Origin of the sequence: Arthrobacter sp. USHLN218 (assembly GCF_037144715.1) — a bacterium.
Classification (GTDB): domain Bacteria; phylum Actinomycetota; class Actinomycetes; order Actinomycetales; family Micrococcaceae; genus Crystallibacter.
In genome coordinates this window covers 223979-281390 of the sequence record NZ_JBBCYT010000005.1, presented here as the reverse complement: position 1 = coordinate 281390, position 57412 = coordinate 223979, and the positions used below count along the sequence as shown (strand labels likewise).

Here is a 57412-nt window from a genome sequence, read left to right as displayed (position 1 = left end):
CAGAGCGTGCTGCACTGCCCCTATTGCCACGGCTACGAGGTGCGCGGCCAACGCATCGGCGTGCTCGGGACCAGTCCCCACAACATCCACCAGGCCTTCCTCTTTCGCCAGCTCAGCGAGGACGTCACGCTCTTCCTGAACACGATGCCCGAGCCCGAGGACGCGGCGTGGGAGCAGCTGGCCGCGCTGGACATCAGCGTGGTGCGCGGGAAGGTGGAGCGGCTGCGCAGCGAAGACGACGCCCTGCGCGCGCTTGTCCTGGAAGACGGGAGCGAGTACCAGCTGGACGCCGTCGTCGTCGCGCCCTGCTTCGTGGCGCAGGCCGACCTGTACGAGCAGCTCGGCGGCACGCTGGCGGAAATGCCCCTGGGGAAGTTCATCGAGGCCGGCCCGATGGGCGAGACGAAGATCCCGGGCGTCTGGGCGGCCGGCAACGTCAGCAACCTCGGCTCCATGGTCGCCTCCGCGGCGGGGGCGGGCGTGCTGGCCGGCGCCGCCATCAACGCCGACCTTGTCAACGAGGACACCCGCGCCGCCGTCCGCGCCCGGGCCGGTGCCGCGGTCGGCACCGGCGCCGGCACCCAAGGCTGATCCGGCGCGCCCGGGCGCTCAGCTGTAGATCTGCGCGTACAGGTTCTCGATCTCCTCTGCCGTCGGGACCACGGGGTTGTTTCCCGGGGACCCGGAGGCGAGGGCCTGCTGCGCCATCAGCGGGGCCAGCTCCTGCCACCGGTCCTGCCCGATGCCCAGGCTTTGCGGGGTCGGGACGTCCAGGTCCTTGCAGAGCACGGTGAGCGCCTCGACCAGCCGGCCCGCGGCCAGGGCATCCGAGTCCGCCTCGCCGGCCACCCCGTAGGCCCGGGCGCATTCGGCGTACCGGGCTTCGGCGCCGCCGACCGAGAACGCGGTGACGGCGGGGAAGAGCATCGCGTTGGACAGCCCGTGGGCCAGGTGGAAGTGCGCGCCGATCGGGCGGCTCATGCCGTGCACCAGGGCCACGCTGGAATTGGAGAACGCGATGCCGGCCTGCGTGGCGGCGAACATCATCGCTTCCCGCGCATCCCGGTCCTCCCCGTTCGCGTACACCCGGCGGATATTGCGGCTGATCGTGCCGATCGCGGCCAGGGCCAGCCCATCGGAAAAACTGTTCGCCTTCCGGCTGACGTAGGCCTCGACGGCATGCGTCAGAGCGTCCACGCCGGTGTCGGCGGTCAGCCGCGGGGGCATGGAGACCGTCAGCTCGAAATCGACGATCGCCGCGGCCGGCAGGAAAGCCTGGCCCGTGCAGAGCATCTTCTCGTCGGAGGCGCTGTCGGTGATGATCGTGAACTGCGTTGCCTCCGAGCCGCTGCCGGCCGTGGTGGGAATGTTAATGACCGGCAGGGCGGGGCCGCGGTTGTCCATGGGAGCCTTGTAGTCGCGCATTTCCCCGCCCTGGACGGAGAGCAGCGCGAGGGCCTTGGCCGTATCCATGGGACTGCCGCCGCCGAGGCCGATCAGGCAATCGGCCCGGTGCGCCCGGACCTGCTCCACACCGGCAACCAGCGAATCAGTCGTGGGATCAGGGACCGTCCCGTCGAATAGCCCTGCGTCCAGGCCCGCGTTCCTGAGTCCGGCCAGCAGCCGTTCAGCGAGGCCAGTGCCGACGAGGAAGGAATCCGTGACCAGCAGAGGCCTGGCGGCGCCCAGTCCGGCCACAACCTCAGGCAGTTGATCGACGGCTCCTCCGCCCACGCGCAGATTGCGGGGCAGCGTTATGGATGTAACCACGCCGGGTGTCCTTTCAGTGCGGGAATTCAGTGCGGGATCGGGCTTGCACCCAGAGCCTACAAGTGATGCGGCTCACGAACATCCCCGGAGCCTGCACGGGACTGTCGAATGCGCGCACTGAAGCGGGAGCGTCACCGCCGCCGACCAGCAGCCGGACCATCCGGCGCCGGGCTTGTGACACGAAGCACAAAAGGCAGGCTAGAATGCTTCCACCCGTCGACGGCGCGGCCCGGCGGGATGATTGGGGTTTCAAGCAGGCATTCCAGGGAGGGAGTGTGCCGTGGCTCAAGCCAGCTCAGCGGGACCGGTATCCGGCGTTCCCGCGCTCGACCAACCAGTATCGTCCGCCGGCTGGCGGGATACGGTTGCCCGGTCGCTGCTGCATTTCGACTTCGATTTCGATGAGCCGAACTCCTTCACCGGAGCGGTGAGCAGCAGGCCGTTCGCGGACCTTGAGTTCATCACGATGGCATGCGGCCGGCACGCGGCCCACCGGGACGCTTCGATAATCAGCCAAAGCCATCGCCCGGAGTACCTGCTGACGCTTCAATTGTCCGGCGAGTTCCGCCTGACGCAGGATGACCGGACGGCCATCCTCAAGCCGGGCCAGTTCGCGTTCTACGATTCGACCCGGCCGGCGTCGGTGGCCAGCAGCGACGACTACCGGTCGCTCTGCCTGAAGTTTCCGAAAAGGCTGGTCGCCGCCTCGGGCGAGGGGCTGGATGAGCTCACCGCTACGCGCCTCGAAGCCGATGCGGGCCTGGCGCCGTCGGTATGGGCCCTGCTGAGCACACTGAGCGAGACGGTGGATTCGGTTTCCAACGCCAACCGCTATTCCACCGTCGCGGGGGTGATGAACCTCGTGGGCGCCATGCTGACCGGCCAGCCGGGGGCCGCCGCGGAAACGCCGCCGGCCGCGAGCCGCGAAAACCTCCTGCACCGCATCTACGGGTTCATGGACGAGCATCTGGGCGACCCGGATCTGGGCCCCCGGGAGGTGGCGGCCGCCCACTTCATCTCGGTGCGCTACCTGCACAGCCTGTTCCAGGACAGCGGGGCCAGCGTCGCCGCCTGGATCAGGGACCGGCGGGTCGAGCGGTGCCGGATCGACCTCGCTGACCCCGCGCTCCTCAACGTGCCCGCCGCCGCCATCGCCCAGCGCTGGGGGTTCAAGACAGCCTCGCATTTCGGCCAGATCTTCAAGGCGGCCACCGGGCTGACGCCGGCCGACTACCGGCACCGCGCGACCGCAGCAAACGGCTGATTCCGTCCCCTCTCCCGTCGGCGCCCGGCTAGCGGCTGCCTCCATTCGCCCTGCCGAGGACGCCCGGCCTTACAGTCTTGCGCCGCCCTTCCAAGCCTGCTTCCTTTCCCCTGATCGACCCATCGCCGGTGCCCGGCCAACGCTGCACGCATTCGACATTGCAGCTCACTCCCCCGTGATTCCAGTGGCGCCGATCACAACTACGGTGAGTGCCAAGCCCGTCGGCAAGACCCGGGTCCAGACCATGTCAAAGGAGACAACTATGGCTTACATCGAAGGCTCGCACCACGTGACGCTCTCCGTTGGGGGCGCGCAGGAGGACGTGGACTTCCACGTCAAGACGCTGGGCATGCGCTTCATCAAGCGCACCGTCCTCTTCGACGGCTCCAAGCCGATCTACCACCTGTACTACTCCAATGCCAACGGGGATCCCTCGTCGGTCGTCACCACCTTCCCGTGGGCCCAGGCCGGTCTGCGCGGCAAGCGCGGCACGAACCAGGCGCGCGAAGTCCTGCTCTCCGTGCCCGAAGGCTCGCTGGATTTCTGGCAGAAGCGGCTGACCGAGCACAGGGTCGAGGTCGAGAACATCGAGCGGTTCGACCAGCGGCGCCTGGCCTTCCGCCACCCCTCGGGCATCGAATACGTCTTTGTGCCCACCGTCGGCGACGAGCGCGAAGGCTTCTCCGGCAACGGCGTCCCGGCCGAGCACGCCATCCACGGCATCCACGGCGTCGGCATCCACGTCACCACCCCGGAGCGCATGGTCGACTTCGCCAATGACACCTTCTTCTCCCAGGGCAACCTCTCCGAGGACGGTGACCTCGCCCGGTTCCAGGTCGGCAACGCCAAGTACGGCAACCACGTCGAACTGACCGCGAACATCGGCGAGGACCAGGGCACCTGGCACTACGGCGCCGGTACCTACCACCACTTCGCCTGGAACCTGGACACGCTCAAGAACCAGGACGAGGTCAAGTTCGGGATCGAGGGCGCCGGCTACACCGACATCTCCGAGCTCAAGGACCGTAAGTACTTCAAATCCGTCTACGTCCGCACCCCGGGCGGCGCCCTCTTCGAACTGGCCGTCACCCACGAGGACGGCGGCTGGACCTGCGACGAGTCCCCGCAGGAACTGGGCAGCGCGTTCCAGCTGCCGGAGCAGTTCGAGCACCGCCGGGCGGAAATCTTCGAACAGCTCGAGCACATCGACGTCTAGGCCACCTTCGGACCAAGGAGAACATCATGACTGAACAGACCCTCGCCACGTCCCGTCTGCATGTCAGCGACGAGTTCGATGCCCTCATGAAGCGCCTCGACGCCATCACGCCGCTGCTGAAGGCAAACGCCGACGCGAACGAAGCCGGCGGCCGCCTCACCCCGGAGGTGGAAGCCGCGCTGAGGGAATCCGGTGCCTACAAGGTCGGCATCCCCCGCGGCCTGGGCGGCTACGAATTCTCGCCCCGGCAGGTCATCCAGGCCATCGAGAAGATTTCCTACGCCGATGCGTCCGCCGGCTGGGTCTTCATGGCCCTGCAGATGATCACTGGCACCACCGCCGCCTGGCTGCCCGAAGAAGCCACCGCCGAGCTGTTCCCCAACGGGGACGAGTACGCGCTCATCGCCGGCCAGGGCACGCGCCTGGGCAAGGCGGTAAAGGCCGACGGCGGCTACCGGCTTTCCGGGTCATGGTCCTTTGCCTCGGGCATGTACCAGGCCACGCACATCCACACCGCCGCCTTCTGCGAGGAGACCGGGCAGGCGCTCGTCTTCACGCTGCCCAAGGAGCAGGCGACCCTCATCGACAACTGGGACGTCATGGGCCTGAGGGCCACCGGCTCGATCGACTACGTGATCGAGGACCTATTCGTGCCGGAGAGCTACGTCTACGAGGTGTCCACCATGGATTCCCTGAACGGCGGGGCGATCTACCACCTGGGTCTGGCCAACATGTCCGGCATCTGCCACACCGGCTGGGCGCTCGGCGTCGCCCGCCGCGTGCTGGACGAAATGAAGGACCTCGCCCGCAAGAAGTCGGGTGCACCCGGCGCCACCGTGGACACCGACCAGTTCCACGCGGCCTTCGCGCAGGCCGAAGCCAAGCTCCGCTCGGCGCGGGCCCTGGTCATGGAAACCTGGGCGGACAACGAGGCGACCTTGGACAGGGGCGAGCTGCTCTCCACCGAGCAGGAAACCCTGACCCGGCTGACGCTGAACAACACCACCTGGTCCGCGCACGACGTCGTCATGACCGTGTACAAGTGGGCGGCCACCGCCGCGCTGCGTACGGGCGACCTGCAGCGCTTCTTCCGCGACATGCACGCCGGCACCCAGCACGTCACCTCCGGCCCGGTGGTCCTGCAGAACTGCGGCCGCCACCTGGCCGGGCTGGCGCCCAACGCCCAGTGGGTCTTCCTCGAGCTGAAGGACCAGTAGGCACTCCGCCGCGGCGTGCCGGCCGGCGCCTTCGGCCGGCACGCCTTCGACCATCTCCTCCGACCTCCAGGAGCTCCCCATGCCCAGCACTTCCACCCAGGCCGCGGACCGCCCGGCCGCGCACTTCGACCAGCTGCTCGCCGCGGATGACTTCAAGGCGGCCTTCCGCAACCACCCGGCCGGCGTCTCCATCGTGACCGCGGATCCCGGGGACGGCCCCGTCGGCCTCACCGCCACCTCGGTCTTCTCCGTCTCCGCCAATCCCCCGCTGCTCGTCTTCTCGCTCTCCGGGCACTCCTCCTCGGCGCCGGCCCTGAAGAGGGCGGAAACCGTCGTCGTGCACTTGCTGGGCGCGGACCAGCTGGAGCTGGCGAAGACGTTCTCCACCAGCGGGATCGACCGCTTCGCGGACGCCGGCAGCTGGACCCGGCTGGTCACCGGCGAGCCGGTCCTTCCCTCGGCGAACGCGTGGCTGCGCGGGAAGATCGTGAACCAGATGGAGGCCGGCGATTCGACCGTGGTCGCCGTCCAGGTCCTGCAGGCCAAGGTGCCCGACGACCAGGCCCGCGCCGCCGGGCAGTCGCGCCCGCTGGTCTACCACAACCGCACCTGGCACCACCTCGGCGACCATTCGGCCCTCTCATGACGCCCAACCCGCACCTCGAGCAGGATCCGGTGTTCCACGGCGCCGTGCTGGATCATGCCGGCCTCGCCGTCCTCGCGGTCCACGGCCGCGGCCAGTCCCCCGCCTTCATGCAGGACCTGGCGGACCGGATCGGACGGCCCGGCCTCGGCTACCTGATGCCTGCGGCGGCCGGCGGCACCTGGTATCCCGGCGGTTTCATGCAGCCGCTCGAAGACAACCAGCCGCACCTCGACAACGCGCTGGAAGCCATCGGTGCCCATCTCGGCCGGCTGCGTGCCCAGGGCTTCGGCCCGGAGCGGACAGTGCTGCTCGGCTTTTCGCAGGGCGCCTGCCTGCTCTCCGAGTACCTGCTGCGCCACCAGGACCGCTACGCCGCGGCCATCCTGCACACCGGCGGCTATCTCGGTCCGCAGGAACACGGCTGGCCGGAAGAGGGAGGGCTCGACGCCGTACCCGTCCTTTTGGCCTCCGCCGCCGAGGACGCCTGGGTGCCGCTGTCGCGGATCGAAGCCACCGCCGTCGCCCTCTCCAAGGCGGGCGCCGCCGTCGAACTCACCACCTATGACGACCCCGAACACCACATCAACGACGATGCCGTCATCCGCATGCGCCGCCTGCTGCGCGCGCTCACCACGAAGGAGTCCTGAATGACCACCGCACCCCACCTCACCGATACGCCTTTGGTCACCTCGCGCCGCGGACAGTTCTGGGTGCCCGGGGACAGAGTGACGACGCCGGGAGGCACCGTCCAGCGCGGGCCCATGTTCGTCACGTGGGAGGCACCCGAAACCATCACGCAGCCCTACCCGCTGGTGCTGGTGCACGGCGGCGGCGGCCAGGGCACGGACTGGACCGGGACGCCGGACGGACGGCCGGGCTGGGCGCAGCGGTTCGTCGAGGCAGGCTTCGCCGTCTACGTCGTGGACCGTCCCGCGCACGGCCGCTCGCCGTACCACCCGGACGTCGTCGGGCCGATGGGCGGCGCCTTCCCGTACGAGGCCGCCGGCGGGCTGTTCCTGCCCGAGGACGCGGCCGGCGCGCAGACCCAGTGGGGCTACGACCGGGAAGTCGGTTCCTGGCACCTGGACCAGCTGACGGCGTCCATGGGGCCGCTGCCGGCCGACCTCGCCGAATCGCAGGTGATGGATGCGGACCGCCTCGCCGCGCTGCTCGACTTCATCGGGCCGGCCGTGCTGGTCACGCATTCCGCCGGCGGTCCGGCCGGCTGGCTGGCGGCCGACGCCCGGCCGGACTTGGTCAAGGGTATCGCCGCGGTCGAGCCCGTCGGCCCGCCCTTCGCTGAGCTGCCAGGCATGGGCACGCTCTCGTGGGGGCTGACCTCCGCCCCGATCGGATACCGGCAGCAGTTCGCCACCGCCGAGGAAGCGCGGGCGGCGGATCCGGACGCCCTCGCCATTCCCGGCCTGGAGGGCAAGCCGGTGGCCGTCGTCGTGGGAAGCGCCTCGCCCTTCGCCGCCTTCGAACCGGGCGTCGTTTCCTTCCTGCAGGCCGCCGGGGCCGACGCCGAGCTGCTGCCTCTGAAGGAACACGGCATCGAGGGCAACGGCCATGGCCTGATCTTCGAATCCAACTCGGACGAGACGGTCATGCCGGTCATCGCGTGGATCGAGGCGCGCTGTCCGAAAGGGTGACGCACACCGGATGACTGGCCCGCCGCCGTCGTACCGGCCAGGCCGCGGCGTCATCAGGTGGCCGGCACGGCCGGCGGGAGGTGCCGCCCACATAGAATGAGCGGGTGACATTTACCCGGGGGACGGCATGAGTTCGCGGCTGCATAGCCTGGTCATCGAGACGCTGGGCCAGCGGATCGTCTCCGGAGAGCTCGCGCCCGGAGCCACCATGTTCTCGGAGCGGCTGGAAGAGGAGCTCGGTGTCTCGCGCTCGGTGGCCCGCGAGGCGGTGCGGGTGCTGCAGTCGCTGGGGCTGGTGGAGACGGTCAAGCGCGTGGGCATCCGCGTGCTGCCGCGGGAACGCTGGAACGTCTTCGACCCCTCGGTGATCCGCTGGCGGCTGGCCGACGCGGGCAAGGGCGCGCAGCTGCGGTCGCTGACCGAGCTGCGCGCCGCCGTCGAACCGGCCGCGGCGGAGCTGGCGGCGCAGCACTCCCCCGAGGACCTCGCGGCGGAACTGCTCGCGGTCGCCGCCAGGATGCGCAAGCTGGGCCGGGCCGGGGACCTGCAGGGCTTCCTGGAACTCGACATCCATTTCCATGCGCTGGTCCTCGCCGCCTCCGGCAACGAGATGTTCGCGCAGATGGAGTCGATGATCGCCGAGGTGCTGCGCGGCCGGACCGACTACGGCCTGATGCCCACCCACCCGCACGAGGAGGCGCTGCAGCTGCACGTCGACGTCGCCAACGCCATCCAGAGCGGGCAGCCCGAGGCGGCGCGCGAGGCGATGGACAAGATCATGCGGCGGACCGTGGCCGAGGTCGAGAGCGTGTGGCGGGACGAGCCTCGCGTCTTCAGCTGAAAACTGCACCCCACGTGCATCGAACCCTGCCGAGGGCGGTGCCTGCCGAAGGAGTTTGCGGCAGACTAATCGCGTGAGCGGAATCCCGTGGGTGCTGCACGTCGACCTCGACCAGTTCATCGCGGCCGTCGAGGTGCTCCGGCGGCCGGAACTCGCGGGCAAGCCGGTCATCGTCGGCGGCCGGGGCGATCCCACGGAACGGGCCGTGGTGTCGACCGCGTCCTACGAAGCCCGCGCGTTCGGCGTGGGCTCCGGAATGCCCCTGCGGATCGCGGCCCGCAAGGTGCCGGACGCGGTGATCCTGCCCGTCGACCACGAGGCCTACCTCGCGGCCTCCGAAACGGTGATGGCCACCCTGCGCGAGCAGCCCGGCGCCACCGTTCAGGTACTCGGCTGGGACGAGGCGTTCGTCGGGACCCAGACGGAGGACCCGGAGGCCTACGCCCGGCAGATACAGTCAGCCGTCCTGGAGCGGACGCGGCTGCATTGCAGCGTGGGCATCGGCGACACCCTGGTGCGGGCCAAGGTCGCCACCGGTTTCGGCAAGCCCGCCGGCGTCTTCCGCCTGACGTCCGCGAACTGGCTCGATGTCATGGGGGCCCGGCCCACCAAGGACCTGTGGGGCGTCGGAAGCAAGGTGTCGGGCCGGCTGGCCAAACTGGGCATCAACACCGTCGCCGAACTCGCCGCGGCCGACCCCCAGGACCTGGTCCCGGAGTTCGGCCCGAGGATGGGTCCCTGGTACGCGGAGCTCGGACGCGGAGACGGCGCCAGCGTCGTGGACGACACCCCCTGGGTGGCCCGCGGACACAGCCGGGAGACCACCTTCCAGCGCGACCTGACCGAGCCCGCCCAGGTGGAAGAGGCAGTGCGGGAGCTGACGGCCCATGTCCTCGAGCACGTAGTGGCCGAGGGCCGGCCCGTGGTCGGGCTGACCCTCAAGGTCCGCTACGCCCCGTTCTTCACCAAGACCCACGCGAAGAAGATCCCCGAGACCTTCGACCGGGACGAGATCCTCGCGCGGGCTCTGGGCCTGGCAACCGCCATCGAAGCCGGCCGCCCGATCCGGCTGCTGGGCCTGCGGGCCGAGATGGCCATGCCCGACGACGCCCGCAAGGGGCACACGCCGACGCGCGGCGGCTGGTGACGCCGCCGCGCCGGAGCATCCGCCCCGGTTACTCCGCGTCGCCGAAGCGCAGCAGCACCTTGCCGCTGCTGGCCGAGTCGCGCGCCATCCCGAAGGCCTCGAGGGCATCGTCGGCGTCGTACTCGTGCGTGATCACCGGATCCGCCTGCAGCGTGCCGTCGGCCAGCGCCGCGATCACGTCGTCGATCTCGTCATTGAACCGGAACGAGCCGACCAGCTCCAGCTCGCGGGTGATTGTCAGCGAGACCAGTGCGGGCTGTTCGCCGGAGGGCAGCAGGCCGACCATGACCACGCGGCCGCCGCGGGTCGCGCCGCGGACGGCCGAGGCCAGGCCGCGGTAATTGCCGGAGGACTCGAAGCAGACATCGGCGTCGACGGCGGCAATCGCCTCGGCGTCCGCGGCCTGCAGCGTGCGGGTGGCGCCGACCTCGCGGGCGATCTCCAGCGGCTTGTCGTGCATATCGACGGCGATGATCTCCGCGGCGCCACGCGTCCGCAGGACGGCGACGATAAGCGCGCCGATCGGCCCGGCGCCGATCACGAGGACCCGCTTCCCCGCAACGTCGCCGGCCCGCGAGACGGCATGCCAGGCGACGCTGGCCGGCTCCACCAGCGCCGCGCGGCGCAGCGGCAGCCCGGCCGGCAGTTCGCGCAGCATCCGCGCGGGCAGGTTGATGTAGCGGGCAAACGCGCCCTCGGTGTGCGGGAAGCGCGCGGCGCTGCCCAGGTAAGTGCAGCCCGGGGACAGGTTGGGCCGGTCCTCCGGGTAGCGCGCGCCGTCGCCCGCGCCCGGCGTCGCCGGATGGACGGCGACGGCGGTGCCCGCCTCGGGTCCGCTGCCGTCCGCGGCCGCGGCGGCAACCCGCCCGACGACCTCGTGGCCCAGCAGCATCGGCGCCTTGAGGATGGACTCCCCCGCGGCGCCGTGCTGCCAGTAGTGCAGGTCGGAGCCGCAGATCCCGCCGTAGACGATCTCGACGACGGCCTCGTCCGGCTTCGGTTCGGGCCGTTCGAAGGACTCGACGCGCAGGTCGCCCGCGCCGTGCGCGACGACGCCCAGGGCCTGGGTGGGAAGTTCGGTCATCTCGAGGGCTCCTTGTGGTTCTGCAGGTTCAGGCAAGCGGGTCGGACAAAACGGGCTCAGACAACGGTGGTCATGCCGCCGTCGATAAAGACGACCTGCCCGTTGACGAAGTTGGCGGCGTCCGAGGCCAGCCACAGGGCCGGGCCGATGATGTCCTCGACCGTGCCCCAGCGGTGCGCCGGCGTGCGGCCGAGGATCCAGTTGTTGAACGCCTCGTCGTCGACCAGGTTCTGCGTCATCTCGGTGTGGATGTAGCCCGGCGCGATCGCGTTGATCTGCAGGCCGGAGGCGGCCCATTCGGCCGTCATCGCCCGGGTCAGGTTGCGGATGCCGCCCTTGGACGCGGTGTACGGCGCGATGGTCGGCCGGGCCAGGTCCGTCTGCACCGAGGCGATGTTGATGATCTTGCCCTCGCCGCGCGGAATCATGTGCCGCGCGGCCTCGCGCCCGACCAGGAACGCGCTGGTCAGGTTGGTGCGCAGCACCCGCTCCCAGTCCGCCACGTCCAGGTCCAGCATCGGCACGCGGTGCTGGACACCCGCGTTGTTGACGAGGATCCGCAGCGGTCCGACTTCGCGCTCGACCCAGGCAACGCCGTCGGCCGTGGCCTCCGCATCGGTGACGTCGAAGCCCTTGGCGAAGATCCGCTCCTCGCCGAACTCCGCGGCCAGCTTCGCGCGTGCGCCCTCCAGCCGGACCGGGTCCAGCCCGTTGAGCACAACGGTGGCGCCCGCGGCGGCCAGGCCCCGGGCGATCGCGTTGCCGATTCCGCGGCTGGAGCCGGTCACCAGGGCGACGCGGCCGGAGATGTCGAACATGTTCACAGGCATGGTGGTTCCTTGCGGAGCGGGGACGACGGCGCCGTCCCCGCTCCCGGTGTTAGAGGTGCTCAAGGTGCTAGATGGATGTGGCGATCAGGAAGATGCCCAGCGCGATGACGAAGCCGACCACGGCGATGAGCGCCTGGCCCACGGTCCACGTCTTCAGCGTGGTCTTGGTGTCCATGCCGAAGAAGCGGCTGACCAGCCAGAAGCCGGAGTCGTTCACGTGGCCCGCGAACACCGAGCCGGCGGCCAGCGCCAGCACGATCGCGGCGATCTCCACCGGGTTGTAGCTGGGGTTGCCCGCCACCACCGGCTGGACCAGCGCGGCGGCCGTGGTGAGCGCAACGGTTGCGGAACCCTGGGCGACGCGGACGATCGCGGCGATCACGAAGCCCGCAATGATGACCGGCAGGCCGATGGCGTCCAGCGATTCGGCAAGGGCGTTGCCGATGCCGCTGGCGCGCAGCACGCCGCCGAACATGCCGCCGGCGCCGGTGATCAGGATGATCGAGCAGACCGGGCCGAGCGCGCTGTCCACCACGGTTTCGGTGAGGCTGTGCGGCTTGCCCTGGCGGTGGCCGAGCATCCACATCGCCATGAAGACGGTGATCAGCAGCGCCACCGGGGTCTCGCCGAGCGTGCGCAGGACCTGGACCCAGGTGTCGTCCAGCGAGACGGCGCCCGCGGTGGCCAGCATGTTCAGGCCGGTGTTCATGAAGATCAGCACCAGCGGCAGCAGCAGAAGGAAGACGATGGTGCCCAGCTTGGGCGAGGACTTGAACTCGGACTCGGCCGAGCCCTGCGGAGCGTCCAGGATGTCCGGCACGGCAATGTTGAACTTGCGGCCCAGGAACGTACCGAACAGGTAGCCGACGATGTACCAGGTCGGCAGCGCGACGATCAGGCCGAGGACCAGCACCAGTCCGACGTCGGCGCCGAGCAGACCGGTCGCGGCGACCGGGCCCGGGTGCGGCGGCACGAAGATGTGCATGACGGAGAACGCGGTCGCGGCCGGGAACGCGTAGAGCAGCAGCGAGCCGCCGAGCCGGCGGGCGACCGTGAAGATGATCGGCAGCATGACCACCAGGCCGGCGTCGAAGAAGATCGGGAAACCGAACAGCAGCGACGCCACGGACAGCGCCAGCGGCGCGCGCTTTTCGCCGAAGCGTCGGATCAGCGCGTTGGTCAGCACGTCGGCACCGCCGGAAACTTCCAGCATGCGCCCCAGCATGGCTCCGAGGCCCACGAGCAGCGCCACGCTGCCAAGGGTCGTGCCGAAGCCGAGCAGCAGCGTCGGCACGATGTCGGCGGCACCGATGCCTGTGGCGACGGCAGTCAGCAGGCTGACCAGGATCAGCGCGAGGAACGCGTGCACGCGGAAGCGGATAATCAGCACCAGCAGCGCCGCGATCGCCGCGGCGGCGATGCCCAGCAGGGCCGGCGTACTCAACGTCCAGTTGAGTTCGAGGTCGGTCATCTTTGTCCTATCAGGGGTGGGGGAACTGCCGGCGGCTTAGCGGCCGACGGCGAGCGCGTCGGCCACGGCCTCGGCGATGTCTTGGGGGGAAAGCGTGATGTCAAGGACGATGCCGGCCTCGTCGGCTTCTAGCGGCTCCAGAGTCTGGAACTGCGAGTCCAGCAGCGCCGGCGGCATGTACTCGTGGTTGCGCCCGGTGAGCCGGTCGGCGATCAGGTCCTGCTCACCGGCGAGGTGGACAAAGCGGACCGTCGGCGCGAAGGTGCGGATCAGGTCCCGGTAGCGCCGCTTCAGCGCGGAACAGGCGATCACCCGCGCCTCCCCGTGCTCGAGCCCCTCGGCCAGGCTGCGGCCGATGATGGCCAGCCACGGCTCGCGGTCCTCGTCGGTCAGCGGGTTCCCGGCGGCCATCTTCTGCTTGTTGGCCAGCGGGTGCAGGTCGTCGCCGTCGATGAAAGGCAGGCCCAGGTGTGCGCCGATGGCCCGGCCGGCCGTCGACTTCCCGGATCCTTGCACGCCCATAACGACAATCGGGGGCAGGTTCTGATCTGCCATGGGAAACTCCTCAGACGCATCTTCACATCTGATTTCGAGTGGCCTAGCCGACAATAAATCAGATTTATCTGGACTAAGATAGCACAGCAATAGTGGCGCTGCGCACAGGTAAAACAACGACGGCGGACGTCGCCAAGGCGCGCCGCACTCCCTCTCCTGCGTGGCGGCAACAGTCGAGCCTCTGCCACCTGCCTGCCACGCTACCGGCAGAAGCGGAAGCTGTGCGGGCCGGTGCCGGATCGGCCCTGCAGGACTACGCTTAAGACATCCCCGACCTGACGCCGCCCCTGGAGGCACCCATGCTCAGCATCGACGCCGTCGACATGGACATGCTGATTACGGCCATGGAAATCAGCGACACCTTCGAAGCCCAGTGGTGGCTCGATCCGAGTACCGGTCAGGTCGAAATGACCAGCGACGACGCCGGCAACTCCCTCCCCGGCTGGGACCTCGACGGCCACGGGGCCGTCCCTATCCCGCCCGACGACACCCAGCGCGGCTACCGCGACATGCGTGACTTCATCGCCACCCTCGACGACGAGCAGGTCCGCGCCGCCCTACTCCACGCCATCGAAGGGAAGCGGCCCTACCGCCGGTTTAAAGACGCCGTCTACCACTACCCCAAGGTCCGCGACGACTGGTACACCTTCCACCAGAAGCGCATGCGCAACCACGCCATCACCTGGCTCATCGCAGAACAACTCGTCGACCCCGCCGAAGCCCAGCAGGCCCTGGCCCAAGCCTGACCCTCCTGCCCAAACGATTGGCCCGAAAAGGCTCGTTTACAGCTCGATAGGGCGCCTAAAAGGGCCGTTTCAGGCCAACAAATTCCGAATCCTGCCGAACCCGCCGGCCCGGGCGCGTCCGCCGAGGTGGCCCCGGGCCTCAGCTCCGCCTGTTCAAACCCCGCCCGCCTGACACCCGCCTCCCCAGACCCCGGGCCTCAGCCCCGCCTGTTCGAACGATTGGCCTGAAATGACCTGGTTAGAACGCCTAAAAGGGTCGTTTCCGGCCAATCCTTTTCAGCCAGAGGCGCCCGCCCGGCTGGAACACGTCCAGGCCGGGCTGGAACTACAGCGGCGGGGCCATGTCCGCCCAGGGCTTGGTCTGCTCGACGGCGGCGCCGATGCGGAAGACGGTGTGGTCGTCGAAGGGGTGCCCGACGATCTGCACGCCGGTGGGGATGCCGACGTCGGCCAGGCCGCTGGGCACGGCGAGCACCGGGCATCGGTTGTTGATGTTGAAGGGCGCGGTCATGTGCGCCTCCCAGTAGTGCTCCAGCCTCACTCCCCCGACGTCGATCCCGTCCAGGTAGTCCTCGTCGGCCTTGAGCGCGGACACGGCGGAGGCCGGGCAGATGAGCGCGTCGAAGCCGGCCATGGCCTCGGCGAGCTGCGCCTGGATCCGGGCCTCGGCCGTCAGCCCCTCGAGCAGCGTATGCCGCGAGGCAGCGGCGCGGGCGTCGGCCATGAACCGGCGGGTGTAGGCGGCGAGCCGGTCCTCGCTGCCGGCGGTGGCGGCCTCCATCGCCGGGCCGAGGATGTGGCCGAAGTGCGTGAAGATGGTCTCGCTGATCCCGCGGCTTGTCCACGGCAGCTCGATCTCCTCGACGACGGCGCCGGCCGCCTCGAGCGCGGCGGCCACGGAACGCGTGTTGGCGTCGACGTCGGGCATCACCGGGTAGTCGCCCAGCCGGATGCACAGGGCGATGCGCATCCCCTCGACGCCGTCGTACTCCAGCGGCAGCGCCGCCGCCGGGCCGACCGACGTGTGGTCCAGCGCGTGCGGGCCGGCCATCACGTTGGCCAGCAGCGCCGTGTCCGCCACGGTCCGCGCCATCGGCCCGTCGCCGCGGTACCAGTCGGCGCTGAGCGGCGGCATCCCCGGGATCCGCCCGTACGGCGCCTTGTAGCCGACGTTTCCCGTGAACGACGCCGGAAGCCGGGTCGATCCCGCAATGTCCGAGGCGGTGGCCAGGGTAGTCATGCCGGCGGCGAGCGCGGCCCCGGCCCCGCCCGACGAGCCGCCGGGCGAATAGTCGGGATTCCACGGGTTCCGGGTGACGCCCCACATCGGGCTGTGCGTGACGGTCGCGCAGCTGAACTCGGGCGACGTGGTCCGCGCGTGAATGATTCCGCCGGCGGCCTGGATCCGCTCCACCACCGGGTGATCGACGGCGGCGACGTCGCCCGCGCAGGCCAGCAGCCCCTGGCTCAGCGAACGGCCCGCGATCGCGTGCTTCTCCTTCGTCGCGACCGGCAGCCCGAGCAACGGCGCCCCGTCGTCGTAATCCCCCGCCTGATAGCGCCGCTCGGCAGCACGGGCCGCGGCCATGGCCTCGTCCTGCAGCTGCTCCGTGAACGCGTTGACCGTCCCGTTGACCTCCGCCGCGCGGTCCGCCACGGCCTCCAGCAGCTCAACGGGCGACAGCTCGCGCGAGCGGAACAGCCGCAGCGCCTCGATCGCGGACAGGTAGTGCAGCTTCGTCACTTCGCCTCCTCTACCAGCGCCCCGAACACCAGCTCGCGTGCCACCGCGGTCAGCGCCTCCACGCCGGCCACCATGTCCTCGTCCGTGCTGAACTCCCGCTCGCAGTGGCTGACCCCGTCCACCGACGGAATGAACATCATCACCGACGGCACAATCCGGTTCATCGCCACCGAGTCGTGCCCGGCCATCGTCTGCATCCGCCGCACGCCCAGCCCCAGCTCGGCGGCGACCTTCTCGGTCAGCTCCACGCCGGACTCCGGGTAGTACTGGTTGGCGCGAATGTCGAAGTCCTTCACGTTGATCCGGATGTCGTGCTCCTCGGCCAGCGCGGCGATGTCGCGCAGCAGCGACTCCCGCGCGGCCTCCACAATCGACTGCAAGTTAGACCGTAAGTCCGCCACCAGGTGCACCCGCCGCGGCACCACGATCGGCGAGTTCGGCTCCAGCGTCAGCTGCCCCACCGAGGACACCAGCGCCTCCTCCTCGAAGTCGCCGGTCACGTCGTGCACCATCAGCACGATCTTCGACGCCGCCACCAGCGCATCGTGCCGGTCGGCCATCGCCGTCGCCCCCGTGTGGGACTGCTCGCCGAGGACCTCGATGTCCAGCTTCTGCGTGTACCAGCTCGATTCCACCGCACCGAGAGCCAGCCCCTCGCGCTCCAGGATGCGGCCCTGCTCGATGTGGATTTCCGCGTAGCTCACCGGCTCCGGCCCGGCGTCGGAGCCCAGGTACCCGATCCCCGCGAGCGCCTCCCGCACGGACACGCTCTGCAGGTCCCGCACCTCCAGCATCTTCTCCCGGTCCATGATCCCGGCGAACACCGAACTGCCCATGATGGAAGGCGCGAACCGCCCGCCCTCCTCGTTGAACCAGTTGACCACCGCCAGGTTGAACGGCGGCAGCTCCCCGCCGGCGCGCACCTGCTCCTCGATCCGCGCCGCCGCGTGCAGCCCGGCCAGCACGCCGTACGCCCCGTCGAACCGCCCGCCCAGCGGCTGGCTGTCCAGGTGCGAGCCGACCACCACGTATTTCGCGCCGGGCCGGAACTCGAGCAGCGCGAACATGTTGCCGATCGCGTCCACCCGGACCTCCCAGCCGCGCTCGTCGGCGAACCCGGCGAACCAGTCGCGGGTCCGGCGGTCCTCCTCGGTGGCCGCCTGCCGGTCCACGCCGTTGTTGGGCGTGGCGCCGATCGTGGCGACATGGTGGAAATCCTTCAGGAAGGCGTCAGCGGACATGGCGAAGTACTCCTGGTTCTCAGTATGGTGCGGGGCCTGCAGCAGCGGCCGGCGAAAGTAGCAAGAAAGGTAGAGGAGGGACGACGGCGGAAGGCGGGCTCCCGCCGTCGTCCTCCTCTAGCCCAAACGGCCGCGGGTCTCCGGCACCTTGGTCAGCGTCAGCAGCAGGAACACGACCACCGCCGCGCTGCAGAGCCAGTACGCCGGCGAGTAGGAGACGCCGGTGGCGTTGACCAGCGCCGTGCCGATGAACGGGGCGGTGCCGCCGAAGAGCGCGTAGCCCACGTTGTAGCTGACCGCGGCCGAGGTGAAGCGGGTCTTGGTGCTGAAGATCTCGACGAAGAAGGTGTAGCAGCCGCCGCCGTAGATGCAGAGCGGCACCACGAAGAGCAGCTGTCCCAGCATCGCCAGGCCCAGCGAGCCGCTGGTCACCAGCATGAAGCACGGGAACGCCAGCAGCGCGATCGCGGCCGAGCCGGCAATCAGCATCGGCTTGCGGCCCACCTTGTCGCCGATGATCCCGCCGATCGGCAGCAGCAGCGCGTAGGTCAGCATCGCCACCGCGTTGGCCAGCAGGGACGCCTCGCGGCTCAGGTTGCCCGTGGTCTGCACGTAGCCGACGAAGTAGCCGGTCAGGAAGTAGAAGCCCATCGCGGTCATGCCCATCACGAAGATGACCTGCAGCATCCGCACCTTGTTCTCGCGGAAGGCGTCGCGGATCGGGCTGTACTCCTTCTGGTCGGCCTTCGCCGCCACCTGCTTGAACGCCTCGGACTCCTCCGTCTTGGAGCGGATCCACACGCCGAACAGGGACAGCGGCAGCGCCAGCAGGAACGGAATCCGCCAGCCCCAGGCGAAGAACGCCTCGTCGGACATGCTCTGGCTGAGGATCAGGATCATCGCGCCCGCCACCACGGACGGCAGCGCGGTCGCGGCCAGCGTGATGTTGAGCCAGAAGCCGCGGCGGTGCACGGGAGCATGCTCGAACACGAAGGCCGGCGCGCCCACCGATTCGCCGCCGGCCGAGAAGCCCTGCAGCAGCCGGCACAGCACCAGCAGCGCCGGCGCCAGCGCACCGATCGCCGCGTACGGCGGCAGCAGGCCGATCGCCGCCGTCGCCCCGCCGATCGTCACCAGCGTGATGTAGAGGACCTTGCGCCGGCCGAGCTTGTCGCCCAGCTGCCCGAAGAACAGGCCGCCGATCGGCCGCGCGATGAACGCGACGCCGAACGTCGCGAACGTGGCCAACAGCCCGACCAGCGCATTCTCGCTCGGGAAGAACAGCTGCGAGAGCGTCACGGCGGAGAGGCCGTAGAGCGCGAAGTCGTAGAACTCGATGAACTGGCCAACGCTGCCGCCGGCGAGCACGCGCTTCTGCATGCCGGAGGTCTTGTTGGACTGTGCGAACGCCGTGGCGCTGGCGGCTCCGTGCCGCGTCTGGGTCTCGTTGGTCGTCATGACTGCCAACCTACGGAGGCGGAATTGCGGTTCAGTTGCCCGGCGTTACGACGGTGTAAAGCGTTCGGGCGGGAAAAGTTTCGGGCCGAACCCGGCTCAGCGGGTCCTCCGGAAATCGAACGGAAACATGGCAGGTTCTGTCGCAATGCAGTTCCTCCTGGTTGCGTTGGCCGAACCGCGGCTCCTCCCCCGCATCTTCAGGGGAACATCATCACCGCCGGCCCGGCCCTTCGGGAATGCACCCCAGTCTCTGTGACTGCGCTCACAGCTGTCCAATTGATAATTTCTGCGGTCGCCATCGATTCCTTCTATTCGAAGAACGACGGCGGCGTCCGACTTGGGCAGTCATCTCCCCTACCGGTCCGCGCCGTAGAGCTTCTTGCAGATTGCCTCGAAGGCCAGGGCCCGCCTGGTCGGCCGGAGCCCCGCGGGCCGGGCAATGACGACTTCGATCCCCGGCAGCTCGTCCACGAGCCGCAGCGGCACCACCTTTCCGCCCGAGTACGTCAGGTTGTGGTGCAGCCGCTGGTTCAGCACCGAGTAGCCGTGCCCGCGGGCCACGAAGGAACGCACGGTCTCATAACCCGTCACCCGGTGCCGGATATTCGGCGTGATGCCCGCGATCTGGAACAGCTGCAGGTAGTACTCCCGGGTGTGCGGCAGATCGAGCAGGATCATCGGCTCTTCCTGGAGGTCCCGCAGCGCCACTTCCCGGTCAGGGTTGGCAGCCAGCGGATGGCCCTCGTGCACCAGCACGTGCGGCGGCACCCGCTCCACCAGCTGGGTGCTCACCCCGTCCAGCAACCCCAGCGTGTACATCAACGACACTTCGCAGCGCCCCTCGAACAGCGACCGGCGCAGGAACTCCTGATCGCCCTCCAGGAAGGACACCCGCACATCCGGGTATTGCTGCTCGAACGCCTGCAGGATCACCGGCGCCCGGAACGGAGCCAGCGGCGCGAACAGCCCCACCGTCAGCTCACCCGTCAGGTTCTCCGACAAACCCCGTGCCGACTCGTACAGCGAATCCGCATGCTCCAGGAACGCCGGCAGCTCCTTCGCGAACTCCCGCCCTGCCGGACTCAGCTTCAACCCCCGCTGCGGCAACCGGATGAACAGCTGCACCTCCAGCTCCTGCTCCAGCTGCGAGATCGCATTCGACAGCGCCGACTGCGTAATCCGCAGCCGCTGCGCCGCCGCCGTCATGTTCTCCGTCTCCGCCACCACCGCGAAGTACCGCAGCTGGATCAGAGTAAAAGGCCTCGCCATGGGGCCATTCTGTCAAGCGAGGGACTCCTGCCGGAGCACTCGTTCTAGTGTCAGCCCCAATTGCAGCATTTAGCGGACAGCGGTGGAAGCAACCGAGTAGACGTCGGCAGGCATCGGGCGCTGAAGCTTCCAAGTGATCGAGATCGGTTTCTCGCCTGAATGCTGGACGTAATCGACTTGGCCCAGGCACGTGTATGCCATGGTCATGCCCGCGTCGTCGTTGGACCGCTCCCTGGTGAAGAGAACGATCTGGGTTCCGTGTCCTCGTCGATCAAGATAGCGTCGGCCCGTCGCACTGTTAGCCGAAGTGCTGTTTTGCGACTCCCAGTGGAACAGATCGTCGCTGAGGGCATAATCGCGGTACATGGTCGTCGCAGAATGCTTTGCCTCATCCTTGTGGAGCGTTATGAAGAATGCATCTGTCGCTGTCTCAGCGCTCCATGCGACACCCTCACGGTGCTTGGCATCCCGGCCTTCTATCTTGGCTATCCCCAGGGCGGCCAGGACTTCTTCACGCCGATACGTGGCGTGTGAGTAGAGGGGTACGTGTTGCAGACCCTGTCCCAGCCCTCGCGGCATGTGTCTTGCAGCCTTGACGCCGAGCTTCATGAGCTGACCAATTTCCGAGCATGCTTGTGGATAGCTGCGCAAGGCGCGGAAACCGTCGTCGTATTTTTCAAACCCGCCTTTATCCGGCCAGAGGGTGAAAAACAGCATTCTGGCGAGTACCTTTTCCCGATCACTAAGATCCTCGTACGACGGGCCGTAGGGGTCCGCGATAGCGGAGTAGACTTCGGCTCGCTCAGGATCGTCCACATGCAGGAGCGCGGTCATCTTCTTGAGGATGAGTTGTTCCTCGAAGATGGACCCTTCGCTAAGACGAGTGATCGATGGCGCCTCGTCCAGCAATCCCGCTTCTCGGATGAGCGATGTCCAGGAGTCGCCTGTCCTTCGGTACACCTCCGAGAGTTCCCGCCCGGATTCAGTCAGGTAGTCTTCGAGCATTGTTTCGGCGTGGGAGCGCACGTCGACGACCAATTGCTTCCGGTTAAAGCGAAGTTGTGCCTTGATGTTCTCCAGGACGGTTTTCTGCGCCACCCTGTCCAGGATTATTTGGCAGCCAGATGGCAGCAGCGGAAATTCGTCTTCAATTTGCCGTGCCAGGCCCGCGCGACTTGTACCGGTTAAAGCACGGTATTTGGGATCAAACCGGAACTCGCGGCGCTGCTGGCCGATGAAATCCAGCACAGTCAGAACAGCCTTGTCTTCGGCCCGTCGCAGTCCCCGGCCCAGTTGCTGCAGGAAAATCGTCGAGCTCTGCGTGGGACGCAGGAGCAAGATCGTGTCGATTTCGGGCACATCAAGCCCTTCATTGAAAAGATCCACTGCGAATATGCAATTGATTTCTTTGCCCCGTAGGCGCGCCAGTGCCGCGTTTCGTTCGTCGCTATCTGTGGCACCGGAAAGGGCTACAGAGCGGATACCTGCTTGATTGAAGACGCGTGCCATGTAGTGCGCGTGCTGGATAGAGACGCAGAAGCCGAGGGCCCTCATCTCGTTGGTGCTGAGAACCTTATCCCGGAGTTCCTTGATGACTTTTGCAGCACGTGCGTCATTGCCGGTGTACAGAGCACTGAGCGCCTCGAGGTCATATTTGCCGCGCTTCCATTCGACCTGGCTCAGGTCCACGTCATCAGCAAGTCCAAAATAATGGAACGGCACCAGCAGATCCGCGTCCAATGCGTCCCACAGACGGAGTTCCGTTGCGACACGTCCATCAAAGAATTCGTCAGCGACGTTGATGCCATCTCCTCGTTCCGGCGTCGCTGTCAGGCCCAGCAATTCCACGGGACGAAGCCGATCCAGGATTCGCCGGTAGGTCGGCGCCTCCGCATGATGAAACTCGTCGATGACGACAACGTCGAAGTGACCTGGCTCGAGACGATCCAGCCCCATGACCGCCAAGGATTGCACGCTGGCGAAGACGTGCTTCCACTGGCTCGGCTTTTCTTGACCAACATAGAGTTCCCCGAATGTGCCGCTCTGCATCACTGCTCGGTAAGTGCCTAAAGCCTGCACTAGTATTTCCTTGCGGTGAGCCACGAAAAGCAACGTGAGCGGCCGGCCCGTCTCCCCGCAAAGACGCTTGTAGTCCAGAGCCGCGAGCACGGTCTTGCCCGTTCCCGTTGCAGCCACAACCAGATTCCGATGATGTCCCTGGACGTTGCGGGCCGTTTCGAGTTCTTCGAGCATCTCAATCTGATGCAGATGGGGCTGTACTTCCAACCCCGTGGCGCCCATCGGCTGAATTTCCGTCGTGCCGCCGTTCCGCTCGAGGGCCTTGTCCAGCCGCTCCCAATCAGTATCCGGGTCATAAGGCACGAAGGCCCGTTGCTCCCAATAGCTATCAAAGGTGATTTGAAATTTGTCGAGGAGTTCCGGCGTCGTCACCGCGGACAGCCGAACGTTCCATTCCAGTCCATCGACGAGCGCCGACCTGCTGAGGTTCGAACTCCCGACGTATCCGGTACTAAAACCAGAATCGCGCTGGAACAGCCACGCCTTCGCATGGAGACGCGTAGCCTGTGTCTCGTAATTGATCCGCACCTCAGCGCCATATCGTCGAACTAGCTCGTCGACAGCACGGCGTTCTGTGGCTCCCATATACGTTGTCGTTATGACCCGAAACCGGGCACCTCGTTCATGCAATTCATCCAAGGCGCTTTCAAGGAGCCTGATCCCGTTCCAGCGGATGAAAGCACAAAGAAGGTCAACGGTGTCAGCAGAGGCGAGTTCTGCCCGGAGCTCCGCAGCAAGGCTCGGATCATCCTTGCCATTCGTAAGCAGGGCTGAATCGGAAAGTGCGGTTGACGGTCGACGCAAGTTCCGGCGCCGTAGTTTGTCTGCCGGGTGAAGGGACTGAAGCTGTCTTGGTCCCTCTGCAATTTCATCGGTATGAGCGATGGCCAGTAGCAGCTTATTCGCCAGGGAGACACGGTCCTCGGGCTTGGCCTGCCCCAGGGCCTTCTTTGCAACCGCTCCGATGTAACGAGCGAGAACATCCGGAGTGTCGTCTTGCCCGACGTCGACCACGTTGGTTTGGTACTCCGTCATGAGTGATAGCCGACGTGCCAACGACTCAGTCTGCAGGCTCTCGTAAAGCCCCTCTGCCAGCAACTCTGCCGGCTCTCCCCCACTGAAAGCGTTCACCAAGCCAGGCTAAACCATGCCCTGACAATCTGCGACGGAGAGATCCTGTACACGCCTACGGAGGAGTGAAGAGTGCCGAGTGGACAGCGATGCGAGGTGGAAGCGGCCACGACGCACCCTGCTCACGGTTTCTATGGGCCGCTACGTCAACTACTCACAACCGACGCCGTCACCGTCGCGATCGAATTTCGTGTCCCATCCGGGGTCACCAACCCGTATCGGTGCTGCGCCGGTTGCGCGTACAGCAGTGCAGTTCTTGTAGAAGACATCAGCGCCGCTGACGGGAGCGGGCACGGGTCCCGAGGGTGCATCCTTCAGTGGTTGTGATACCGGCAGGGGTTCAGCAGCAATCGGAACAGCGACTCTGCCTTCGTCTGTTGGAACTGGCTGATCCGGACACGATGCAGTCAGGATTCTGTGGATTGCGTCGTGCTCTGCCTGTGTCATCCATAGCCCGTACTTGGCCTTCACAGCCGTCTGAATTGCCACGTACTCGCAGCGGAATGACTTGTTGGGCGGAAGCCAAGTTGCCGCGTCCCCGTCGCCCTTGGCCCCATTAGTTGGCCCATCCGTCGCCAGCAGATTCAGCGGGTCATTACCTAAGGCTTCCCGCTCCTCAGATACCAACTGTTGTGCGCCTTTTTGCCAGGCGTCGGACAACGGTACGACATGGTCGATTTGTACTGCAGTGCTGGTTGCGTTGCCACGGACGAAGTGAATCGTCGTGCCCGTCAACGGGTCTGCCAAAACGCCGGATGCGACGACACACCCGTGAGTCCCGGGCTTGTGCACAATACTGCTCAGATCCCGGTTCAGGGTGTCATTGCGGGCATCGCAGCCGTTGCGATCGGGATCCTTCCACCCCCTGCCGAAAAGATCGCGGTCATATCCAGTCTTCGGAGCCCTCCCCTTGATCGCGATAGTTTCGAGCTGTGCAAGTGACGTTCCCGGCGACGGATCGGCGGGGGCCTCGCTGACAAGTTCCTCCGTCACGGGTGCGGGCTCCGACTCTGCCGGCTCGCTCAAGGTGGGCGACTCTGCCGGCGTTGCAGTAGGAGCCGGAGCAGAGCCAGACGTGTTCGAGGACTCGAGCGGCGTTGCGCTGGCGGAGTTGGACTCGCAGCCGGTTGCAGCGAAGAGAATTGAGATGGCGGCGAGCGCGGCAAGGCTGGCGGCCTGGAGCTTTTGCATTTTGTGCCTTTGGTCGTGTCCTCCCACAACCAAGCCGTTATGGGAGGACACCATCGAATTCGGGTTCAGGAGGTTATGACTCGCAGGCCGCGCCGTCGCCATCGCTGTCGAGGTGAGAACCGTAGCCGGGGTCCCCCCGATAGACGGGAGCAGCCCCTGCAGCCTTGGCCGCAGTGCAGTTCGCGTAGTAGGCCGCCGGCGCAGGTGCCGGAGCTGCGGGCTGCTCGACTGGCGCCGAGCCGCCACCGCCGCCTGATGAATTTTCGCAGGCGACGCCGTCGCCATCAGAATCGAGGTCAGGATTGTAACCAGGTGAATCGGAAGTGATGTTGGACAGACCATCGTTCGCTGCGTCTGTGCAGCTTGCATAGCCGTTTGCCTCGGCTTCGGCCTCGCGTTCAGCTTTCGCTTGGCGCTCCGCTTCTTCCGCCGCCTTACGTTCTTCCGCGGCTTTGCGCTTGGCCTCAGCCTTCTTAGCAGCCTCTGCCTTGGCTTTCTTTTCGGCGGCGGCCTTCTCTGCCGCTTCTTCCTTGGCTTTCTTTTCCTCTGCTGCCTTCTTGGCTTCCGCTGCCTTTCGCGCTGTTTCTTCAGCGAGGACAGCTACCACTTTGTCGTGATTGTCGCGGTCCATCCACAACAACACTCCGTCTTGATCTTCGGTGCAGATATAGACCTCGCCGTTGGCCCCCTGAATCATGCCTTCAGCGTCGCACTCGGTGAATGCCACCATTCTGGCGCTGGGTGAGGGAGTTGCTGTGAAGCTGCCGGCAACTGGCTCAAGTTTTTCTTCAGCAGTGGCTGAGGTCCCCGTGACTACAAGCCCTAACACAAACGCTAGAACACCGAACATCGAGGTCGTTTTGGCTGCGCCCCGGCTGCCGAGTCCCATCCACGAGCGACGCTTGAACACGAGCGCGAACAGGCCAGAGACAGCGGCGATGATGCCGAGAATTACGAGGTACGGGCCGAACCCGCCGTTCGCAAGAAAAATGAACAGCAGCACCAGAAGGAGCACACCTGTTATCCAGAAAGAAACAGTGGGACGCCACTTCGGAGACCGATTTTGGGCAGGCTGATAGTACGGATTGTCATACATGGTTTCCCCCAACGAGACATGATGAAGCGTTTATGTCGAGGGAATGTTATCAGTTGGACTGCAATTCGGCATAGAGGAAGCCGGATTGCGTCAGGCTCGTTTGTTCAGTCTTTACTGACTAGAGACTTGAAAGCGTCGAGCAGCTGCTGTAAGCCAGTGCTGCCGCCCGTGCTGATGGGCATCACGTCACCCGCCGATCCCTTGCGGCTAAAGACTGCCTCATCAGCAGTTAGAAGAAGCGCGATGGGATCAACGTCCTGCCAGCGCACCCTCTCAAGGTTTGATCTCTGGAATGAGCCAGTGTAAACGGGCGTCAGGAAATCTGCGGGAGTGGCAGCCTCAGAGTCTTTCCTCATGACTACGACGCGAAACTCCTCGACGGACGGCGCTACGGCCACCCCCTCCTTGACCGTGGCTAGGACCGTCGAAGCCAAGGCAGCAACATACAGCGCATTGCGGTCCGCCTTAGTTCGTTTCTTCGTCGTGGGCCTACCCGTCGGAGTAAAGGACGCTGTCCTCTCGGGAACCATCTGCGCTGACCCAAACAGGATGACCACGGTGGCATAGTTGGTGCCGCCTTCGGCCCCTACATCGACGCAAGTCGCTTCGGAAGCATTGTCAGCAAAAGCTTCCTCCAGCGCCATCATGACTGCCTCCGGCTCATGACCGAGAAGCTTTTCCCAGTTCTCCTGGGCCAGTCCGCAATGAATCCGGTAGCTGCGCTGCCACTCAGCTTCGAGCCGAGCCTTCTCAGCATGAGCCATTTGGTCGGCTTGGACCTTCGCTGCCTTGCGCTCGGCCAACTGAAAGCGACCAATTCCCGCCAGCATCTGCTGAGACAACGCGTCATGAATGAGTTCGTAGTCAGCCATGGGCGGCACTGGAACGTCGGCTGGCGCAGCCCGCTCAAAGTCCTCATGGTGGAGCGACACCAGGGCGTTCTCCAACGCAACGAGCTCCGCGATCTGCGCCTCGGCGGCAGCTGCCTTCTCAGCACGCGCAAGCTGTGTGAGGCTGGGACGTTTCAGCTGGAATGAATGACTCGAGGGGCGCCTCATCGTCGAGGTGGGGCTCGACTGGCTCACTCGTACTCCGCCGACCTTCGCCGACGAATATATCCCGCCGCTGCCGAAGGAAACCCGAGCCTTGCTGTTCCCGACGCTCGTCCGGATTCCCCTGCTGGAGGCACTGATCCGAACGCCAGGAGCGATGTTGAAACTTGCTCGTGCCATGACTTCTCCCCAAAGAAACGTTTGACTGCATCGCAGCTTATCGGATGGACAACAGCCAAAGCTGTGCCTGAAAGAACTGAAAAGAATCCTTTAGCCGCACTGAACTCCGCCGAGCGCAAAACGAGCCACGTTACATCTGCCCGTCGAACACCCGATAAAGAAGAGTTCCTTGGAACAGGCGGACAATGAAACCCTCACCCTGCGAATCGCAAACTTCTGACTTCTAGTTAACAGCCCTTGCCAGAATCGCAAACAGCGACTAGCTTCGACGCATGGCATCAAATGAGACCGGCGTCACAGAACGGGTCCGGACGTCGATCCGGAACTCGGGGATGGCCCAGCGCGAGATCGCGCATCACATGGGGCTGGACGAGACGAAGCTGTCCAAGGCTTTGAATGGCACGCGGCGTTTCCATCCGGAGGAACTGACCAGCCTGGCGGACATCACCGGCGTGACGGTGAACTGGCTGCTGTCGGGTTCGGACGAGACGCACGGACCTTCGGTTCCGCCGCCGCCGATGGTCCTTCCGACCCGGCATCCGGAAAACAACGAGCACGCGCAGAAGCGGCGGGCGATCATCGAGGCGGCGTGGTGGCTGTTCGCGCGCCGCGGCTACTCGGCGGTCCGCGTGGCCGACATCGCGTACGCCTGCAATCTGAGCACGGCGGCGATCCACTACTACTTCTCGGGCAAGCGCGAGATCTTCGCCGAGGCGCTGCGCTACTCGATCAAGCTGGCCTTCGACCGGCAGATCGCCGAGCTGCTTCAGGTCAGCGACCCGGTGCGCCGGCTCAAGCGGCTGATCGAGCTGCAGCTGCCCGCCGGCGAGCGAGGCCAAGCCGAATTCTCCATCTGGCTGCAGACCTGGGCGGACGTCGCCGTCGAGGGTTCCGGCAAGGAAAACCACGCGCAGGGCTACCGGCGCTGGCTCAAGACCGTGGAGGACGCGATCGTGCAGGGCCAGGAGGCCGGCGCCTTCGTCGTGGTCCCGTCCGACCAGCTCGCCATGGAGCTCACCAGCCTGATCGACGGCCTGGGCATCAAGGTCCTCACGGGCATGCTGACTTCGGATCAGATGTACCGCCATATCGAAAGTTTCATCGACCGCAACATCGTCCTCGAACAAGGGAGCCCTGCATGAACCGCAAGGTCATCGTCACTTGTGCCCTGACCGGCGCCGGCGACACCACCGGCAAGAGCGAGCACGTGCCCGTCACTCCGGAACAGATCGCCGACAACGCGATCGCCGCCGCCCGGGCCGGCGCCTCGGTGGTCCATATCCACGTGCGCGACGTCGAGACGGGCCAGGGATCGCGCGATGTGGCGCTGTACCGCGAGGTCGTCCGGCTGGTCCGCGAGAGCGACGTCGACCCGGTAATCAACCTGACCGCGGGCATGGGCGGCGACCTCATCCTGGATCCCGGCGAGCCGACCAAGCAGCTGCCTGGCACGGACCTGGTCAGCGCGATCGAGCGGCTGGCCCACGTGGAGGAGCTGCGCCCGGAGATCTGCACCATCGACTGCGGCTCGCTGAACTTCGGCGAGGGCAGCCAGGTCTACATCAGCACCCCGGACATGCTCCGCGAGGGCGCCGAGCGGATCAAGGAACTCGGGGTCAAGCCGGAGATGGAAATCTTCGACACCGGGAACCTCTGGTTCGCCAACATCATGGTCGAGGAGGGCCTGATCGCTCCCCCACCGCTCTACCAGCTCTGCATGGGCATCCCCTACGGCGCCCCGGTCAACGCGGGTCTGCTGCAGGCCATGGTGAACATGCTGCCCGACGGCGCCCAGTGGACGTCCTTCGCCATCGGCCGCGACCAGCTGCCGTGGGTCGCGCAGTCGGTCCTGCTCGGCGGGCACGTCCGGGTGGGCCTCGAAGACAACCTCTACCTCAGCAAGGGCGTCAAGGCGACCAACGCCCAGCTCACCGAACGCGCCATCCAGATCGTGCACGACCTCGGGTCCTCCGTCGCCACTCCGGACGAGGCCCGCGAAATCCTCCAGCTCGAGAAGAAAGCGTGAACATGACCGAAGACTTCACTCCCCTGGACATGAACGACGTCGACACGATCGCCTGCGTGGGCATCGGCACCATCGGCGGGGGCTGGGCCGCGTACTTCCTGGCGCGCGGCTTCCGGGTCAAGGCCTGGGACCCCGCACCCGACGCGGAGCAGAAGCTCCGCCGGCTGATCGACGCCGCGTGGCCCGCCCTGACCAAGCTCGGGCTCGCGCCTAACGCGTCGAAGGACAACATCAGCGTCCACACCGATCTCGCCGAGGCGGTCGACGGCGCCGGCTTCGTGCAGGAGAGCGCGCCGGAGGTCCTGGAACTCAAGCAGTCGCTCCTGGCGCAGATCGACGCGGTGACGGCCCCCGACGTCGTTATTGCCTCCTCCACTTCCGGTTACGGGATGACGGAGATGGCGACCGCGGCGAGGAACCCGTCCCGGCTGGTGGTGGGGCACCCGTTCAACCCGCCGTACCTCATTCCGCTGGTCGAGGTGGTGGGCGGCGAGCAGACCTCGGCCGCCGCCGTGAAGTGGGCCTCGGCCTGGTACGAACTGATCGGCAAGTCCGTCATCACCATGGACCGCGAGGTTCCGGGGTTCATCGCCAACCGCCTGCAGGAGGCGCTGTGGCGCGAGGCTCTGCACATGGTGGACAACGGCGAGGCCACCGTGGAGCAGATCGACCTGGCCATCACCGACGGGCCGGGCCTGCGCTGGCCGCTGCAGGGACCGATGCTGACGTTCCACCTGGCCGGCGGCGAGGGCGGCATGGCGCACATGCTCGACCACTTCGGGCCGTCGCTGCTGTCCCCGTGGACCCGACTGGCTGCACCCGAGCTGACGCCGGGGCTGCGCAACGCGGTCATCGCCGGCTGCGACGAGGAGGCCGCCGGGCGGTCCGTCGTCGAACTGGTGGCGGAGCGCGACGAGGCAATCATCGCGATCCGCAACGCCATCGCCCAGGTCAGGGCCGGCGGCGCATGAGCTCGGCGGCTCCCGGCGTGCTGCCCGCGTACCGCTGCCGGGTGCAGCCCGAGTGGATCGACTACAACGGCCACATGTCAGAGGCGTTCTACGTCCTGGTCTTCGGCTACGCCACGGACCAGGTGATGGAACAGATTGGCCTCGATGAGGAGTACCGGCGCTCCACCGGTCGCTCGCTCTACACGGTCGAGGCACACATCCGCTATCTCGCCGAGACCGACCTGGACGCGGAGCTCACGGTGACCTCACGGATTGTCGCCGCCGGGCCGAAGAAGCTGCACCTGGCCCACGAGATGCGTTCCGGGGAAACGCTGATCTCCACCGAGGAACTGCTGGCGCTGCACGTGGACCAGCAGTCCGGACGCAGCACCGGATTCGACCCTTCCGTCATGGACACCATCACCTCATTCCTGCCCGGCCCCGGCGAGCCGGCACCGGAATGGACCGGCAGGACAGTCAGTTCCTAGCCGTCCCTTTTTACGAAAGAAGGACCAGTGGAAACATCTCCTGTTCTTCGCGGGCAGCTGCCCGATAGACCTGCCCTGGCGCCGACCCGGCGCCGGGTTCTCGGGATAGGCCTGGCCCTCGGGCTGGGCGGCTTCCTGGCCGCGTGCGGCACCGGACCGGCCGCGGTACTGTCCGCTCCGGCCGGCCCGCCCCAGCGCGGAGGCCGGCTGCGGGTGGGCCTGGCCGGCGGCGGCGCCGCGGACAGCTTGGACGCCCATACCTCCGTGAGCACCACCGACATCGCGCGGGTGGTCAACCTCTACGAGTCCCTGCTCTACTGGGACGAGAACTACGAACTGAAGCCGCTACTGGCGGCCAAGGTCACGCCTTCGGCCGACGCGCTGACCTGGACCGTCGACCTCCGCAAAGATGTCCGGTTCCACGACGGCCGGCCGGTCACGGGCAGGGACGTTGCCGCGACGTTCAAGCGCATCACTGATCCGGACAATCCGAAGAGCGGCGCCGCGAGCCTGGTGATCTTGGACGAGGTGGCCGTCATCAACGACCACCGGGTCGAGTTCCGGCTCAACACTCCCACGGCCGCGTTCGACGACTCGCTGGGCCAATACACGCTCGGCATCGTGCCCGCGGACTTCGATCCGGCCGCGCCGGTTGGGACGGGCCCGTTCAGGTTCAAGTCGTTCGCGCCGGGACGCAACAGCGTCTTTGTCCGCAACGAGCATTACTGGCGGGACGGCGAGCCGTATCTGGATGAGCTGGAGATCCTGAATTTCAACGACGACGACGCGCTGATCAACGCGCTGCTCTCCACCCAGGTGGACGCGATCGGCCAGATCCCCTTAACGCTGCTGGAGGTCATCGACGCCGACCCGCGGATCAGCATCCTCTCCGCCGAGACCGGCGCCTGGATGCCGTTCACGATGCGCGTGGACCGCCCGCCCTTCGACGACAAGCGCGTCCGCGAGGCCTTCCGGCTGGCCGTGGACCGGGAGCAGATGATCGAGCAGGTGCTCAGCGGGAACGGCAGCCTCGGCAACGACATGTATTCGCCGTTCGACCCGGGCTATCCCTCGCATCTCCCGCAGCGCAAGCAGGACATTGCGCGGGCCAAGGCGCTGCTGGCCGAGGCCGGCCATCCGGACGGGCTCACCGTGGAGCTCGTGACGGCGCCGATCCAGTCCGGCGCGGTGGAAGCCGCTCAGGTCTTCGCCCAGCAGGCCGCCGAGGCCGGGATCATGGTCAAGATCCGCCAGGTGGACACCACAACGTTCTTCGGCGACAGCTACCTGAAGTGGGACTTCGCCCAGGACTTCTACTACACCCGCAACTACCTGCCGCAGGTCAACGCGAGCACCCTTCCGACGTCGCCGTTCAACGAGACGCACTGGGACCACCCCGAGTTCAACGCCCTGATCAAAAAGGCCAACGCCACCGTCGACGACGACGAGCGCAACGCGCTGATCGCCAAGGCCATGGAGATCGAATACAACGAAGGCGGCTACATCATCTGGGGCCACGCGAACCAGGCGGACGCCTACCAGCAGTACGTCGCCGGCCTCGTCCCCAGCCGCACCGGGCTGGCCCTGTCCGGCTTCGAATTCCGCCGCGTCTGGCTAGGAGGCGCCTCATGATGCCCATCATCCTTCGCAGGCTGGCCACCAGCGTGCTGATCCTGCTGGCGGTGTCCGTACTGGTCTTCGTGGCCACGCTGCTGCTGCCCGGCGATCCGGCGCAGGCCATCCTCGGCCAGCAGGCCACGCCCGAGCGGCTGGCCGCGCTGCGCGAGCAGATGAACCTCAACGACCCGGTCTGGCAGCGCTACCTGTCGTGGCTGGGCGGCCTCTTCATCGGCGACTTCGGGGTCTCGGCTGCCTCCGGCGGCGCCGTCAGCGCGCTGCTGGGCGAGCGGATCGGTGCCTCGCTGGTCCTGCTGATCGCGGCCGGTGCCATCAGCATCCCCGTCGGCCTGCTGCTGGGAACCTACAGCGCGCTGCGCCGCGGCCGGGCCGGCGACCATATCGCCACCGGCACCAGCCTGGTGCTAGCCGCGCTGCCGGAATTCGTCATCGGCATCGCGCTGGTCACGCTGTTTTCGACGACGGTGTTCACCATCCTGCCGTCTGTCACCATGGCCCCGCCCGGGGAGCCGGTGTGGAACTATCCGCAGCAGCTCGTCCTTCCGACGCTGACCCTGGTCCTCGTGGTGACTCCCTACATCACCCGGATGATGCGGGCCACGATGCTGGAGGTCCTCGAGTCCGGCTACGTGGAGATGGCCCGGCTCAAGGGAGTGCCCGAGCGGCAGGTCATCCTGAAGCACGCCCTGCCGCACGCGCTCTCCCCCGTCGCCCAAGTCGTGGCGATCCAGCTGGCGTGGATGGCCGGCGGCGTGGTCGTCGTCGAGTTCCTCTTCCGCTATCCCGGCATCGGCCAGGCCCTCGTGGACGCGGTCACCAACCGGGACGTGCAGGTGGTCCAGGTGCTCGCCGTCCTGATCGCCGCCGTGTACATCGTGGTGAACCTGCTGGCCGACGTCGTCGGCATCCTGACCAATCCGAAGCTACGCACCGGGGGTGCCCGATGACCGCCATTGATTCGCCCCAGCTCGTGACCAAAGAAACCAAGGCGCCGCCCGGGCTGCTCCGCCGGCTGGTGGCACAGCGCCAGGCGAAGATCGGGATCGGGCTGACCGCCGCCGTCGTACTTTTGGCCCTGCTGGGACCGGTACTCCTGCCTCTGGTCACGGGCTTCACCAGCACCGAGTTCACCGGGCGGCCGTTCCAGCCGGACGGCGTGTTCGGCACCGACAACCTGGGCCGCGACGTCCTCAGCCGCTTCCTCGACGGCGGGCTGCGCCTGCTGGCCTACTCCGCGCTGGCGACGCTGCTGGGCATGGTGCTCGGCGTGCTGGCGGGGATGACGGCGGCGTACCAGGGCGGCCGGGTGGACAGCCTGATCATGCGCAGCAATGATGTCCTGCTGGCGCTGCCGTCTCTGGTCTTCGCGCTGCTGGCCATCACGGTCCTGGGGCCGGAGGGCTGGGTGCTGGTGGCCGTCATCGGCATCACGCACGCGCCGCGGATCGCCCGGGTCACCCGCTCGGCCACCGTGGACGTCATCACCGAGGACTTCATCCGCGCCGCCGAGATGTACGCCGTGCCGCGCTGGAAGATCCTGGTGCAGGACGTGCTGCCGAACATCACCGGCCCGCTCATGGTGGAGCTGGGCCTGCGCATGACCTACTCGATCGGCGCGGTGGCGTCCCTATCCTTCCTGGGCCTGGGCATGCAGCCGCCGACGGCGGACTGGGGCCTGATGATCAACGAGAACCGGATCGCGCTGGTGGTCCAGCCGTGGGGCGTCATCCTGCCGGTCCTCGCCATCGCCGTCCTGACCGTCGGCATCAACCTGATCACCGATTCGCTGGCCCGCGCGGCGGCGAACGCGAACGTGGGAGCAAGCAAATGAGCACGTCCCTGCAGGATCCGATCAGAACGGCAGTCCTCAGCGCCTCCGGCCTCAGGATCGCCACCACGGCAGGCAAGGAGATCCTGCACGACGTCTCCTTCGAACTGCAGCCCGGGAAGATTCTCGCCCTCGTGGGCGAGTCCGGTTCGGGAAAAACGACGGCGGGGCTCGCCTGCCTGGGCCACTTCAGGGCCGGGTTGAAGCACACCGGCGGCGAGATCCGGGTGAACGGTGCCGGTCCGTCGTCGAACATCCTGGACCTGCCGGAACCGGAACGCCGGAAGCTGCGCGGCGGCGTCATTTCCTACGTCCCGCAGGATCCGGCGCTGTCGTTGAATCCGGCGATGCGGATCGGCGACCAGATCATCGAGGTGCTGCAGGTGCAGGGCCACGGTAGTTCGGACGCGGAGCGCCGCGCGCGGACGGCCGAGGTGCTGGCCGAGGTGGGACTGGACAACAGCACCGCCTACCAGCGCCGCTACCCGCACCAGCTTTCCGGCGGGCAGCAGCAGCGCGTCGGCATCGCGATGGCGTTCGCGTGCCGGCCCAGCGTCATTGTGCTGGACGAGCCGACCACCGGCCTCGACGTCACTACGCAGGCGCTGGTGCTGCAGACCATCGGCCAGCTGGCCGAGCTGCACAACGTCGCCGGGCTCTACATCACCCATGACCTGGCGGTGGTGGCGAAGATTGCCGACGAGGTGGTGGTTATGCTCTCCGGCGAGGTGGTGGAGCAGGGGCCCACCGAGCAGGTGCTATACCAGCCGCAGCACGAGTACACGCGGAAGCTGCTCGACTCGGTGCCGGACCTGGCCGGCAAGCGCCGGGTCGGGCGGACCTCCGTGATTACCGGGGAGCAGCCGGTGGTTGCTCCCCGGCAGGTGGCGGCCGTGGAGGACGCGGACCGGGACGCATCCGCCACTCTCCTGGAAGTCTCCGGCCTGCGCCTGGCCTACGGCAGCAACCAGATCCTGGACGGCATCAGCTTTACGCTGGCGCCGGGCGAATCCATGATGCTCCTCGGCGAATCGGGCTCCGGCAAGACGACGCTCTCCCGCTGCGTCGCGGGGCTCAACGACGACTACTCGGGCGAGGTCCGGCTCTCCGGCGACACCCTGTCCGCCGGTACCAGGGCGCGCACCGCCGAGCAGCGCCAGCGTATCCAGTACGTTTTCCAGAGCCCGTTCTCCTCGCTGAACCCGCGGCGGACCATCTGCGAATCCGTCGAGGTGCCGCTGCAGATGTCCGGCAAGATGGGCCGCAAGGAACGGCGGCGCCGGGTGCTCGAGGCGCTGGACCAGGTCCGGCTCGGCAGCAGCTACCTGGACCGCCGCCCCGGCGACCTCAGCGGCGGCGAGCGCCAGCGCGCGGCGATTGCCCGGGCGCTGGTCAACGCGCCGTCGCTGCTGGTCTGCGACGAGGTCACGTCCGCGCTGGACGTCTCGGTACAGGCGTCCATTATCGACCTGCTGCGCACCCTCCAGCACGAGACGAAGATGTCGATGCTCTTCGTCACGCACAACATCGCGCTCGCCCGGCACATCTCGCAGCGCATGGCCATCCTGCAGCACGGGCAGATCGTGGAGTCCGGCAGCACTGACGAAGTGCTGGAACATCCCCGGCACGAGTACACGCAGGAGCTGCTGGCCAACGTCCCGACGTTCTGACCCGCCGGCAGGAAGTTCCGACCCGCCCACGCGCAGTCCTGACCTACCCACAACACCGCGCCCACCTGCGCATTGTTCTGACCGAGTGCACTTGTTTGAAAAGGAGAATCGTGGACCTGGATTTTGAGAGCCATAACGACGGCGGCCTGCCGCCAGCTGGGTTTGCCGGCCTGCGGGAGGTTTTCGCCCGGCATCTGGCGGCAGCGCAGGGCGGCATGGCGTTCTGCGTGTACCGGCGCGGTGAACCGCTGGCCCGCTTCTACGGCGGCAGCACTACGAGACGCACAGCCCCGACGGCCGAAGTGGAGGAAGCCTGGAGCCCGAAGACCATGGCGGTCATGTTCTCCGGCACCAAGGGCGTGGTCGCCACAGTGGCGGCAATGCTGGTGGACCGCGGCATGCTCGACGTCCGCAAGCGCGTGGCCGAGTATTGGCCCGAGTTCGCGGCCGGCGGCAAGGAAGCCGTTACCGTCGCGCAGCTGCTCAGCCACACCGTCGGCCTGCCCTACGTGGACCCCGAGCCCGAGGGCGACGACCCGCAGCTGGACAACGCCGGAAACGCCCGCGCCCTCGCCGCCCAGACGCCGCTCTGGGAACCCGGCAGAAAGGTGGCCTATCACGCCGCGACCTACGGCTACCTGATGACCGAGGTCTTCCGCCGGGCCACGGGCAAGCCGGTCGGACAGCTCATCGCCGAGCTCATCCGCGAGCCCCTCGGCCTGGAGATCTACCTCGGCCTGCCGGCGGAGCTCGATCCCCGCGTGGCCACGGTCTTCCGCTCCGACAGCTATGCCATCAGCACCTTCCTGCAGGATCCGGAGCGGCGCAAGATCGTCGAGCGCATGTACCGGAACCTGGTGGACCCGGATAAGGACCCGTTCAACAGCATCGGCATGCGCCGGGGCGAGATGTCCGCCGGCGGCGGCATCGGAACCGCCGATGCCATGGCCAACCTCTACTCGCGTCTTGCCGATCCGGCCGGCGGAGTGGTCAGCCCGCCGGCGCTGGCCGACGCCACCACCACCTGGTCGGAGGGAGTCGACGCGATCAACGACAGGCCCCTGCGCTTTGGCCTCGGCTACGAACTCGCCGACCCCATCGGAACCTATGGGCCTGTCGCGCCCGCCTTCGGCCATTCCGGCGCCGGCGGCGGACTCCACGGCGCCTGGCCCGGCAAGAACGTCGGCTTCTCCTTCCTGACCAACGAGATGCTCGCCGAGAACCAGGACCGGCGGGCGAAGGACCTGCTCGCAGAACTGGCCAAGCTCGTCTGACGGCGAGCCGGAAGGCGGGAGATCCCCTCACGAAAAAACCGTCGTCGTGATAGCACTGCGGGCCCGCCGGAACAACCGGCGGGCCCGCAGTTTTAGCCCCCTAGAGCACCGTGAGGCCTAGGCCTCGGTGCCGGCGGGGATGCCGGTGATGAATTCGGCGGCTTTTTCGCCGATGAGCACCGAGGGGGCGTTGGTGTTGCCGGTGGGGACGAGCGGCATGATGGAGGCGTCGGCGATGCGGATGCCGGCCAGGCCGCGGACCTTGAGGCTGCGGGGGTCGACGACGGCGAGCTCGTCCAGGCCCATCTTGCAGGTGCCGACCTGGTGGTGGTAGGTCACGGCGGTTTCGCGGACGTAGCGCTCCAGGTCTTCGTCGCTGTCGGAGTACTCGGTTCCGGGGTAGACCTCTTCGGGTCCCCACTCGGCCAGCGCCGCGGTGCGGCCCATCTCACGGCACTGCCGGACCGAGGCGACCAGGGCGCGGACGTCCTCCTCCGCGGTGAGCGCTCCGAGGTCGATCTGGATCGGGTCCTCCGGGTTGGGGCCGGAGAGCGTGATCTCGCCGCGGCTGAGCGGGCGGACGATTCCGCCGATGAGCGAGAAGCCGTTCTCCGGGCCCGTCATGTCGTCCAGGAAGTACATCGGGACGGAGAAGTGGATCGGCTGCGTGTCCGGCACGGCCAGGTCCGGGCTGCTCTTCCAGAAGTGGTGGACCTCGGCCGGGGCGACCTCGGGCGCGGGGACCTCCTTCTTGGTCGTCGTGTAGATGACCGGCGAGAGCAGGTGGTCGTGCAGGTTCTTGCCGACGCCGCGCAGGTCCAGCACCGGCTCGATGCCTGCCTCGCGCAGTTCCTCGGCCGGGCCGATGCCGGAGCGCAGCAGCAGCTCGGGCGAGTTGATCGCGCCGGCGGCGAGCACCGTCTCGCCCGCGGTCAGCCGGTGCAGCTGGCCGTCCTTCTCGTATTCGATGCCGGTGACGGTGCCGTCCTCGATGAGCAGGCGGCGGACGTGCGCGTTGGTGATCAGCGTGAGGTTCTCGTGGCCGACGACGGGCTTGAGGTAGGCGTGCCAGGTGTTGAAGCGCTTGCGGTTGCGGATGTTGAGCTGCATCTGGGAGACGCCTTCGACGTCGCCGGAGTTGTAGTCCTCGTTGAGCTTCACGCCGACTTCCTGCGCGGCCTCGAGGATGTCGTTCTGGACCGGGTTGCGCGGGTACTCCTTCACCACATCAAGCAGGCCGGAACCGCCGCGCGTATCGGAGGCACCGCCGTCGTACGTTTCAATGGCCTTGAAGACCGGAAGGACGTCCTCCCAGTTCCAGCCCGGGCAGCCCAGGTACGCCCAGGTGTCATAGTCCTGCTTGGCGCCGCGGACCCAGATGGTGGCGTTAAGGGCGTGCGAGCCGCCGGTGACCTTGCCGCGCGGCAGGTGCAGGCGGCGGCCGACGCAGCCTTCCTGCTCTGTGGTGTAGTAGTCCCAGTCCTCGGGGCCATGCCAGAGCGAGCCGAGCGCGAACACATCGTGGATCGCCGGGTTGGTGTCCTCGCCGCCGGCCTCCAGCACCGCCACGGTCTTCCCCGCGTTAATCAGCCTGCGGGCGAGGACCGAACCGGCCGAACCGGCGCCGACCACAATGTAATCCAACTCGTTGACTGCCATCTTTGAACTCCCAACGTTGAGGTGATGCGGCTCACGCAATTACTGACCCTTCAGTCTGTAATGCGACCGCCCGGGACGGCTTGGATATCAGCGCACGGCGCATGGAAACGGGCGCACTCAACGCGCCGCCCGATCCCTATACAGCCGACATAGCTCGCCCACACTTTTGCGGGACGCTGACACGACAACCTTCCGGCGACCCTGCGGTCCCCGGTGACCTTGATCAGTGCAGGGGCAGGAAACGACACAATCCACCGCACTGCGTGGATTTTTGGCACGCTGATCCCGGCGCGATCGCAGGGGTTTTGCGGCTGTCAGCCTTACTATTCCGTCTGATTCAATGCACCTTTGGAACGCCGTTTCCTGTCCTACACACAGTCCTTTTTTGGATGCATCTCGAATACGCCTTCGATAGCGTTAATTCATGGCAATCGCATCGTTCGAAGCGCAGCAGGAAGCCCCCGGCTTCCTCGCTTCCATGCGCTGCGCGTTGCAGGAATTTGCCGTCACCTTTCGCCAAGATGCGGCCCTACAGGATCCGCGAGAACTGGCAGAGTGCGTGGCGCTCGTCGAGGACCTCTCAAGGACTGTCGAGCAACTGCAGATAACTGGCGCGCATGCCGTCGACCAACAGAATGTCGCGGCGTTGCTCGGCCGCGACCCGAATAACCCGGAGTCGAAGTCCGAGTTCCGCGACACTTTGGATTACCTCCGCGCCCGGCTGCGCATCAGCCGGAGCGAAGCCAACCGCAGGGTTCGCCTAGGCGCCGGCACGATGCCGCAAACCCTCATCAGTGGCGGCGAAGCGCCGCCGAAGTACGAACACTTGGCAGCGGGGTTGGCTGAATCGGAAATCGATGGCAAGGCCGCAACGCTCATCCACGACACACTGGAACGGGTCCGTCCCGTCGCTTCCCCTGAGGACTTCGCTGCGATGGAGCAGCAACTGACCCGGCAGGCCGCCGAGTCAGATCTGGACACACTGCGCGTCATAACCAGGACATGGGAAGCCGCCATCGACTCGAACGGCCGGGAGCCGAATACGGAACAATTGGCCGCCCAGCAGGGTGTCTTCGTCAAACCGAAGCGCTGGGGCCTCAACAGGTTCGAAGTCGTTGCGACCGACGAACAGTACGAACACCTGATCACCGCCATGAACACGCACACGAACCCGCGCCTGCGCAAGACGTTCACGGCCGAAGGCGACTCCTCGGCGGCGCAGGACGCCGGCGTGGAAGCGGATGACCGCCCGGCCCCCGACTGGCCGATGCCTACCCGCCCCCAACAGTTGCTGCAAGGCCTCGTCGGGTCCTGCCGGATCGCGCTCTCTACGGACGAGCTTCCCGCCACCGGCGGCCACCGCCCGCAGGTCATGGTCAACATCGACTACAACGACCTTGTATCCGGCATCGGCAGCTCAGGGCAGGCCGTCTTCGGCGGAATGATCACACCTCAGACAGCCCGCAAAATCGCCTGCGACTCCGACCTCATTCCCCTCGTCCTCGGCGGAAAGGGCGAAGTCCTGGACGTCGGACGCGCCCAACGCCTGTTCACACCGGCCCAACGACGGGCACTCGTTGCACGCGACAAAGGCTGCGCCTTTCCCGGCTGCACCATGCCAGCGCACTGGACCGAAGCCCATCACATCCGGTTCTGGAAAAAGCACAAGGGGCGGACATCAGTGGCAAACGGCGTCTTGCTTTGCTCGTTCCATCACCACCTGGTTCACGCGGAAGACTGGACGATCGAATCGATCGAGGGGATACCGTGGTTCATCCCACCCGCCTACATCGACCCGTCCCAGGTGCCACGACGCAACCGCTACCGGCATGTGCCTGCCCTGAAACGCGGCGGACAACTCGGTGCCGGGGCTCCGCAGGAAGACGAGCGGAGCCTGACCATGGACGGACGTCTCCCGTTGACCGCTGCCTCGGGCTCATCCATCCAGCCATCGGCCGGACCGCCCGAGGGCTGGAGCCGCCCCTTCGGCGACGGGCCGCTGCAGCCGGATACGCCTCCTTGGTAGAAACGCACAGCAGCGCCCGTTTCGCCGGGCCCTCCTGGTTGGGATGTCGATATAGCCCAAAAAACCCTTGTTCGTTGCCTGCATCACACCATACATTGTCTTTTGGGATCCCAAAACGGGATCCCAAAAGACTCTCGCGTCATAGGTTCCGGTTCCGGGCGCTCAACGAATTAGATGCCGCTCGCATGTTCCTGGTGACCTGCCCGCTAACTCCTAATCGAAGGAGAAGAAGTGTCCCTTCAAAACACTCGGACTGAGAGCTCGGCACCCGAGCGGTCGAAGGTGCAACGTCGCACCAACGTCCGCTGGAAGCTGTTCCTGCTGCTGCTCCTCCTCGTCACCGTCAACTACATCGACCGCGGCTCCATCTCGGTGGCGCTGCCCATCATCCAGAAGGAATTCAACCTCTCCCCCGAACTCGTCGGTCTACTGCTCTCAGCCTTCTTCTGGACCTATGCGCTGATGCAAATACCGGTCGGCTGGCTCATCGACCGGTTCGGACCGCGCAAAATGGTCACCGCATCCTGCGTCGGATGGGGCGCCGCAACGGCAGCATCCGGCCTCGCTGGCGGCTTCGCCAGCATGTTCATTGCCAGGATGGCCATCGGCGTGACCGAGGCAGGCGTCATGCCCGCCGGCGGCAAGCTCAATGCGCTCTGGATGCATTCGAAGGAGCGCGGCCGGGGTGCCACGATCCTCGACGCAGGTGCGCCGCTGGGCGCCGGCGTGGGCGGTATCGTCATCGCCGGCCTGATCGCCGCGACAGGCAGCTGGCGCTGGGCGTTCATCATTGCCGGCGCCGCAACCGTCCTGCTGGGCCTGGCCGTCTGGTGGTACGTCCGCGATAATCCGCGCGAGCACCGCGGCGTCAACGAGGCCGAGGCCAGCTACCTCGAGGAATCACATGCCGCTGAGGATGCTGCCGCCGTCGCGGATGGCCACTCCGGCCGCCGCGGGCTGCTGCCCTATCTGAAGTACCGCTCCTTCTGGGCGATGTGCCTAGGCTGGCTGGGCTTCAACGGGGTGTTCTACGGTCTGCTGACCTGGGGCCCGCTGTACCTGTCGGAGGCCAAGGGCTTCGATCTGAAGACGATCGGCTGGTCCACCTTCGTGATCTTCGGCGCCGGATTCGTCGGGGAAATCCTCGGCGGCTGGCTCGCGGACCGCTGGCGGGCAAAGGGCGGCTCCGCCAACGTCGTGATGCGCACCCTGCTCGGCATCTCCGCATTGGTCGTGGCCGGTGGACTGATCGGCGTCACCGTCGTCCCGGACTCGATGACCGCCGTTGCACTGCTCTCCATGGTGCTGTTCTTCCTGCGCTGGGTCGGCCTGTTCTGGTCCATTCCAGCCACCTTGGGCGGCCGGACCAACGCCGGCGTGCTCGGCGGCGCGATGAACTTCAGCGGCAACATCGCCGGCTTCGTCACCCCAATCGTGGTCGGGCTGATTGTCGGCGCCACCGGCTCCTACACCTGGGCACTGCTCTACTTCGTGGGCGCCGCGGTGATTATGGGCGTAGCAGTGCTGGCGCTGGACTACAGCAAGCGGCTGCCGGTGTAGCCGTCAGCAGATCGCACCTCACGAGACAGGCCGGGGATGAAAGCCCCGGGGAACCGACAACGGATGGAGACACAGATGCTGACCGGGACTCAGACCCCCGAGAGGGACAAGCCGCTCCGGGAGACCGTGCGCGATGCCATCCGTTCGCGGATCTTCGACGGCCGGTACGGCCCCGGTACCCGCCTCGTAGAGCGCGATCTCGCCGCCGAGTTCAACGTCTCGCGGCTGCCGGTGCGCGAGGCGCTGCGGATGCTCCGCCAGGAAGGCCTGGTGAGCGACCGCGGCGCCCGCGGCGCCGAGGTGAGCAGCCTCAATGAAAAGGACGTCGAAGACCTGTTCGCGGTACGGCACTCGCTGGAAGTCCTGGCCTGCCGGCTGGCCGCCACCCGCGCAACGGCGGAGGACCTGGCCGATCTGGAGGGCTACCTGGACCAGGCCGACCAATGCCTGGCCAAGGGGCAGTTGGTGGAAGCGCATCGCGCCAACAGCGAATTCCATGAGGCCATCACCCGCATCGCGGACAACGGTTTCCTGCGGGCGGCGCTGGAACCGCTGCAGGGCCGGATGAACTGGATCTTCGGCTACGCCAATGACGTGCCGGAGCTGATCCTTGAACACCGCGAGCTGCTTCAGGCCATCGCCTCCGGCGACCCGGAGCAGGCCGCGGCCCAGTCGGCCCACCACGTCGACAAGTACCGCCAGCAGTTCCCCGAAGACTACCGCCGAACCCACTTGGCAGAGCAACGGAAGAAGCCATGAAACTCCTTGTCATCAATCCCAACATCAGCGGCGACGTGACCGCGCTGATCGAGGCCGAGGCGCTGCGCTCGGCCTCCCTCGGCACCAAACTCGTGGTACGCACCGCGGGCCACGGCGTCGAATACATCGAGACCCGGTTCGAGTCGCTGGTCGCCGCCGGCGCCGTCGCCGAGCTCATCGCGGAGCACCACGGCCAGGTGGACGGCGTTGTCGTCGCCGCCTTCGGCGATCCCGGCCTGCCCGCGCTGAAGGAACTGGCGGACGTGCCGGTCATCGGCATCACCGAAGCCGCCCTTTACGCGGCCTCACTGCATGGCCAGAAGTTCTCCATCATCGCGATCTCGGACCGGATCAAGGCCTGGTACCGGGACTGCGTGGAACGCTCCGGCCTGGCCAGTCGGCTGGCCTCGATCCATTCGATCAAGGAGGAGCTCGGCGGGATCGGCGCCGTGCAGCACGATTTCCGGGACACCCTTTTGGCACTCAGCCGGAAAGCAGTGGAGAACGACGGCGCCGACGTCGTAATCCTTGCGGGCGCACCTCTGGCGGGACTTGCCCGGGAACTGCGCGGGCAGATCCCGGTGCCGGTGGTGGACGGCATCGCCGCGGGCATCCGCATGGCCGAAGCCGTAGTCGGGATGGACTGCGGCACGCACCGCGCCGGCGCCTTCGCCGCTCCCCCGGCCAAGCGGCGGCAGGGGCTCTCCCCGGCGCTCGAGGCCGCACTGGATTCCCTACAATCCGTGCCGGCCGCGTCCGGACGCTAGGAGGCAACCGTGAACGAAGGACCTCCCGAACTGGTGGTCGCCAACGCCACCGTCGTCAACAGCTTCGGCCGCCAGCAGGCGCACATCGTGGTGCGCGGCGGCCGGATCGAGCAGCTGCAGGACGCCGACCTGCCCGTGCCGACGGCCCAGCGCACCATCGACGCCGCCGGCCGCCTGGTCATTCCCGGCGGCGTGGACGGACACTGCCATGTGGCTCAGGTGACCGGCCGATTCTCCACGCTGGACGACTACGCGGTGACCTCCACGGCGGCGCTCTGGGGCGGCACCACGACCATCATCGACTTCGGCATTCCGGCCGACGCCTCCGAAACGCCGTTGGCGGCGGCGCGGAAGAAGAAGGAGCTGGCCCGGATTTCGCGCTGCGACTATGCGCTGCACGGCTCGGTGATCGAGTGGGACGAGACGGTGCCGGGGCAGCTGGAGGAACTGGCCGTCGAGGGCATCCGCTCGGTGAAGATGTACACCACCAACCGCGGCACCACGATGGCCAACTCCGACACCATCCTCAAGGTGATGCGCGACATGGTGCGGCTGGACGGGCTGACCTACATCCATGCCGAGCACGATGCCATCATCCACGACTGCACGGAGCAGCACGCTCGCGGCGGAACGATCGGGATCGAGCACCTGCCCGAGACCCGGCCGGAGCTGGCCGAGGAAGCGTCCGTCAAGGAAGTGCTGGCCATGGCCGAATACGTCGGAGCGCCGGTGTATTTTGTGCACCAGTCGACGCCGGGAGCGGTGGACCTGGTCGCCGAAGCCCGCCGGCGCGGACAGGACGCCTTCTCGGAGACCTGTCCGCACTATCTCGCACTGGATGACACCGTCTACCGCGGGAGCTTTCCGGAGTGGTACGCCTGCTGCCCGCCGATGCGCAGCCCGCAGACCGTGGCCGCGCTGCGCGCCCGGTTCGCGGCCGGCGCCATCCATACCGTCGCCTCGGACCACTCCTGCTACGACCTGGCGCAGAAGCGCGAGCGGACCGACGACGTCCGCGCGATGCCGCACGGCCTGCCCGGCGTGGAAACACGCATGCCGGTCACCTTCACCACACTGATGGAGCATCCGGGCGCCCGGGTGGAGGACTTCGTCGAAGTGTTCTCCGCCGGCCCTGCCCGGATCAACGCAGTTCCGGGCAAAGGCATCGTTGCCGAAGGCTACGATGCCGACCTGGTGCTCTTCGACCCGGAGGAGCAACGGACGGTGGACGGCCGCGCGCTGCACATGGGAACCGATTTTTCGCCGTTCGAGGGGAAGGCACTCAGGGGATGGCCCGCCGTCGTTGTTTCCGCCGGGCGCGTGGTGGTCAGCGACGGCAGCTTCCGCGACCCTGGTCCCGTGGGCCGTTTCATCCACCGCGGCGGCTTCCGCGAACACTCGACACCGTCCGCCGCTACCCTTCTCGCCCGAGCCTAGGAGCCACCCATGCCCACTGAAACCCGGCCGACCCGCATCGGCATGATTGTCCCCTCGTCCAACACCTGCCTGGAGCCGCAGAGCTACCGGATCTTGGGCGCACGCGAGGACGTAACCCTGCACTTCACCCGGATTCCAGTTACCCGGATCGCCCTCGACTCGTCCTCCGACAAGCAGTTCGACTCCGACGTGATGCGGGAGGCGGCGGAGTTGCTGGCCACCGCGGACGTGGACGTCATCGCGTGGAACGGCACCTCCGGCTCATGGCTCGGCCCCGGGCATGACCGGAAGCTGGCTGCGGAGATCAGTGCAGCGACCGGGATCCCGGCGACCACCTCCACGCTGGCCTACCTCGCGGCGTTCGGGGCGCTCGGCACCGAGCGGATCGGCCTGTTCACGCCATACACTCCGGACGTGAACAGGGCCATCGCCGAAGCATACGGGCATTGTGGCATCAAGGTGATTGGCGACGTCGCACTGGGCCTGAGCGACAATGAATCCTTCGCGCGGGCCACCGATGGGGAAATGCGGCCGGGCTCGCTGGAGCTGGCCGGGCTTCGGCCGGACGCGTTGGTCTACCTCTGCACCAATCTGTACGGCTCGCGCATCACGGCCGAAATCGAGGAGCATACCGGCGTGCCGGTGCTGGACTCGGTCGCCGTGACGCTCTGGCACAGCCTGAAGCTGGCCGGCGCTCCCCTGCTGGATCCGGAGTGGGGGCGGCTGCTCGCCTGAACCGGTCAGTGGTCCGATCCCCGGTGCCGCGTTTTCGCCTTCAGCTCCTCCGCTCGAGCAGTGGGACGCTGACCCCTAAAGGGGCTGGACCCTACCGTCGCGTCAGGCGGCCGTATCCCGCACGGATTGCAGTTCCTTGGGCCGTAGTGCCGTTGCCGCCCGAGGACTATAGTGAGGCGACCGTGGAAGGGAACGGGAGCATGACTGAGATTCTGCTCCGGCAGGGAAACGGCTGGGCTGCTCCTAAGGTCGCCGGGTATGCACTGGAAAGCGAGATGCAGTTGCTCCTTGGCGACCATCCTGCGCTGGTGCCCGGGGTCGGGCCGGCGGCCGCCTCCTGCCGCGAATTCCTGACGGAGCCGGGCCCGATAGACCTCGTCATTGTGGATGAGAACGGGGAGCTCACGCTGGTCGAGTGCAAGCTCGCCGCGAACCCGCAGATCCGGCGCGAAATCATCGGGCAGCTCTTCGACTACGCGTCCTGCTTCTGGAAGATGGACGTCAATGACTTCCTGGCGAAGTGGCGGCACCGGGGTTCGGACCTGCTGGCGGCCCTGGACGAAGAGAAGGCCGATGTGCTGCGTGAGGCGATCGCCCGGAATCTTTCGGACGGGCGGTTCCGGCTGGTCCTGGCCGCCGACCAGATCAACAAGCCGCTGAAGCGCATGGTGGAGTACCTGAACGCTATGAGCGGACCGGACACGTCGGTGATCGCCGTCGCGTACACGCGGATGACCCACGGGGAGATCGAACTCCTGGTACCGGAAATCTACGGGCAGGAGTCGGCGGAGGCCAAGGCCAACAGGTCCGGGACGGCCAGGATTGTCTGGGATCTGCCGACGTACCGCTCGTGGATCCAGGAGAACGATTCGCAGGCCATCGCCGGGTTCGACGTGCTCGTGTCGGCCGCGGAATTGGCCGGGTTGATGCTCACCGGCTCGCTGGCGGCTAAGCCCTCTGCGGGATTTGCGATCCCGGACTGCTCCGGCAAACAACTCGGCACGCTGGCGGTGCACGTCTACAACGGCCTGGGCACGTCCGTGGAGCTGGACCTCAACCGGCTGGCGTCCCAGCCGGAGGATGAGCGGCCTCCCGCCGACATCGTCCAGACGTTCCTCGACAACCTCGCCGATATCCCCGAGTTCAAGCCCGTCGCGGACAATCTCAGAGCGACCGATTTCAAGAGCCGCGCGCCCAACGTGCCGCTGCGTGCCCTCTCGCCGGGCACGATCGACAAGCTTGTGGCGGCCCTCAAAGGGCTCATGGCCCGTCCGCGCTAGTGCCGCGGGTGCGCTGCTTGTCCGCACTTGACCTTGCCCTCAGGGGGAAGGTTTACGGTAGGGCGTGAGGAGGGCAGAATGCGGATCGGAGAACTGGTAGAACGGGCCGGGGTGACCACAAAGGCCGTGCGGTATTACGAGTCGCTCGGGTTGATCACCCCGGAACGGCGGCCGAACGGGTACCGCGAGTACGGCGAGTTCCACGTGCGCGCCGTCAGCGAGGTCCGGCGGCTGGCCGAGTGCGGGATCGCGCCGAGCTGCGCGGCCCCCTTCATCGAGTGCCTCGACGCCGGACACGTGCACGGCGACGAATGTCCGGCGTCGCTCGCAGCCTACCGGGACAGCATCAGCGAACTGGACCGCACCATTGCCCTGCTCACCGCCCGCCGCGCACTGCTCGCCGACCGCCTGCAGGACGGCGCGGAACGTTCCTTCAACAGTCTGGAGACTTCTGCCATGACCGACTACAGCGTTTTGCCCGAGGGTTTGCCAGTTCCAACTGACGACGGCGGTGCGGCGCACCTTCCCGGCCTGGCGGTCCCTGCGCTTACCCTTCCGTCAACGGACGGGCAGCAGATCAACCTGGCCGAGCTGGGTCCGGGCCGCTCCATCGTCTACCTCTATCCGTTGACCGGCCGGCCCGGCGTGGACCTGCCGGCAGGCTGGGACCAGATCCCCGGCGCCCGCGGCTGCTCGACCGAGGCCTGCGACTTCCGCGACCATTTCAAGGAGCTCGCCGGCGCCGGAGTCTCGCGCGTATTCGGGCTGTCCAGCCAGGAAACCGACTACCAGCGCGAAGTCGTGGAGCGGCTGAAGCTGCCGTTCCCGATGCTCTCGGACGAGAAGTTCGCCCTGCAGGAGGCACTGGACCTGCCCGTGTTCTCCGCCCCTGGCCATGGGAAGCTCTACGCCCGCCTGACCCTCGTGGTCCTCGACGGCCTCATCGAACACGCCTTCTACCCCATCTTCCCGCCGAACGAGCACGCCCAGCAGGTACTCAAATGGCTGGCAGCCAACCCTCGCTGATGGCATCGGCCGCCTTCCATTCACAAATGGCGGGCACCTATCACGCGAGCTTCTTCCATTGCCCTTCGGAAACCACCTCAACGGCGCCGTCGGTGACCTTGATAGCCGTCTGTTCGTCGATGGCGTAGGCAGGGACGCCTATCTCGGCGGCCCACCGCTCGGCGTAGGCCAGGGTGTTGCCCGGGAAAGCGTCCAGGTGCGGAAAGATCGAAAAATCCACCACCCCCAGAGTCCGATCATCCGGAGCGGACGGCCACTCGACGAAGTATTCCCCGATCCGCGGCGTCATCACCATGCTTCCGGCGCTCACTCCCACCCACACCGTGTCGGGAAGCGACGGCAGCAGCTCGGCCAGTCCGGACTCCCGCATCCAATGGGACAGGTACGTCGCGTCGCCGCCCTCGACCAAGAGCACGTCAGCCTCCCGAACCCAAGGGACCCACCGATCCGCGCCGATGGTGGGCAGCGCGGTGAGCTCGAGAACGCCGACTGACGCCCAGCCCAGGCCGGACAAATGACGGAAGTCGTGCTCGGCGGCCAGGAGGCCCCGCACCGGTGCCGGTCCGCACATCGGGTGACCCCACTGCGCTGTCGGGATGACCAGGGCGCGGCACTGGGCGACCGGCTTGTCGAGAAGCTGCACGAGCGCCGCGTGAATGCTCGGGTTCGTCACGCCGCCTGAGGTAAGCAAGAGCTTCAACGTGCCTCCAGAGTCAGCGCGTGGATGATGGATGTGTCGGATGCCGCGGTAAGGGATCCTCGAACGGATGCCCGGAGGTGCTTAATCCGTTTCCGGTCCGGAGCAGTATGCACAATCCGGCCCGGAGCAGGGTGCGTCGTACGGGCCGAGGTTCTCAGCCGAAAAGAGCCCGGTGCTGTCGGGGACCGCGCTGCCGGGGGCTGCTGAGCTGGTCAGAGTACTCGTCATTGAGTTGCTCATGCGAAGTGCCTTTCATCGGCGTTGAAATTAGATGCTGATAGCCCAGCTTTGCAGGCTGCGTTTCGTCGAGTAAAGCGAGCTTTTCCGACGTATACCGGTTGGTGAAACCGAACAATGAACTGCGTGGCCAGCCGGCTTCGCTGCTTGACTTCGCTACGGTGCCGCAGCCCCCAAAAACCCGAAGCACCAGCTCACGACCCTGAGGCCCAAGCCGAAGCCGGAAAGCCCCACGCCGCAAGCCCCATACCCAGACCCAGACCCAGCCCCAGCGATGGTGCGCCCGGAAAACATCCCCGGGCGCACCGCCGTCGTTGTTGGCTGTTACCTCCCGATGGGCTTGGCCAAGACCTTGCTGGCGGCGAAGCGTGCGGGATCCAGGAAGTCCAGGTCGACGAAGGTTCTCTCGCCCAGAGCTACCTGGGCGGCGAGTTCGCCGATGGCGGGGGCGTGCTTGAAGCCGTGGCCGGTGTCGCCGCTGGCGACGATGATGCGCGATCCCGGGCCCAGCCGGCCTAGGAGGAACTGGCCGTCGAGGGAGTCCGTGACCATGCACATCTTGGTTTCGACGGGTTCGGGGTCCAGGCCGGGGAAGGCCTGTGTGACGAGGCCGGAGAGCTGCTGCCAGTCCCGCTCGCGGGTCACCATGCGGTCGATGGTATCGGGGTCGCAGTCCTCGAAGTTGGTGCCGTCGTCCCACATGCCGACCTTGATGGCGTGGCCGGGTCCGGAACCGTGGCCCCAGATGCCGGAACCGCCGGGGAGGTCGCGGATGAAGGCCGGGAACTGCGGGAGCGCAAAGCTGTCGGCGTCGGCGGCCGGGCGGAACCAGAACATCGGCATGCGGCGGGGCTGCAGCACGTCGGACAGCTCCGGCAGCAGGCCGGGGGCCCAGCAGCCGGCGGAGACGACGACGTGTTCGGCGCGGATGACGTCGGCGTCGGTCTCGATGGTGACGCCGCCGCCGTCGTCGGTAATGCTGCGGACCGGAGTGCCGGTCAGGACGCGGGCGCCCAGTTCGACGGCCTGGCGGGTCGCCGCTTCGACGGCGCGCTCCGGGTAGTTGATGCCGCCGAAGGGATCGAGCAGACCGACGTCGTCCGGGTCAAGGTTGCCGTACTGCGGGAACCTCGAGCGCAGCGCTTCGTGGTCGAGGAGCTCGGTGGCGATGCCGGCGGCTTCCGCGGCGGCGAGCGATCCTTGGATGGTTTCGCTGCCGTGGGCTCCGACCATGAGCGCGCCGGTGGTGGTGAGCTGCGTGGTGCCGGTGGCCGCGCCGAGTTCCTCCCAGAGCTCGCGGGCGCGCATCCCGACCGGGCCGAGCAGCGGATGCTCGCGGCAGGCGATGCGGAACAGGCGCGTGAGGCCGTGGGACGAGCCTTGGTCGTGCGCCGTGGACCGGGCCTCGATACCGATCACCGAGACGCCGCGCTTGGCCAGCCGCCACAGGGCGTTTGAGCCCCAGCCGCCGAGGCCCACCACGACGACGTCTGCCTGCAGTTCCATGCTTTCCTCTTCCCTTGGTTGTCTTACGTTGTGGTCAGGCCGGGCGGCCGGAAGCAACGGCGTGGCTGTCGACCCGTTCGCGCAGCCAGTCGAGGATCTCCTCGCGGAACTCCCCGAAGCCCTTGTGGGCCACGAGGTCCGGCGGCAGCTCGTCCATCACGGCGTGCAGCTGGGAGGCCCATTCGGGGACGGTGACGATGTCGGCGAGCGGGCACAGGTGCGTCTTCACGAGGAACAGCACCGCATTGGACGTCGGCAGCCGCACGCTGTGCTGGACCTCGACGCGCAGCCGGGCCTCCCCGTAGGCGCCGTCTTCCGTGATGCGGCGCAGCGTATCGGCGCCCCAGGTCGGGAACTGTTCCAGGCTCATGTCCAGCCGGGGGCTGACCGCGATCACCCAGCTGGTCCGGCGGTAGTCCTCGCCCGGCACCAGGTTCATGAGGAACTGTTCGGTGCGGGACACCATGCCGTTCTCGTGGATGCGCGGGACCGGGCCGTGGATGTCGCCGAACCCCATGCCCACCACGAACGTGTTGGACCACGTGCCGGAGAAGCTGAGGGCGACGCCGTCGGCGAACAGCCGGCCTTCGCGCTGGTCCAGCAGGACGATGTCTTCCTGCAGCTGGGTGGCGGCGAAGCGCAGCGGGGGCATCGGGAGGGAACTTTCGACGCCGAACTCGAAGTCCGCGGTGATGTCCAGCAGGTCGTTCCGCCAGTGGTAGGTGTTGCCGCTGCGGTCCAGGTGCATGGACTCAGGGTAGGTCGCCGCGAGCTCGGTGAGGCAGAACAGCAGCGTGTCCCAGGCCGCCACGTCCATGTGCGGCAGGATCCGGCAGCGCTCCGGCTCGGCGTCGAAAATGCTCTGCCGCAGCGCGACGGTCTCGGCGTAGTGCTCGTCGATGTCGAGGATGTTGCCGCCCCACTCCCCCGCCGCGGTGGTCCGCACGGTGCGGGCCGGTTCCACGTTGGCCGAGTAGCGGAAGACGGAATCGGTCAGCGGCCAGGGGTAACGCTCGATCGGGGTCTTGATCACAGCTCCAGCTCCAGTTCGTCGGTCTGCGCCCGGGAGACGCACGGGTAGAAACAGTCGTTGGCCTCGCGTTCGCGGGACGTGAGGATCAGGTCGCGGTGCTCGGGAATGCCGGCCGAGACGTCCACCCGGCACTGGCCGCAGACGCCCTGCCGGCAGAGCGCCGGCACGGCGACGCCGGCTTCGGCGAGCGCGTCCAGGGCGCTGGTACCGCTGGGTACCGCGACCGCCTGGCCGGAAGCGAGCCTGACGGTGAACGGCTCCCCCGGCTCCAGCCCGGGTGCGGCGAAATGCTCGACGTGCAGCCGTTCCTCGGGCCAGCCGAGGCTGCCGCCGAACTCCTGGAACGCCGCCATCATGCCGGCCGGCCCGCAGGCGTAGGCGTGGGTCCCGACGGGCTGCTGCCGCAGCCGCTCCGCAAGGATGTCAGCCAGCTGGCCGCGGCCCGCCGCCTCGAACAGCCGGCCCGGTGCCAGCCGCCGCAGGTCCTCCAGGTGCGGGGCTCCGGAGGCGGAGTAGCCGTAGACCACCTCGAACGAGCGGTTCCAGCGCAGCGCGGCGCGGACGTGGGACAGGATCGGCGTGACCCCGATCCCGGCCGCGACGTACAGGTGGTGCTTGGCCGTAGCCACCGGGGCGAAGGCCGAACGCGGCGGGGACAGCCGGACGGTGCCTCCGGGACGCAGCCGGTCGTGCAGCCAGGCCGAACCGCCGCCGTCGCCCTGGCGACGCACGGAAATGCGGTAACCGTCCGCCGTCGTTCCGTCACCGGTGAGCGAATAGGCATTCGCCTTGCCGGACATTTCGACGACGATGTGCGAGCCGGGTGCGTACGGACGGAGCACGGCGTCCGGGCCGCCGGGCCGGAAGGTGAACTCCTTGACGTCCGGGGAGACCTCGCGGATGCTCTCCGCGACGAACACGTCAGCCATAGAGCGCCTCCTGCAGTTCCGGAGTGCGGTTATTGCGTACGCGGCGCCGCTCGCGTGCGGCCCGGTCCGTGCCCAGGTACATGCCCGTGTGCAGGGACAGGTGCGGGTGCACTTCCAGGTCGAGGGCGCAGCCGGCGCAGCGGACCACCGAGCCGGGCCGTGCCTCGGCGAGGGTGTGGGACTTGCAGTGCGGGCAGTACACCCGGATGCGGCGCGTGTCCGTGACGAACAGCGTCAGCTCCACGTCCAGCAGCCCGGCCTCGCGGGCCGCGGCGGCAACGGCCAGCACCGCGGCCTCCTCCCCGGCGGCCGCGATCCGCCAGCCGACGCGCCGGCCGGCGGCCAGCGCGACCATCGCTTGGGGCAGGTCCTCGATCCAGCCCGCCAGGTACCGGGCGTCAATGACGACGGCGTCGTGCGGCAAGGCTGCGTCCTCCAGCGTCCGTGCCCATCGCCTCAGCACTGCGTTGCCGGCTTCCCCGAGCGAGAACAGCGTATAGCTGCCGGCCGCGGGGTCGAGGCCGCCGGGTTCCGCCGGCCAGTCCGGCATGGAAGTCCTTGGCGGGTACGGTGCGTCATCCAGGGTCCGGGGCATCGGGGCGCCTCAGGCCGCGAGGAACGCGCGGGTGCGTTCGTTCTTCGGTGCGTCCAGGACCTGCCTGGCGTCGCCCTGCTCCGCGATGAGCCCCTGGTCCATGAACACGAGCCAGTCGGAGACGTCGCGGGCGAAGCCGACCTCGTGGGTCACCACGACCATGGTCATGCCGGTTTCCGCCAGCTCCTTCATCACGGCGAGCACGTCCTTGGTGGACTCCGGGTCCAGGGCGGAGGTGGGCTCGTCGAACAGCAGCACCTGCGGGCTCATCGCGAGCGCACGGGCGATGGCGACGCGCTGCTGCTCGCCGCCGGACATCTGGTCCGGGTAGGCCAGGCCGCGGTGCCGTAGGCCCACGCGGTCGAGCAGCTGGACGGCGCGTTCCTCCGCCTCCGCCTGGGACCGGCCGCCGACCTTGGTCTGCGGGTAGGTGATGTTCTCGAAGGCGGTCAGGTGCGGGAAGAGCAGGAACTTCTGGAAGACCATGCCGATCTTCCGGCGCAGGGCGGGAAGGTCGTGCAGGACCTGGCGGCTGCTGAAGAACACCTGCTCGCCGAGGACCGTCATGTCGGCGGCGTCCGGCACCTCGAGGAGGTTGAGGCAGCGCAGGAGGGTGCTCTTGCCGCCGCCGCTCTTGCCCATCAGAGTGACGATGCTGCCGGCGCGGACGTCGAGGTCGATGCCCTTGAGCACCGGGCGGCCGTGGTAGGACTTCTCCAGGCCGCGGACCGAGATCGCAGCCTTCCCGGTGCTGCCGGGGGCTGAGGTGAGGGGCTGGTCGAGAGTCATCATGCGTTCACTTTCTGCGCGGGCGAATAGGACTCGAGGAGCGCCGCGGCGTGCTGCAGGCGCTTGCGGCGGCCGGGGCCCAGCGGCTTGCCGGCAGCCAGGCGGCGTTCGAGCCAGAGCAGGAACTGGGACAGCGGGTAGCACATCGCGAAGTAGAGGACGGCGATGACGAGGTAGACCTCGAGCGCCCGGAAGGTCTCGGAGGCGATCAGCTGCGCCTGGGTCATCAGTTCGGCCGCGGAGATGGTGATGAGGAGCGACGTCGATTTCAGCAGGTCCACCAGCATGGTGTTGGTTCCCGGCAGGGCTGTGCGCAGTGCCTGCGGCAGGATGACCGAGAAGAGCGTGGAGACCCGGCCGAAGCCGAGGGCCAGCGAGACCTCGGTCTGCCCGGCCGGCACGCTGGAGATGGCGGAGCGGAAGATCTCGGACAGGTAGGCGCCGTAGAAGGCCACCAGGCTGAGCGTTCCGGCGGCCAGCACGTCCAGCGTGATGTCGACGGTGGCCAGCCCGAAGTAGATGAGGAAGATGACCGCCAGCAGCGGGATGTTCTTGAACAGTTCGGTGTAGGCGGCGGCCAGGCCCCGGAGCACTTTGAACCGGCTGAGCCGGATGAGGGCGAGGGCCAGGCCGAGGATGAACGCGCCGACGAAGCCGAGGACCGTGTACTGGAGGGTCGCGATGATGCCGTCGACCAGGTCGTCGGCATAGTCGGCCCAGGGAACGTTGAACATAGTCGTCACTTTCTGCTGGTCCCCGGCGGCGGCAGGCGTGCCGCCGCCAGGGTGAAGTGCTGGAAGGTCGTTCGGAAGCGTCAGTCGATGGTCGGCAGGGCCCAGTCGGCGTCGCGGTCGGCGGCCTGGCGCAGTTCGAGCATGCCCGGGCTCGGCTTCAGGTACGCTTCCGGATCGCCGCCCCACTTGGTGACGAGTTCCTCCATCGTGCCGTCGGCGTACATTTCGCCGATCTGCTCGCTGATGGCGTCCGCGAGATCCTGGGACTGCTTAGCCACGTAGAAGCCGGTCATCGACGGGGTCAGGTACTGCCAGCCCGGGTGCTCCTCGATTTCCTCCGCCGTCGGGCTCTCGATGTACTGGGTGTTGAAGGACAGCTGCGGGTTCTTCTGTTCGGTGTAGCTGATGACCAGCGGGTCCAGCATTCCGACGGCGATGCGGTCCGCCTTCAGGTCGTTGAAGGTTCCGTTGGCGTCGGGGTAGGTATGGAGCGTGGCCCCGGGGGTGTCCTGGATGCTCGCGGTCCAGCTGTAGCCGGTGACCGTGCCCATGTGGAGGCCCTCGAGGTCCTCCGCCTTTTCATAGGTCTTCCCATCCCCGACGGCCAGGGCCACCGGCGAGTAGTAGGGCGGGTCGGTGAAGAGCCCGGTCTCCTCGCGTTCCGGTGTCCAGAAGATCGAGCCGAGGGCCAGGTCGACGCGGTTGGTCTGCACCGCCGAAAGCATGCCCGAGAAGTCGGTCTGCTCGATCTCGATCTTGTAGCCCAGCTCCTCCGCGGCCGCGTTGAGGATTTCGCCGTCGAGCCCCTCCAGCTTGCCGTCATCCTCCCCGACGTACGGAAGGTACGGCATCATCGCGACCTTGATTGTCCCCGCCGTGAGGGTGGTCAGTTCCACCTTCGGCGCGGCGGCCTCTGCGGTGTCGCCGGACGACGCCGAACATCCCGCGAGCAGTCCCGCGGAGAGCGCGGCGGCGACGGCAAGGGCTTTCCTCGAATTGGCTTTCATACACGGGCTCCTGGATCTAGTGCGGGGTTTGTCTGTGATCCCCAACTGACTGGTTCCAACCTAGTGAGCGTCTATTACCGCCGTATTACTGGGCCGTTGCGGTTTCCGGCCATGTTCGTGGCTTTTGTTTCAGGTTCCGCCCGGGAGGCCACGCCGAGGTGCGCCGCCATACCGCCAACGCCGCGCGCTTACTAATATGGCGGTACCAGCCAAGGCGCAAGGCCCCAGTGCGCCCGGCACGCCAAGGCAGGAGATTCGACCTTCGACCTTCGACCTCAACCACCAAACAGGACAGCGACATGACCGCAAACGCCGCAGCACGCCCGCCCGGGAACAGGGCCGCCATCGTCGACGCCGCCATCGAAGTCATCTCCCGCACCGGGCTGGCTGGCGCGCGCCTCAAGGATGTGGCAGCCGAAGCGAGGGTCTCCGTCGGGACGGTGCAGCACTACTTCGGTTCCAAGGAGAAGCTGGTCGACGAGGCGCTGTACAGCATCGCCGCCGACACGGTGAACGCGATCCTGCGCTCCTCGCAGGCGGCAAGCTCCAAGACGGCGTGGGAGGAGCTGTGCGGAATGCTGGCGACCTATCGGGAGTGGGGCGATTACCCGAAACGCGCACGGATGTGGCTGACCTTTGCCGCCTCCGGCCTGGACAACCCGGCCCACCGGCGCCTGATCCAGTCCGTGTCGCAGCAGTGGGTCGCGCCCTTTACCCAGGTCATCCGGCGAGGGACCCAGGACGGCGAATTCCATCCGGTCGCACCAATCGACGACATCGTCGATATCCTCCTGCGGCTGACCGACGGCTACACCATGAGCCAGGCCGCCGGGTTCCTCGAGGCCGCCGGCCCGGCCGGAACCGAGGTCACCCCCAGGTTCCGGACCGTCGCCGCTGCCCTGCTCGGTGTTCCCGAACCGGCTCAGAGGTAGTCAGGCGCTGCTCCCAACCCGAAGAAATCCTCCAAGGTGCGGGAGCCGCCGTCGTTCATGTCCCCCACCAGGGAGGTGCCGACGTAGCGCAGGTGCCACGGCTCGTACGTGTAGCCGGTGGTGGCCTCGGCGCCCTTCGGGTAGCGGATGATGAAGCCGTAGTCGTCGGCATGCTCGGCCGCCCACTTGCCGACCGGTGTGTTCGCGAAGCACGGGTCGAGGGCGCAGGTCCCGCCGGGATTGCCGATATCCATGGCCAGGCCGGTCTGGTGCTCGCTGTAGCCCGGGCGCGCGGCAAGGGTGTCGGCCGTTTCCTGGCCGTACTGCAGGACGTAGTTGTTGTAGAGGCTGGCCTGCTGGTTGTAGGACCGGTAGCCGCTCACCGGCACGATGGTAACGCCCGCCTTCTTGGCAGCGCTGGCGAACTTCTTGTAAGCATCGGCGGCTTCAGCGCGCAGCGATTCGCCCTGGATCCTCGCCAGGCGGGACGGGACGTAATTCTGCGGGTTCAGCTTCCGGTGCTTGTTCACTACTACCTGCAGGCTGGAAGGCGCATCGATCTCATAGCCCTTGACGGTCGCCGCGGTGGCGGCCGGGGCAACGAAGCCGAGGCAGACGAACATGGCCAGCAGGATGACGAGCGCTCTGTTGATGACACTCACGAGGACCCCCAAGACGTAAAGAATGCGTTCGGCCACCCTATGTGCGGCGCGGGGGCGCGTCGAGGGCAGGCCGCGTGCCGCGGGACGCCGCACACGATTTTCACGGTCCGTCCCGTCGGTTGGCTATTTCGGCGCCGGGCAGACGGAAGCGGCGGCGGGAACGATGTCCGCGCCGCCGCCTTCGCGTGCTGCTGCTACTTCTTGTCAGGTCCGGCGCCGATGGCCCAGACGCGCGGCGGGACCGTGCCGTTGACGGAGTAGTCGCCGATGATGCGCGCCTTGAAG

At 67.1% G+C, this 57412-nt stretch carries 52 protein-coding genes (2 of these 52 cut by a window edge); 28 read left to right on the top strand and 24 right to left on the bottom strand.

Going from position 1 to position 57412, the window contains the following annotated elements; translation table 11 throughout:
• Window positions 1-591 carry the 3' portion of an NAD(P)/FAD-dependent oxidoreductase gene (locus WFH44_RS13665; RefSeq protein WP_336714447.1) on the top strand. 384 nt of this gene lie to the left of the window's left edge, so the window shows 591 of its 975 coding nt (coding positions 385-975); its start codon lies off the left edge, out of view; the stop codon is at window positions 589-591.
• A gap of 18 nt (window positions 592-609) precedes the next feature.
• Here WFH44_RS13665 and WFH44_RS13660 read toward each other — a convergent pair whose 3' ends face one another.
• Window positions 610-1770, bottom strand: a complete 1161-nt coding sequence (locus WFH44_RS13660; protein WP_336714445.1) for an iron-containing alcohol dehydrogenase — start codon at window positions 1768-1770, stop codon at window positions 610-612.
• 280 nt (window positions 1771-2050) lie between these two features.
• Between WFH44_RS13660 and WFH44_RS13655 the strand changes: the two genes are divergently transcribed.
• The 8 genes from WFH44_RS13655 to WFH44_RS13620 all read left to right on the top strand — a co-directional run bounded on the left by WFH44_RS13655 (window position 2051) and on the right by WFH44_RS13620 (window position 9753).
• Entirely contained in the window at window positions 2051-3034 is a 984-nt protein-coding gene (locus WFH44_RS13655) for a helix-turn-helix domain-containing protein (protein WP_336714443.1), read from the top strand.
• Between the two features lie 262 nt (window positions 3035-3296).
• Window positions 3297-4250, top strand: coding sequence for a ring-cleaving dioxygenase (locus WFH44_RS13650; RefSeq protein ID WP_336714442.1), 954 nt, complete (start codon window positions 3297-3299; stop codon window positions 4248-4250).
• Between the two features lie 26 nt (window positions 4251-4276).
• The gene (locus WFH44_RS13645) at window positions 4277-5467 is read left to right on the top strand and encodes an acyl-CoA dehydrogenase family protein (protein ID WP_336714440.1); all 1191 of its coding nucleotides are present in this window, start codon (window positions 4277-4279) and stop codon (window positions 5465-5467) included.
• A gap of 79 nt (window positions 5468-5546) precedes the next feature.
• The gene (locus WFH44_RS13640) at window positions 5547-6113 is read left to right on the top strand and encodes a flavin reductase family protein (RefSeq protein ID WP_336714438.1); all 567 of its coding nucleotides are present in this window, start codon (window positions 5547-5549) and stop codon (window positions 6111-6113) included.
• Window positions 6110-6760 carry an alpha/beta hydrolase gene (locus WFH44_RS13635; RefSeq protein ID WP_336714436.1) on the top strand — a complete coding sequence of 217 codons (651 nt, stop codon included), beginning with the start codon at window positions 6110-6112 and terminating at the stop codon, window positions 6758-6760. Before WFH44_RS13640 ends, WFH44_RS13635 begins: the two co-directional genes overlap by 4 nt.
• Window positions 6761-7765: an alpha/beta fold hydrolase gene (locus tag WFH44_RS13630; RefSeq protein WP_336714435.1), complete on the top strand. Its 1005-nt coding sequence runs from the start codon at window positions 6761-6763 to the stop codon at window positions 7763-7765.
• Window positions 7766-7892: 127 nt separating this feature from the next.
• The gene (locus WFH44_RS13625) at window positions 7893-8606 is read left to right on the top strand and encodes a FadR/GntR family transcriptional regulator (RefSeq protein ID WP_336714434.1); all 714 of its coding nucleotides are present in this window, start codon (window positions 7893-7895) and stop codon (window positions 8604-8606) included.
• Window positions 8607-8679: 73 nt separating this feature from the next.
• On the top strand, window positions 8680-9753 hold the full coding sequence (locus tag WFH44_RS13620) for a DNA polymerase IV (protein ID WP_442892910.1): 1074 nt from the start codon (window positions 8680-8682) through the stop codon (window positions 9751-9753).
• Window positions 9754-9781: 28 nt separating this feature from the next.
• Here the strand turns inward: WFH44_RS13620 and WFH44_RS13615 are convergent, their stop codons facing one another.
• The 4 genes from WFH44_RS13615 to WFH44_RS13600 all read right to left on the bottom strand — a co-directional run bounded on the left by WFH44_RS13615 (window position 9782) and on the right by WFH44_RS13600 (window position 13693).
• Window positions 9782-10837 (bottom strand): L-idonate 5-dehydrogenase, encoded by a 1056-nt coding sequence (locus WFH44_RS13615; protein WP_336714433.1) that lies wholly within the window; start codon window positions 10835-10837, stop codon window positions 9782-9784.
• 56 nt (window positions 10838-10893) lie between these two features.
• Complete coding sequence (locus WFH44_RS13610) at window positions 10894-11667, bottom strand: SDR family oxidoreductase (RefSeq protein WP_336714432.1); 774 nt, start codon at window positions 11665-11667, stop codon at window positions 10894-10896.
• Window positions 11668-11734: 67 nt separating this feature from the next.
• Window positions 11735-13138: a GntP family permease gene (locus WFH44_RS13605; protein ID WP_336714430.1), complete on the bottom strand. Its 1404-nt coding sequence runs from the start codon at window positions 13136-13138 to the stop codon at window positions 11735-11737.
• 36 nt (window positions 13139-13174) lie between these two features.
• A complete protein-coding gene (locus WFH44_RS13600) occupies window positions 13175-13693 on the bottom strand; it encodes a gluconokinase (protein ID WP_336714428.1) in 519 nt (172 codons plus the stop codon).
• A gap of 299 nt (window positions 13694-13992) precedes the next feature.
• On the opposite strand from WFH44_RS13600, the gene WFH44_RS13595 reads away from it, so the two are divergent.
• The gene (locus tag WFH44_RS13595; protein WP_336714426.1) at window positions 13993-14439 is read left to right on the top strand and encodes a UPF0158 family protein; all 447 of its coding nucleotides are present in this window, start codon (window positions 13993-13995) and stop codon (window positions 14437-14439) included.
• Between the two features lie 325 nt (window positions 14440-14764).
• On the opposite strand, the gene WFH44_RS13590 is transcribed toward WFH44_RS13595, so the two are convergent.
• The 8 genes from WFH44_RS13590 to WFH44_RS13555 form a co-directional block, all read right to left on the bottom strand.
• Window positions 14765-16183 (bottom strand): amidase, encoded by a 1419-nt coding sequence (locus WFH44_RS13590; protein ID WP_336714425.1) that lies wholly within the window; start codon window positions 16181-16183, stop codon window positions 14765-14767.
• Window positions 16180-17424, bottom strand: a complete 1245-nt coding sequence (locus WFH44_RS13585; RefSeq protein ID WP_336714424.1) for a M20 family metallo-hydrolase — start codon at window positions 17422-17424, stop codon at window positions 16180-16182. The genes WFH44_RS13590 and WFH44_RS13585 overlap by 4 nt, the downstream gene beginning before the upstream one ends.
• Before the next feature lie 117 nt (window positions 17425-17541).
• Entirely contained in the window at window positions 17542-18882 is a 1341-nt protein-coding gene (locus tag WFH44_RS13580) for an MFS transporter (protein ID WP_336714423.1), read from the bottom strand.
• A gap of 354 nt (window positions 18883-19236) precedes the next feature.
• Window positions 19237-20151: a LysR family transcriptional regulator gene (locus tag WFH44_RS13575; protein WP_336714422.1), complete on the bottom strand. Its 915-nt coding sequence runs from the start codon at window positions 20149-20151 to the stop codon at window positions 19237-19239.
• A 69-nt stretch (window positions 20152-20220) separates the two neighbouring features.
• Window positions 20221-23325 (bottom strand): DUF3427 domain-containing protein, encoded by a 3105-nt coding sequence (locus WFH44_RS13570; protein ID WP_336714558.1) that lies wholly within the window; start codon window positions 23323-23325, stop codon window positions 20221-20223.
• Between the two features lie 186 nt (window positions 23326-23511).
• Window positions 23512-24552: a GmrSD restriction endonuclease domain-containing protein gene (locus WFH44_RS13565; RefSeq protein ID WP_336714421.1), complete on the bottom strand. Its 1041-nt coding sequence runs from the start codon at window positions 24550-24552 to the stop codon at window positions 23512-23514.
• Window positions 24553-24625: 73 nt separating this feature from the next.
• Window positions 24626-25660, bottom strand: coding sequence for an excalibur calcium-binding domain-containing protein (locus WFH44_RS13560; protein WP_336714420.1), 1035 nt, complete (start codon window positions 25658-25660; stop codon window positions 24626-24628).
• A 92-nt stretch (window positions 25661-25752) separates the two neighbouring features.
• Window positions 25753-26520 carry a hypothetical protein gene (locus tag WFH44_RS13555; RefSeq protein ID WP_336714419.1) on the bottom strand — a complete coding sequence of 256 codons (768 nt, stop codon included), beginning with the start codon at window positions 26518-26520 and terminating at the stop codon, window positions 25753-25755.
• Window positions 26521-27152: 632 nt separating this feature from the next.
• Between WFH44_RS13555 and WFH44_RS13550 the strand changes: the two genes are divergently transcribed.
• The 9 genes from WFH44_RS13550 (at window position 27153) to WFH44_RS13510 (ending at window position 36754) form a co-directional block, all read left to right on the top strand.
• Window positions 27153-28022, top strand: a complete 870-nt coding sequence (locus tag WFH44_RS13550; RefSeq protein WP_336714418.1) for a TetR/AcrR family transcriptional regulator — start codon at window positions 27153-27155, stop codon at window positions 28020-28022.
• Window positions 28019-28906, top strand: coding sequence for a 3-keto-5-aminohexanoate cleavage protein (locus WFH44_RS13545; protein WP_336714417.1), 888 nt, complete (start codon window positions 28019-28021; stop codon window positions 28904-28906). The genes WFH44_RS13550 and WFH44_RS13545 overlap by 4 nt, the downstream gene beginning before the upstream one ends.
• 2 nt (window positions 28907-28908) lie before the next feature.
• Window positions 28909-29877 carry a 3-hydroxyacyl-CoA dehydrogenase NAD-binding domain-containing protein gene (locus WFH44_RS13540; RefSeq protein ID WP_336714557.1) on the top strand — a complete coding sequence of 323 codons (969 nt, stop codon included), beginning with the start codon at window positions 28909-28911 and terminating at the stop codon, window positions 29875-29877.
• A complete protein-coding gene (locus WFH44_RS13535) occupies window positions 29874-30344 on the top strand; it encodes a thioesterase family protein (protein ID WP_336714415.1) in 471 nt (156 codons plus the stop codon). Before WFH44_RS13540 ends, WFH44_RS13535 begins: the two co-directional genes overlap by 4 nt.
• Before the next feature lie 105 nt (window positions 30345-30449).
• On the top strand, window positions 30450-31976 hold the full coding sequence (locus WFH44_RS13530) for an ABC transporter substrate-binding protein (protein WP_336714556.1): 1527 nt from the start codon (window positions 30450-30452) through the stop codon (window positions 31974-31976).
• Entirely contained in the window at window positions 31973-32929 is a 957-nt protein-coding gene (locus WFH44_RS13525) for an ABC transporter permease (protein ID WP_336714414.1), read from the top strand. Before WFH44_RS13530 ends, WFH44_RS13525 begins: the two co-directional genes overlap by 4 nt.
• Window positions 32926-33813 (top strand): ABC transporter permease, encoded by an 888-nt coding sequence (locus WFH44_RS13520; protein WP_336714412.1) that lies wholly within the window; start codon window positions 32926-32928, stop codon window positions 33811-33813. The genes WFH44_RS13525 and WFH44_RS13520 overlap by 4 nt, the downstream gene beginning before the upstream one ends.
• Window positions 33810-35480 carry an ABC transporter ATP-binding protein gene (locus WFH44_RS13515; protein WP_336714411.1) on the top strand — a complete coding sequence of 557 codons (1671 nt, stop codon included), beginning with the start codon at window positions 33810-33812 and terminating at the stop codon, window positions 35478-35480. The genes WFH44_RS13520 and WFH44_RS13515 overlap by 4 nt, the downstream gene beginning before the upstream one ends.
• 110 nt (window positions 35481-35590) lie before the next feature.
• Complete coding sequence (locus tag WFH44_RS13510) at window positions 35591-36754, top strand: serine hydrolase domain-containing protein (RefSeq protein WP_336714410.1); 1164 nt, start codon at window positions 35591-35593, stop codon at window positions 36752-36754.
• A gap of 117 nt (window positions 36755-36871) precedes the next feature.
• Here WFH44_RS13510 and WFH44_RS13505 read toward each other — a convergent pair whose 3' ends face one another.
• On the bottom strand, window positions 36872-38413 hold the full coding sequence (locus WFH44_RS13505) for a GMC family oxidoreductase (RefSeq protein ID WP_336714409.1): 1542 nt from the start codon (window positions 38411-38413) through the stop codon (window positions 36872-36874).
• Window positions 38414-38837: 424 nt separating this feature from the next.
• Between WFH44_RS13505 and WFH44_RS13500 the strand changes: the two genes are divergently transcribed.
• The 8 genes from WFH44_RS13500 to WFH44_RS13465 all read left to right on the top strand — a co-directional run bounded on the left by WFH44_RS13500 (window position 38838) and on the right by WFH44_RS13465 (window position 48003).
• Window positions 38838-40439, top strand: coding sequence for an HNH endonuclease signature motif containing protein (locus tag WFH44_RS13500; protein ID WP_336714408.1), 1602 nt, complete (start codon window positions 38838-38840; stop codon window positions 40437-40439).
• A 282-nt stretch (window positions 40440-40721) separates the two neighbouring features.
• A complete protein-coding gene (locus tag WFH44_RS13495) occupies window positions 40722-41999 on the top strand; it encodes an MFS transporter (protein WP_336714407.1) in 1278 nt (425 codons plus the stop codon).
• A gap of 75 nt (window positions 42000-42074) precedes the next feature.
• A complete protein-coding gene (locus tag WFH44_RS13490; protein WP_336714406.1) occupies window positions 42075-42758 on the top strand; it encodes a GntR family transcriptional regulator in 684 nt (227 codons plus the stop codon).
• Window positions 42755-43525 carry an aspartate/glutamate racemase family protein gene (locus tag WFH44_RS13485; RefSeq protein WP_336714405.1) on the top strand — a complete coding sequence of 257 codons (771 nt, stop codon included), beginning with the start codon at window positions 42755-42757 and terminating at the stop codon, window positions 43523-43525. The genes WFH44_RS13490 and WFH44_RS13485 overlap by 4 nt, the downstream gene beginning before the upstream one ends.
• A gap of 9 nt (window positions 43526-43534) precedes the next feature.
• Window positions 43535-44962 (top strand): amidohydrolase family protein, encoded by a 1428-nt coding sequence (locus WFH44_RS13480; protein ID WP_336714404.1) that lies wholly within the window; start codon window positions 43535-43537, stop codon window positions 44960-44962.
• A gap of 9 nt (window positions 44963-44971) precedes the next feature.
• Complete coding sequence (locus WFH44_RS13475; RefSeq protein ID WP_336714403.1) at window positions 44972-45697, top strand: maleate cis-trans isomerase family protein; 726 nt, start codon at window positions 44972-44974, stop codon at window positions 45695-45697.
• A gap of 200 nt (window positions 45698-45897) precedes the next feature.
• A complete protein-coding gene (locus tag WFH44_RS13470; protein WP_336714402.1) occupies window positions 45898-46977 on the top strand; it encodes a hypothetical protein in 1080 nt (359 codons plus the stop codon).
• Between the two features lie 78 nt (window positions 46978-47055).
• Window positions 47056-48003: a redoxin family protein gene (locus WFH44_RS13465; protein WP_336714401.1), complete on the top strand. Its 948-nt coding sequence runs from the start codon at window positions 47056-47058 to the stop codon at window positions 48001-48003.
• Between the two features lie 40 nt (window positions 48004-48043).
• Here the strand turns inward: WFH44_RS13465 and WFH44_RS13460 are convergent, their stop codons facing one another.
• The 8 genes from WFH44_RS13460 to WFH44_RS13425 form a co-directional block, all read right to left on the bottom strand.
• On the bottom strand, window positions 48044-48703 hold the full coding sequence (locus WFH44_RS13460) for a Type 1 glutamine amidotransferase-like domain-containing protein (RefSeq protein ID WP_336714400.1): 660 nt from the start codon (window positions 48701-48703) through the stop codon (window positions 48044-48046).
• Between the two features lie 561 nt (window positions 48704-49264).
• Window positions 49265-50446 (bottom strand): N-methyl-L-tryptophan oxidase, encoded by a 1182-nt coding sequence (gene solA, locus WFH44_RS13455; protein ID WP_336714399.1) that lies wholly within the window; start codon window positions 50444-50446, stop codon window positions 49265-49267.
• A gap of 34 nt (window positions 50447-50480) precedes the next feature.
• On the bottom strand, window positions 50481-51479 hold the full coding sequence (locus tag WFH44_RS13450; RefSeq protein WP_336714398.1) for a heme-dependent oxidative N-demethylase family protein: 999 nt from the start codon (window positions 51477-51479) through the stop codon (window positions 50481-50483).
• On the bottom strand, window positions 51476-52408 hold the full coding sequence (locus WFH44_RS13445; RefSeq protein ID WP_336714397.1) for a PDR/VanB family oxidoreductase: 933 nt from the start codon (window positions 52406-52408) through the stop codon (window positions 51476-51478). Before WFH44_RS13445 ends, WFH44_RS13450 begins: the two co-directional genes overlap by 4 nt.
• Entirely contained in the window at window positions 52401-52958 is a 558-nt protein-coding gene (locus WFH44_RS13440) for a dimethylamine monooxygenase subunit DmmA family protein (protein ID WP_336714396.1), read from the bottom strand. Before WFH44_RS13440 ends, WFH44_RS13445 begins: the two co-directional genes overlap by 8 nt.
• A 54-nt stretch (window positions 52959-53012) precedes the next feature.
• Window positions 53013-53795, bottom strand: a complete 783-nt coding sequence (locus WFH44_RS13435) for an amino acid ABC transporter ATP-binding protein (RefSeq protein WP_336714395.1) — start codon at window positions 53793-53795, stop codon at window positions 53013-53015.
• The gene (locus WFH44_RS13430) at window positions 53792-54526 is read right to left on the bottom strand and encodes an amino acid ABC transporter permease (protein ID WP_336714394.1); all 735 of its coding nucleotides are present in this window, start codon (window positions 54524-54526) and stop codon (window positions 53792-53794) included. Before WFH44_RS13430 ends, WFH44_RS13435 begins: the two co-directional genes overlap by 4 nt.
• Window positions 54527-54606: 80 nt before the next feature.
• Window positions 54607-55533, bottom strand: a complete 927-nt coding sequence (locus WFH44_RS13425; protein ID WP_336714393.1) for a substrate-binding periplasmic protein — start codon at window positions 55531-55533, stop codon at window positions 54607-54609.
• Between the two features lie 299 nt (window positions 55534-55832).
• On the opposite strand from WFH44_RS13425, the gene WFH44_RS13420 reads away from it, so the two are divergent.
• On the top strand, window positions 55833-56465 hold the full coding sequence (locus tag WFH44_RS13420; RefSeq protein ID WP_336714392.1) for a TetR/AcrR family transcriptional regulator: 633 nt from the start codon (window positions 55833-55835) through the stop codon (window positions 56463-56465).
• Here WFH44_RS13420 and WFH44_RS13415 read toward each other — a convergent pair.
• Both WFH44_RS13415 and WFH44_RS13410 read right to left on the bottom strand, forming a co-directional pair.
• A complete protein-coding gene (locus WFH44_RS13415) occupies window positions 56456-57127 on the bottom strand; it encodes a M15 family metallopeptidase (RefSeq protein WP_336714391.1) in 672 nt (223 codons plus the stop codon). The two genes, WFH44_RS13420 and WFH44_RS13415, sit on opposite strands and share 10 nt — an antisense overlap.
• A 194-nt stretch (window positions 57128-57321) precedes the next feature.
• Window positions 57322-57412, bottom strand: partial view of an acyl-CoA dehydrogenase family protein gene (locus tag WFH44_RS13410; RefSeq protein WP_336714390.1) — the 3' end only. Its footprint extends 1157 nt past the window's final position; the window shows 91 of its 1248 coding nt (coding positions 1158-1248); its start codon lies off the right edge, out of view; it ends in the stop codon at window positions 57322-57324.

Excerpts from the sequence above, each read along its gene's own strand:
- WFH44_RS13425 (WP_336714393.1), bottom strand. The coding sequence starts at position 55,533 with ATGAAAGCCAATTCGAGGAAAGCCCTTGCCGTCGCCGCCGCGCTCTCC.
- WFH44_RS13505 (WP_336714409.1), bottom strand. The coding sequence starts at position 38,413 with ATGGCAGTCAACGAGTTGGATTACATTGTGGTCGGCGCCGGTTCGGCC.
- WFH44_RS13515 (WP_336714411.1), top strand. The coding sequence starts at position 33,810 with ATGAGCACGTCCCTGCAGGATCCGATCAGAACGGCAGTCCTCAGCGCC.
- WFH44_RS13535 (WP_336714415.1), top strand. The coding sequence starts at position 29,874 with ATGAGCTCGGCGGCTCCCGGCGTGCTGCCCGCGTACCGCTGCCGGGTG.
- WFH44_RS13630 (WP_336714435.1), top strand. The coding sequence starts at position 6,761 with ATGACCACCGCACCCCACCTCACCGATACGCCTTTGGTCACCTCGCGC.
- WFH44_RS13575 (WP_336714422.1), bottom strand. The coding sequence starts at position 20,151 with ATGGCGAGGCCTTTTACTCTGATCCAGCTGCGGTACTTCGCGGTGGTG.
- WFH44_RS13500 (WP_336714408.1), top strand. The coding sequence starts at position 38,838 with ATGGCAATCGCATCGTTCGAAGCGCAGCAGGAAGCCCCCGGCTTCCTC.
- WFH44_RS13475 (WP_336714403.1), top strand. The coding sequence starts at position 44,972 with ATGCCCACTGAAACCCGGCCGACCCGCATCGGCATGATTGTCCCCTCG.
- WFH44_RS13635 (WP_336714436.1), top strand. The coding sequence starts at position 6,110 with ATGACGCCCAACCCGCACCTCGAGCAGGATCCGGTGTTCCACGGCGCC.
- WFH44_RS13435 (WP_336714395.1), bottom strand. The coding sequence starts at position 53,795 with ATGATGACTCTCGACCAGCCCCTCACCTCAGCCCCCGGCAGCACCGGG.
- WFH44_RS13580 (WP_336714423.1), bottom strand. The coding sequence starts at position 18,882 with ATGACGACCAACGAGACCCAGACGCGGCACGGAGCCGCCAGCGCCACG.
- WFH44_RS13595 (WP_336714426.1), top strand. The coding sequence starts at position 13,993 with ATGCTCAGCATCGACGCCGTCGACATGGACATGCTGATTACGGCCATG.
- WFH44_RS13565 (WP_336714421.1), bottom strand. The coding sequence starts at position 24,552 with ATGCAAAAGCTCCAGGCCGCCAGCCTTGCCGCGCTCGCCGCCATCTCA.
- WFH44_RS13485 (WP_336714405.1), top strand. The coding sequence starts at position 42,755 with ATGAAACTCCTTGTCATCAATCCCAACATCAGCGGCGACGTGACCGCG.
- WFH44_RS13520 (WP_336714412.1), top strand. The coding sequence starts at position 32,926 with ATGACCGCCATTGATTCGCCCCAGCTCGTGACCAAAGAAACCAAGGCG.
- WFH44_RS13640 (WP_336714438.1), top strand. The coding sequence starts at position 5,547 with ATGCCCAGCACTTCCACCCAGGCCGCGGACCGCCCGGCCGCGCACTTC.
- WFH44_RS13610 (WP_336714432.1), bottom strand. The coding sequence starts at position 11,667 with ATGCCTGTGAACATGTTCGACATCTCCGGCCGCGTCGCCCTGGTGACC.
- WFH44_RS13490 (WP_336714406.1), top strand. The coding sequence starts at position 42,075 with ATGCTGACCGGGACTCAGACCCCCGAGAGGGACAAGCCGCTCCGGGAG.
- WFH44_RS13605 (WP_336714430.1), bottom strand. The coding sequence starts at position 13,138 with ATGACCGACCTCGAACTCAACTGGACGTTGAGTACGCCGGCCCTGCTG.
- WFH44_RS13600 (WP_336714428.1), bottom strand. The coding sequence starts at position 13,693 with ATGGCAGATCAGAACCTGCCCCCGATTGTCGTTATGGGCGTGCAAGGA.
- WFH44_RS13625 (WP_336714434.1), top strand. The coding sequence starts at position 7,893 with ATGAGTTCGCGGCTGCATAGCCTGGTCATCGAGACGCTGGGCCAGCGG.
- WFH44_RS13470 (WP_336714402.1), top strand. The coding sequence starts at position 45,898 with ATGACTGAGATTCTGCTCCGGCAGGGAAACGGCTGGGCTGCTCCTAAG.
- WFH44_RS13645 (WP_336714440.1), top strand. The coding sequence starts at position 4,277 with ATGACTGAACAGACCCTCGCCACGTCCCGTCTGCATGTCAGCGACGAG.
- WFH44_RS13550 (WP_336714418.1), top strand. The coding sequence starts at position 27,153 with ATGGCATCAAATGAGACCGGCGTCACAGAACGGGTCCGGACGTCGATC.
- WFH44_RS13585 (WP_336714424.1), bottom strand. The coding sequence starts at position 17,424 with ATGTCCGCTGACGCCTTCCTGAAGGATTTCCACCATGTCGCCACGATC.
- WFH44_RS13445 (WP_336714397.1), bottom strand. The coding sequence starts at position 52,408 with ATGGCTGACGTGTTCGTCGCGGAGAGCATCCGCGAGGTCTCCCCGGAC.
- WFH44_RS13440 (WP_336714396.1), bottom strand. The coding sequence starts at position 52,958 with ATGCCGGACTGGCCGGCGGAACCCGGCGGCCTCGACCCCGCGGCCGGC.
- WFH44_RS13525 (WP_336714414.1), top strand. The coding sequence starts at position 31,973 with ATGATGCCCATCATCCTTCGCAGGCTGGCCACCAGCGTGCTGATCCTG.
- solA (WP_336714399.1), bottom strand. The coding sequence starts at position 50,446 with ATGGAACTGCAGGCAGACGTCGTCGTGGTGGGCCTCGGCGGCTGGGGC.
- WFH44_RS13465 (WP_336714401.1), top strand. The coding sequence starts at position 47,056 with ATGCGGATCGGAGAACTGGTAGAACGGGCCGGGGTGACCACAAAGGCC.
- WFH44_RS13430 (WP_336714394.1), bottom strand. The coding sequence starts at position 54,526 with ATGTTCAACGTTCCCTGGGCCGACTATGCCGACGACCTGGTCGACGGC.
- WFH44_RS13650 (WP_336714442.1), top strand. The coding sequence starts at position 3,297 with ATGGCTTACATCGAAGGCTCGCACCACGTGACGCTCTCCGTTGGGGGC.
- WFH44_RS13420 (WP_336714392.1), top strand. The coding sequence starts at position 55,833 with ATGACCGCAAACGCCGCAGCACGCCCGCCCGGGAACAGGGCCGCCATC.
- WFH44_RS13545 (WP_336714417.1), top strand. The coding sequence starts at position 28,019 with ATGAACCGCAAGGTCATCGTCACTTGTGCCCTGACCGGCGCCGGCGAC.
- WFH44_RS13555 (WP_336714419.1), bottom strand. The coding sequence starts at position 26,520 with ATGGCTGACTACGAACTCATTCATGACGCGTTGTCTCAGCAGATGCTG.
- WFH44_RS13540 (WP_336714557.1), top strand. The coding sequence starts at position 28,909 with ATGACCGAAGACTTCACTCCCCTGGACATGAACGACGTCGACACGATC.
- WFH44_RS13615 (WP_336714433.1), bottom strand. The coding sequence starts at position 10,837 with ATGACCGAACTTCCCACCCAGGCCCTGGGCGTCGTCGCGCACGGCGCG.